General features: G+C 54.5%; 51 protein-coding genes (2 of these 51 cut by a window edge). 28 read left to right on the plus strand and 23 right to left on the minus strand.

Features of this window, described 5'->3' with window-relative positions; all coding sequences use genetic code 11:
• From ACI0FJ_RS06245 to ACI0FJ_RS06255, 3 genes are all read left to right on the plus strand, one after another.
• Positions 1 to 239: the 3' end of a glycosyltransferase family 4 protein gene (locus ACI0FJ_RS06245; RefSeq protein ID WP_424300511.1), read on the plus strand. The gene continues 871 nt to the left of window position 1, outside the view; only the last 239 of its 1,110 coding nucleotides appear in the window; its start codon lies beyond the left edge, outside the window; its stop codon occupies positions 237 to 239.
• 193 nt (positions 240 to 432) lie between these two features.
• Positions 433 to 1,815, plus strand: coding sequence for an ammonium transporter (locus ACI0FJ_RS06250; protein ID WP_424300514.1), 1,383 nt, complete (start codon positions 433 to 435; stop codon positions 1,813 to 1,815).
• A 19-nt stretch (positions 1,816 to 1,834) separates the two neighbouring features.
• Positions 1,835 to 2,164, plus strand: coding sequence for a P-II family nitrogen regulator (locus tag ACI0FJ_RS06255; RefSeq protein WP_424300517.1), 330 nt, complete (start codon positions 1,835 to 1,837; stop codon positions 2,162 to 2,164).
• A 613-nt stretch (positions 2,165 to 2,777) separates the two neighbouring features.
• On the opposite strand, the gene tgt is transcribed toward ACI0FJ_RS06255, so the two are convergent.
• From tgt to mutY, 3 genes are all read right to left on the minus strand, one after another.
• Positions 2,778 to 3,905 (minus strand): tRNA guanosine(34) transglycosylase Tgt, encoded by a 1,128-nt coding sequence (gene tgt, locus ACI0FJ_RS06260; RefSeq protein ID WP_424300520.1) that lies wholly within the window; start codon positions 3,903 to 3,905, stop codon positions 2,778 to 2,780.
• 209 nt (positions 3,906 to 4,114) lie between these two features.
• A complete protein-coding gene (locus ACI0FJ_RS06265; RefSeq protein ID WP_424300523.1) occupies positions 4,115 to 5,377 on the minus strand; it encodes an EAL and HDOD domain-containing protein in 1,263 nt (420 codons plus the stop codon).
• A 216-nt stretch (positions 5,378 to 5,593) separates the two neighbouring features.
• On the minus strand, positions 5,594 to 6,709 hold the full coding sequence (mutY, locus tag ACI0FJ_RS06270) for an A/G-specific adenine glycosylase (protein WP_424300526.1): 1,116 nt from the start codon (positions 6,707 to 6,709) through the stop codon (positions 5,594 to 5,596).
• A 204-nt stretch (positions 6,710 to 6,913) separates the two neighbouring features.
• Between mutY and ACI0FJ_RS06275 the strand changes: the two genes are divergently transcribed.
• Both ACI0FJ_RS06275 and ACI0FJ_RS06280 read left to right on the plus strand, forming a co-directional pair.
• Positions 6,914 to 8,086, plus strand: a complete 1,173-nt coding sequence (locus ACI0FJ_RS06275) for an ATP-binding protein (protein ID WP_424300529.1) — start codon at positions 6,914 to 6,916, stop codon at positions 8,084 to 8,086.
• Between the two features lie 64 nt (positions 8,087 to 8,150).
• Entirely contained in the window at positions 8,151 to 8,597 is a 447-nt protein-coding gene (locus ACI0FJ_RS06280) for a response regulator (protein ID WP_424300532.1), read from the plus strand.
• 75 nt (positions 8,598 to 8,672) lie between these two features.
• On the opposite strand, the gene ACI0FJ_RS06285 is transcribed toward ACI0FJ_RS06280, so the two are convergent.
• Complete coding sequence (locus ACI0FJ_RS06285) at positions 8,673 to 9,866, minus strand: HD-GYP domain-containing protein (RefSeq protein WP_424300535.1); 1,194 nt, start codon at positions 9,864 to 9,866, stop codon at positions 8,673 to 8,675.
• Positions 9,867 to 10,437: 571 nt separating this feature from the next.
• Between ACI0FJ_RS06285 and ACI0FJ_RS06290 the strand changes: the two genes are divergently transcribed.
• The 4 genes from ACI0FJ_RS06290 to ACI0FJ_RS06305 all read left to right on the plus strand — a co-directional run bounded on the left by ACI0FJ_RS06290 (position 10,438) and on the right by ACI0FJ_RS06305 (position 14,831).
• Positions 10,438 to 11,595: a pyridoxal phosphate-dependent aminotransferase gene (locus ACI0FJ_RS06290; protein WP_424300538.1), complete on the plus strand. Its 1,158-nt coding sequence runs from the start codon at positions 10,438 to 10,440 to the stop codon at positions 11,593 to 11,595.
• A complete protein-coding gene (locus ACI0FJ_RS06295; RefSeq protein ID WP_424306506.1) occupies positions 11,595 to 12,512 on the plus strand; it encodes an NAD(P)-dependent oxidoreductase in 918 nt (305 codons plus the stop codon). The genes ACI0FJ_RS06290 and ACI0FJ_RS06295 overlap by 1 nt, the downstream gene beginning before the upstream one ends.
• Before the next feature lie 199 nt (positions 12,513 to 12,711).
• Positions 12,712 to 13,770 (plus strand): FUSC family protein, encoded by a 1,059-nt coding sequence (locus tag ACI0FJ_RS06300; RefSeq protein WP_424300541.1) that lies wholly within the window; start codon positions 12,712 to 12,714, stop codon positions 13,768 to 13,770.
• A gap of 407 nt (positions 13,771 to 14,177) precedes the next feature.
• Positions 14,178 to 14,831 (plus strand): hypothetical protein, encoded by a 654-nt coding sequence (locus tag ACI0FJ_RS06305; protein ID WP_424300544.1) that lies wholly within the window; start codon positions 14,178 to 14,180, stop codon positions 14,829 to 14,831.
• Between the two features lie 214 nt (positions 14,832 to 15,045).
• Here the strand turns inward: ACI0FJ_RS06305 and ACI0FJ_RS06310 are convergent, their stop codons facing one another.
• The 4 genes from ACI0FJ_RS06310 to gcvH all read right to left on the minus strand — a co-directional run bounded on the left by ACI0FJ_RS06310 (position 15,046) and on the right by gcvH (position 19,763).
• Positions 15,046 to 16,410 carry a dihydrolipoyl dehydrogenase family protein gene (locus ACI0FJ_RS06310; RefSeq protein WP_424300547.1) on the minus strand — a complete coding sequence of 455 codons (1,365 nt, stop codon included), beginning with the start codon at positions 16,408 to 16,410 and terminating at the stop codon, positions 15,046 to 15,048.
• Positions 16,400 to 17,845 (minus strand): aminomethyl-transferring glycine dehydrogenase subunit GcvPB, encoded by a 1,446-nt coding sequence (gene gcvPB, locus ACI0FJ_RS06315; RefSeq protein ID WP_424300550.1) that lies wholly within the window; start codon positions 17,843 to 17,845, stop codon positions 16,400 to 16,402. Before gcvPB ends, ACI0FJ_RS06310 begins: the two co-directional genes overlap by 11 nt.
• Positions 17,842 to 19,173 carry an aminomethyl-transferring glycine dehydrogenase subunit GcvPA gene (gene gcvPA, locus ACI0FJ_RS06320; RefSeq protein ID WP_424300553.1) on the minus strand — a complete coding sequence of 444 codons (1,332 nt, stop codon included), beginning with the start codon at positions 19,171 to 19,173 and terminating at the stop codon, positions 17,842 to 17,844. The genes gcvPB and gcvPA overlap by 4 nt, the downstream gene beginning before the upstream one ends.
• 206 nt (positions 19,174 to 19,379) lie before the next feature.
• A complete protein-coding gene (gene gcvH, locus ACI0FJ_RS06325; RefSeq protein ID WP_424306508.1) occupies positions 19,380 to 19,763 on the minus strand; it encodes a glycine cleavage system protein GcvH in 384 nt (127 codons plus the stop codon).
• Between the two features lie 266 nt (positions 19,764 to 20,029).
• Between gcvH and ACI0FJ_RS06330 the strand changes: the two genes are divergently transcribed.
• The 4 genes from ACI0FJ_RS06330 (at position 20,030) to ACI0FJ_RS06345 (ending at position 22,807) form a co-directional block, all read left to right on the plus strand.
• Positions 20,030 to 20,722: a class I SAM-dependent methyltransferase gene (locus ACI0FJ_RS06330; RefSeq protein WP_424300556.1), complete on the plus strand. Its 693-nt coding sequence runs from the start codon at positions 20,030 to 20,032 to the stop codon at positions 20,720 to 20,722.
• A gap of 18 nt (positions 20,723 to 20,740) precedes the next feature.
• Positions 20,741 to 21,160 carry a nickel-responsive transcriptional regulator NikR gene (nikR, locus tag ACI0FJ_RS06335; RefSeq protein WP_424300559.1) on the plus strand — a complete coding sequence of 140 codons (420 nt, stop codon included), beginning with the start codon at positions 20,741 to 20,743 and terminating at the stop codon, positions 21,158 to 21,160.
• Positions 21,161 to 21,949 carry a GTP cyclohydrolase FolE2 gene (gene folE2, locus ACI0FJ_RS06340; protein ID WP_424300562.1) on the plus strand — a complete coding sequence of 263 codons (789 nt, stop codon included), beginning with the start codon at positions 21,161 to 21,163 and terminating at the stop codon, positions 21,947 to 21,949.
• 510 nt (positions 21,950 to 22,459) lie between these two features.
• Positions 22,460 to 22,807, plus strand: coding sequence for a flagellar basal body rod protein FlgC (locus tag ACI0FJ_RS06345; RefSeq protein ID WP_424300565.1), 348 nt, complete (start codon positions 22,460 to 22,462; stop codon positions 22,805 to 22,807).
• Positions 22,808 to 22,896: 89 nt separating this feature from the next.
• Here ACI0FJ_RS06345 and mltC read toward each other — a convergent pair whose 3' ends face one another.
• Positions 22,897 to 23,928, minus strand: coding sequence for a membrane-bound lytic murein transglycosylase MltC (gene mltC, locus ACI0FJ_RS06350; RefSeq protein ID WP_424300568.1), 1,032 nt, complete (start codon positions 23,926 to 23,928; stop codon positions 22,897 to 22,899).
• A 4-nt stretch (positions 23,929 to 23,932) separates the two neighbouring features.
• On the opposite strand from mltC, the gene ACI0FJ_RS06355 reads away from it, so the two are divergent.
• Complete coding sequence (locus tag ACI0FJ_RS06355; RefSeq protein ID WP_424300571.1) at positions 23,933 to 24,286, plus strand: hypothetical protein; 354 nt, start codon at positions 23,933 to 23,935, stop codon at positions 24,284 to 24,286.
• A 699-nt stretch (positions 24,287 to 24,985) separates the two neighbouring features.
• Here the strand turns inward: ACI0FJ_RS06355 and ACI0FJ_RS06360 are convergent.
• Together ACI0FJ_RS06360 and ACI0FJ_RS06365 are read right to left on the minus strand one after the other, a co-directional pair.
• The gene (locus tag ACI0FJ_RS06360; RefSeq protein WP_424300574.1) at positions 24,986 to 25,417 is read right to left on the minus strand and encodes a hypothetical protein; all 432 of its coding nucleotides are present in this window, start codon (positions 25,415 to 25,417) and stop codon (positions 24,986 to 24,988) included.
• A 237-nt stretch (positions 25,418 to 25,654) separates the two neighbouring features.
• The gene (locus tag ACI0FJ_RS06365; protein ID WP_424306510.1) at positions 25,655 to 26,272 is read right to left on the minus strand and encodes a nitroreductase family protein; all 618 of its coding nucleotides are present in this window, start codon (positions 26,270 to 26,272) and stop codon (positions 25,655 to 25,657) included.
• 267 nt (positions 26,273 to 26,539) lie between these two features.
• On the opposite strand from ACI0FJ_RS06365, the gene ACI0FJ_RS06370 reads away from it, so the two are divergent.
• Positions 26,540 to 28,285, plus strand: coding sequence for a dipeptidase (locus ACI0FJ_RS06370; protein ID WP_424300577.1), 1,746 nt, complete (start codon positions 26,540 to 26,542; stop codon positions 28,283 to 28,285).
• Between the two features lie 71 nt (positions 28,286 to 28,356).
• Here ACI0FJ_RS06370 and ACI0FJ_RS06375 read toward each other — a convergent pair whose 3' ends face one another.
• A complete protein-coding gene (locus ACI0FJ_RS06375) occupies positions 28,357 to 28,596 on the minus strand; it encodes a hypothetical protein (RefSeq protein ID WP_424300579.1) in 240 nt (79 codons plus the stop codon).
• A gap of 281 nt (positions 28,597 to 28,877) precedes the next feature.
• Between ACI0FJ_RS06375 and ACI0FJ_RS06380 the strand changes: the two genes are divergently transcribed.
• Positions 28,878 to 29,843, plus strand: coding sequence for an AEC family transporter (locus tag ACI0FJ_RS06380; protein ID WP_424300581.1), 966 nt, complete (start codon positions 28,878 to 28,880; stop codon positions 29,841 to 29,843).
• A gap of 904 nt (positions 29,844 to 30,747) precedes the next feature.
• Complete coding sequence (locus tag ACI0FJ_RS06385) at positions 30,748 to 33,243, plus strand: plasma-membrane proton-efflux P-type ATPase (RefSeq protein WP_424300584.1); 2,496 nt, start codon at positions 30,748 to 30,750, stop codon at positions 33,241 to 33,243.
• Between the two features lie 492 nt (positions 33,244 to 33,735).
• Here ACI0FJ_RS06385 and ACI0FJ_RS06390 read toward each other — a convergent pair whose 3' ends face one another.
• From ACI0FJ_RS06390 to ACI0FJ_RS06435, 10 genes are all read right to left on the minus strand, one after another.
• Positions 33,736 to 34,143, minus strand: coding sequence for a response regulator (locus ACI0FJ_RS06390; RefSeq protein ID WP_424300587.1), 408 nt, complete (start codon positions 34,141 to 34,143; stop codon positions 33,736 to 33,738).
• Positions 34,130 to 35,095, minus strand: a complete 966-nt coding sequence (locus tag ACI0FJ_RS06395; protein ID WP_424300590.1) for a sensor histidine kinase — start codon at positions 35,093 to 35,095, stop codon at positions 34,130 to 34,132. The genes ACI0FJ_RS06390 and ACI0FJ_RS06395 overlap by 14 nt, the downstream gene beginning before the upstream one ends.
• A 2-nt stretch (positions 35,096 to 35,097) precedes the next feature.
• Complete coding sequence (locus ACI0FJ_RS06400; protein WP_424300593.1) at positions 35,098 to 35,490, minus strand: sigma-54-dependent transcriptional regulator; 393 nt, start codon at positions 35,488 to 35,490, stop codon at positions 35,098 to 35,100.
• A 26-nt stretch (positions 35,491 to 35,516) separates the two neighbouring features.
• A complete protein-coding gene (locus ACI0FJ_RS06405) occupies positions 35,517 to 37,163 on the minus strand; it encodes a sensor histidine kinase (RefSeq protein WP_424300596.1) in 1,647 nt (548 codons plus the stop codon).
• 434 nt (positions 37,164 to 37,597) lie between these two features.
• Complete coding sequence (sat, locus tag ACI0FJ_RS06410; RefSeq protein ID WP_424300599.1) at positions 37,598 to 38,896, minus strand: sulfate adenylyltransferase; 1,299 nt, start codon at positions 38,894 to 38,896, stop codon at positions 37,598 to 37,600.
• A 60-nt stretch (positions 38,897 to 38,956) separates the two neighbouring features.
• The gene (locus ACI0FJ_RS06415) at positions 38,957 to 39,595 is read right to left on the minus strand and encodes a YIP1 family protein (protein ID WP_424300602.1); all 639 of its coding nucleotides are present in this window, start codon (positions 39,593 to 39,595) and stop codon (positions 38,957 to 38,959) included.
• 6 nt (positions 39,596 to 39,601) lie between these two features.
• The gene (locus ACI0FJ_RS06420; protein WP_424300605.1) at positions 39,602 to 39,730 is read right to left on the minus strand and encodes a hypothetical protein; all 129 of its coding nucleotides are present in this window, start codon (positions 39,728 to 39,730) and stop codon (positions 39,602 to 39,604) included.
• 112 nt (positions 39,731 to 39,842) lie between these two features.
• The gene (locus tag ACI0FJ_RS06425) at positions 39,843 to 41,693 is read right to left on the minus strand and encodes an SLC13 family permease (RefSeq protein WP_424300608.1); all 1,851 of its coding nucleotides are present in this window, start codon (positions 41,691 to 41,693) and stop codon (positions 39,843 to 39,845) included.
• A 72-nt stretch (positions 41,694 to 41,765) separates the two neighbouring features.
• Positions 41,766 to 42,659: a response regulator gene (locus tag ACI0FJ_RS06430; protein ID WP_424300611.1), complete on the minus strand. Its 894-nt coding sequence runs from the start codon at positions 42,657 to 42,659 to the stop codon at positions 41,766 to 41,768.
• 148 nt (positions 42,660 to 42,807) lie between these two features.
• Positions 42,808 to 43,191 (minus strand): response regulator, encoded by a 384-nt coding sequence (locus ACI0FJ_RS06435; RefSeq protein WP_424300614.1) that lies wholly within the window; start codon positions 43,189 to 43,191, stop codon positions 42,808 to 42,810.
• A 704-nt stretch (positions 43,192 to 43,895) separates the two neighbouring features.
• Here ACI0FJ_RS06435 and ACI0FJ_RS06440 point away from each other — a divergent pair.
• The 11 genes from ACI0FJ_RS06440 (at position 43,896) to ACI0FJ_RS06490 (ending at position 56,761) form a co-directional block, all read left to right on the plus strand.
• Positions 43,896 to 46,922, plus strand: coding sequence for a hypothetical protein (locus tag ACI0FJ_RS06440; protein WP_424300617.1), 3,027 nt, complete (start codon positions 43,896 to 43,898; stop codon positions 46,920 to 46,922).
• Between the two features lie 186 nt (positions 46,923 to 47,108).
• Positions 47,109 to 48,389 (plus strand): diguanylate cyclase, encoded by a 1,281-nt coding sequence (locus tag ACI0FJ_RS06445; RefSeq protein ID WP_424300620.1) that lies wholly within the window; start codon positions 47,109 to 47,111, stop codon positions 48,387 to 48,389.
• Positions 48,390 to 48,657: 268 nt separating this feature from the next.
• A complete protein-coding gene (locus ACI0FJ_RS06450) occupies positions 48,658 to 49,455 on the plus strand; it encodes a FadR/GntR family transcriptional regulator (protein ID WP_424300623.1) in 798 nt (265 codons plus the stop codon).
• Positions 49,452 to 49,706, plus strand: coding sequence for a hypothetical protein (locus ACI0FJ_RS06455; protein WP_424300626.1), 255 nt, complete (start codon positions 49,452 to 49,454; stop codon positions 49,704 to 49,706). The genes ACI0FJ_RS06450 and ACI0FJ_RS06455 overlap by 4 nt, the downstream gene beginning before the upstream one ends.
• An 86-nt stretch (positions 49,707 to 49,792) precedes the next feature.
• The gene (locus ACI0FJ_RS06460) at positions 49,793 to 51,202 is read left to right on the plus strand and encodes a hypothetical protein (RefSeq protein ID WP_424300629.1); all 1,410 of its coding nucleotides are present in this window, start codon (positions 49,793 to 49,795) and stop codon (positions 51,200 to 51,202) included.
• Between the two features lie 18 nt (positions 51,203 to 51,220).
• Positions 51,221 to 52,381 carry an MBL fold metallo-hydrolase gene (locus tag ACI0FJ_RS06465; RefSeq protein WP_424300632.1) on the plus strand — a complete coding sequence of 387 codons (1,161 nt, stop codon included), beginning with the start codon at positions 51,221 to 51,223 and terminating at the stop codon, positions 52,379 to 52,381.
• A 40-nt stretch (positions 52,382 to 52,421) separates the two neighbouring features.
• On the plus strand, positions 52,422 to 53,000 hold the full coding sequence (locus tag ACI0FJ_RS06470; RefSeq protein ID WP_424300635.1) for a hypothetical protein: 579 nt from the start codon (positions 52,422 to 52,424) through the stop codon (positions 52,998 to 53,000).
• Between the two features lie 240 nt (positions 53,001 to 53,240).
• On the plus strand, positions 53,241 to 55,178 hold the full coding sequence (locus tag ACI0FJ_RS06475; RefSeq protein ID WP_424300638.1) for a CobW family GTP-binding protein: 1,938 nt from the start codon (positions 53,241 to 53,243) through the stop codon (positions 55,176 to 55,178).
• The gene (locus tag ACI0FJ_RS06480; protein WP_424300641.1) at positions 55,175 to 55,792 is read left to right on the plus strand and encodes a MotA/TolQ/ExbB proton channel family protein; all 618 of its coding nucleotides are present in this window, start codon (positions 55,175 to 55,177) and stop codon (positions 55,790 to 55,792) included. Before ACI0FJ_RS06475 ends, ACI0FJ_RS06480 begins: the two co-directional genes overlap by 4 nt.
• Complete coding sequence (locus ACI0FJ_RS06485) at positions 55,789 to 56,253, plus strand: ExbD/TolR family protein (protein WP_424300643.1); 465 nt, start codon at positions 55,789 to 55,791, stop codon at positions 56,251 to 56,253. The genes ACI0FJ_RS06480 and ACI0FJ_RS06485 overlap by 4 nt, the downstream gene beginning before the upstream one ends.
• Positions 56,246 to 56,761 carry a TonB family protein gene (locus ACI0FJ_RS06490; protein WP_424300646.1) on the plus strand — a complete coding sequence of 172 codons (516 nt, stop codon included), beginning with the start codon at positions 56,246 to 56,248 and terminating at the stop codon, positions 56,759 to 56,761. Before ACI0FJ_RS06485 ends, ACI0FJ_RS06490 begins: the two co-directional genes overlap by 8 nt.
• Before the next feature lie 21 nt (positions 56,762 to 56,782).
• On the opposite strand, the gene ACI0FJ_RS06495 is transcribed toward ACI0FJ_RS06490, so the two are convergent.
• A protein-coding gene (locus ACI0FJ_RS06495; RefSeq protein WP_424300649.1) for a sensor histidine kinase crosses the window boundary here: on the minus strand, positions 56,783 to 57,671 show its 3' portion. The gene runs 809 nt beyond the window's last position; the window shows 889 of its 1,698 coding nt (coding positions 810–1,698); its start codon lies off the right edge, out of view; it ends in the stop codon at positions 56,783 to 56,785.

A 57,671-nucleotide genomic window follows, 5' to 3' on the forward strand; every position in this document is an offset into this window, starting at 1 on the left:
CCTGCAATCGTCCCCTGGTTGCCACCCGGGTCGGCGTGTTGCCGGATATTGTCCCGCCTTCCGGCATTGTCCCCCCCAAAGACCCGTCCGCCCTGGCCTCCACGCTTACACAAGTGGTGGTGGACGCCGCCTACAGAAACAATTTGCTGCAACGTGAACAGGAAATTATGAGCCAATTTGGTGGAAAAGATTTTCTTCGCCAGACATTGGTTATGTACCAAGGGTTGCTCGGAGTCTAATTAAACATTAATGTAAACTAAACAGAGTTACGACCCCATCACATCTTGCTCAATTTACATTTTTGTCTTTATCAAAATGGTGCTTTTTATTTTTATACTATAATTTCAATGAGTTAAAAAAACGGCACGCCTTGTGCAATAAGACCTCCTGATGACGCTTTCCAATGCCGCGCAAACCAAGGAGGTTTTTCATATGTTGCGCAGTTCCAACTCAATTTTCAAAATTTTGCCCGTGGGTTGCCTTACCTTGGCCGCCCTCCTCGTCCCTGTTTCAGGCCATGCTGCTGATATAGCATCCCTGAGCCAGGACAACGCCAACATCCTTTGGACCCTGGTGGCCGCAGTACTGGTCATGTTCATGCAGGCTGGCTTCGCCTGTGTCGAGGCAGGTTTCACTCGTGCCAAAAGCGCTGGCAACATTCTTATGAAGAACTTTCTCGATTTTGGTGCCGGACAGATCGTATTCTTCATGTTCGGCTTCGCCCTGATGTTCGGCCCCGATATCGCGGGCGGTTTCATCGGAGCCGGTAACTTCTTTCTCTCCGACTTCACTCTTGACTACGGAAATCTGGATGGCTTCGGCTTCACTTTCTGGTTTTTCCAGAGCGTCTTCGCAGCCACGAGCGCTACCATCGTTTCCGGCGGCATTGCCGAACGCATGAAGTTTAGCTCGTACATCTTTGTCAGCATCCTCGTGACCGCCCTCATCTATCCCATTTCCGGCCACTGGGCCTGGGGAAGCCTGAATGGTGACGCTTCCGGCGGTTGGTTGGAAGCCCTCGGCTTCATGGATTTCGCCGGTTCCACCGTTGTTCACTCTGTCGGCGGCTGGGTTGCCCTTGCCGGAGCCCTGGTCATCGGCCCCCGTATCGGCAAGTACGCTCCCGACGGAAAGGCCAACGCCATCCCCGGTCACAACATTCCTTTGGCCGCTCTGGGCGTATTCATCCTCTGGTTCGGTTGGTTCGGTTTCAACCCCGGCTCCACCACCACTGCAGACAACACCATCGGCCTGATCGCCGTCAACACTTCGCTCGCCGCCTGTGCCGGTGTGCTCGGAGCCATGGCTATATCCTGGATGCGTTTCGGCAAGCCAGATATGTCCATGACCATGAACGGTGCCCTGGCTGGCCTGGTCGGTATCACCGCCGGTTGCTACACTGTATCTCCCGTTGGTTCCATCATCATAGGTCTTATCGCTGGTCTCCTGGTTGTCCTGTCCGTAGAGTTCATTGACAAAGTCCTGCGCATCGACGATCCCGTCGGCGCTGTTTCCGTGCACGGCGTCTGCGGCGCCTGGGGTACCCTGGCAGTTGGTCTGTTCACGGTTCCCGGACTCAACGACGGTGCTGGCGGACTGCTCTACGGTGGCGGATTTGGAATGCTGGGTGTACAGCTTCTGGGTGTAGTTACCGTCTTTGCCTGGGCATTCGGCATGGGTCTGATCGCCTTCAAGCTGGTGGGTGCCTTCAGTGGCGGCCTGCGCGTAAGCCCGGAAGAAGAACTCAAGGGCCTGGACATCTCCGAACACGGCAGCGAATCGTACGCCGGGTTCCAGATCTTCCGCACGGAATAGCAGTAAAAAGGAGGAACGCATGAAACTCATCATAGCATACATACGCCCGGAAAAGCTTAACGCAGTAAAGCAGGCCCTGTACGCAAAAAACATCTACTCCCTGTCCGTAACCAACGTGTTGGGCAGCGGCCGCCAGGGCGGATTCACGGAAACGTACCGCGGAGTGGCCATGGAAGTGAACCTGCTGAAAAAACTGCGCATCGACCTGGTAATTTCCGATGATCTCGAAGATATGATCATTGAGACCATAGCCGAGAGTTCCAGAACCGGAAAGGAAGGCGACGGCGTGATCTTCGTCCAGGAAATTGCCCGCACCAAGCGCATCCGGACCGGAGAAGACACCCTGTAAGAACACTGAACATTCATTGACTTCCATCCCCTTGTGCTCCGGCGGTTCCCCTCCGCCGGAGCTTTTCTTTTCTCCCCAGGGTGCGTTACGTGGTGCGATTGCGGCGTTGTTTCGAAAAACTCAGAGCCTCGCGTATAAAAGAATACGCTTCGAACCTGAGTTTTCCTCACGCCTGGCACTCGCACCACGTAACGCACCCTGGTTTTAAATTTGAGTCTGCTTGTTAAAAGAAAAAAAGAAGAAAAGGAAAGACAGAAAATCACAGATGCAGGACGGTTGCGGCGTTGTTTCGAAAAACTCAGAGCCTCGCGTATAAAAGAATACGCTTCGAACCTGAGTTTTCCTCACGCCTGGCACTCGCACCACGTAACGCACCCTGGTTTTAAATTTGAGTCTGCTTGTTAAAAGGGAAAAAGAGAAGAAAAGGGAAGACAGATAATCACAGGTGCAGGACGGTTGCGGTGTTGTTTCGCAAGCCCCAAAGCCTTGCGTACAAAAGAATACGCTTCAAACCTGAGTTTTCCCGTACCGCCACGATCAGAGCAACCACGTAAAAAAAGCCCCCGCATCACAACAATGCAGGGGCTTTTCTATTTTCAAAAAAATCCGCAAATCAGACTGGTGTTTCTCCGGGATACACTGCTTCCACGGATGCACGATACTCTTCGAAGCGCCCTTCCTCGATAGCCTTACGCGCGCCTTTGACCAGTTCAAGGAAGTAATGCACGTTATGTATGGAGTTGAGCCGGTAGGAAAGCAGCTCCTTGGCCATGTACAAATGGCGCAAATAGGCTTTGGAAAAAGTCCTGCAGGTATAGCAGGAGCAATTCGGATCAAGCGGTTCGTCGTTTTCCTTGAACTCCGCCCTCTTGATGTTGACCTTGCCCTGGGAAGTAAAGAGCGTCCCGTTGCGCGCATTGCGCGTGGGCAGAACGCAGTCGAACATGTCGATTCCCGTTCTGATGCCGTTGAGGATATCCATGGGCGTTCCCACCCCCATCAGATAGCGCGGCTTGTCCTGCGGCAAAAGCGGTGCGGTATAACGCATCAGGGAAAGCATTTCAGGCTTTGATTCCCCCACGGAAAGACCGCCGATGGCAAAACCGTCAAAATCTATTTCCATAAGCTCCTGCGCACTCATCTTGCGCAGATCCTCGTAAAAACCGCCCTGTACGATGCCGAACAACAGCTGGCCGTTTTTTCCCTTGGGATGGGCCTCACGGCAGCGCCGTGCCCAGCGGGTGGTCATCTTGAGGGAACGCTCGGTATACTCCCTGTCCGCCCCATAGGGCACGCATTCATCCAATACCATCATTATGTCCGAACCGATGTTGTTCTGGATGGACATCACCTTTTCCGGAGAAAAGAAATGTTTGGACCCGTCGATATGCGAACGGAACTCCACCCCTTCCTCCGTGATGGTACGCAGCCCCGCAAGGCTGAAAACCTGGAACCCGCCCGAATCCGTCAGGATGGGGCCGTCCCAGCGCATAAACTCATGCAGCCCGCCCCTGCGGGCAAGCATTTCGTCGCCGGGACGCAGGTACAGGTGGTAGGTATTGCCCAAAATGATCTTGGCGTCCGCATCGTGCAGGTCGGCCGGGCATAACGATTTAACAGACCCCACCGTACCGACGGGCATAAAAATAGGAGTAGGCACCACGCCGTGCGCGGTTTGCAGTTCGCCGCGCCGGGCCAATCCGTCGCGCGCCAGGACCTTGAAATCCCCAGGAACAGTCATACGTTTCACCTCTGCGTGTTCTTGTCCGGGTGGGATACGGTTTCAGCCCTGCGGGGTCAAGCCCGCCTCCGCCTTATCCTTCTCCCAGACCTGCCCAAACGAAAAGACGGATGCAAACATCTGTTCGTCATCCGGCCTGTCGTTGCCCCGTAAATGGGCCCGTCTTTTGCGATGTGCTGCCCGCCATCATGCACCGGGCAGGTATTTTCTTATACGTTTCCGAAAAACGAATTTGCCCACAGAAGGGAATCGTAATAGCAGCGAGCAACCAGAAGCGGATCGAGCTTGAGCTTGCGCAACAGAATATCGAGATTGTCCCAGTTGCCGGTTTCAAAGCTCACGGAAATTTCCAGCCAAGGGGAATAGTGGTTGCTTTTGCCGTCCAGGGCGTCGCGCAGGTCGTCCTCCAACGGAATGCAGGAAAGCACTTCCTTCATGGGCAGGTCGAGCATGGAATCGAGCAGCGAGAACAGGCCGAGCAGAAACAGACTGCTGGACTGTCCGCCCTGGTCATGCTTCAACGCAACCTGTTCCAAAAATTTGCCTCGTACGGCAGAAAGGTATGGAAGCTCAGAGGGTTTGCTGGACGGAAGAAGATCCGTAAGGATTATCAGCCGCAGCCAGTTGCGGACCTTCCGCCATCCCAAAATGACCACAGCCTGCTTAATGGAACGGATTTTCTCGGGAAAAGAAAAAGCCGCCGAGTTCAGGTAGGTAAGCAAGCGGTAGCTAAGGGACACGTCGGTACGCACGGTGTCGGCAAGCCCGTCGAAATCTGGATCGCTGCGCTCTATAAGGCGAAAAAGGCTCAGTCGCGAAGCCTGATTGGAATTGATTTTCCGGCCCGGCATCATTTCGGGACGTTTGAAAAAATACCCTTGAAAAAGCAAAAAACCCAAATCCTTTGCCAGCCGGTAGCTTTCCATGGACTGTACACGCTTGGCAAGCAGCTGGGCGTCTCTGGGCGCACGCTGCAGAAGAGCCTGGATGTGTGAAGAAGACTTGCCGAGAATATCCACAATGAGAACGTCCGCCAGCCGATACAGGGAGTACAGTGACGGCGTTGCCTCAAAGCAATCCAGGGCCAGCACGTACCCGTCGTCGCGCAAACGCTGCAGAGCAGTCTCAAATTCCGGGGATTTTTTCTCGGGCGGTGAAAACTTGACCACGGTATCCTCTGCGGGCAACGCATAGGGGACCTGGTCCAGTATGGACTTGGGAGTAAAGTTGACGATAAGCTTTTTGGGCTGGGTTCGCCCTATCTCCGGGTGTATAAAGGCACTGGCAGCCACCTGCAGAGTGGCTGCATCGGAATCCGTAAACGTTGCCGCCGTGGCGTCACCCCTGTCCCTGTAGAGGAGTTCATATCCCCATACGGTAGGACCTTCGGAGAATACGGGCTGCCTGGCAAAATACGTGGGGATATACAATTCGTCACTGGGGTTGTCTGCCTGCTCTGTACTTACAGCCATCAAACCTCTCCTGCTTATGCCGGAATACGCCGACCACGCTTCTTTGGATAATGCTAAGTCTGTAAATTCAACATCAAAATAAAATCCTCTCGGCACATCCCCGAAACCGAAAGTCCCCTCCTAGTGGGGAATGTTCTACCTTTTGTCGGCAGAAATGTCGATCAACACCTTGTCATACTAAAATTTTTTCAAATTACGTAACCCCCTCGCAGGGAGTCACTTTTGTTTCAGGCGACGAGTAAACTCCGGCGATTCACGTATTTGTTCAATAAGCTTTCTATGACCAGCCGGAAATGCATACTCGCCGAGGTGCTCCGGGCGAACCCAAAGATACTCCTGCGCAGCGTGCAGGACGGGTGTGGAACTGCTTCCGTTAAGTCCACAATAAAAGCAATGCAGGCTCACCCTGTACTTTGTGTACCCGTGCCGGATGGTGGTGATGGGCATGATATCGGCAAGGTGAAACTCGGTTTCCTCCACGTATTCCCGCTCCAAAGCCTGGGCCGCAGTCTCTCCCTCCTCCACGGAACCACCGGGAAATTCCCAGAGATTCGCCCACACTCCGGAGGCTGGTCGTTTTTGAATGAATATCCGTCCATCATGTATCAGCACGCCCGTAGCCACCTCTATGGGAATGTAGGCTGCCGCTTTACGCGGGACCGGACGTTCAAAAACAATATCCAGCTCGTATGCCCGGCAGCGGTCCATAACAGGACAGGCCGAACAGCGCGGTTTTTTAGGCAAACAGACCAGCGCACCAAGCTCCATCACCGCCTGGTTGAAGTCCCGGGCCTGATCCTGCGGCATGAGGGAAGCAGCCAATTCCGTGATACGGCGGGCCGTATCCACCTGTTTGGGAGGTGTGTCGATATCGAACAAACGCGCCAGAACACGCTCCACATTGGCATCGACCACTGGAACGGGCCGGTTGTAGGCTATGCTGGCAATGGCTGCCGCCGTATACGGGCCTATCCCGGGTAGGGACCGGAGCACTTCCGGATCGTCGGGGATGCGTCCATCATACCTTTCGCAAAGTATCCTGGCGGTTTTTTGAATGTTCATGGCCCGCGAGTAATACCCCAGCCCTTCCCAATGGTTCAGAATCTCTTCTTCCGAGGCATGGGCAATGTCGCAGGGCGTTGTAAAACGATCTATCCAGCGTGAAAAATAAGCGACTCCCCGCTCCATCTGCGTCTGCTGAAGCATTATTTCTGATATCCAGACGTGATACGGCTCATAATCCCTTCTCCACGGAAGGTCCCGACCATTGCGCGTAAACCATTCGACAAGCCGACGACCTGTCTCCTGATTGGTTCGTTCTTGATTGCTCATAGGAAAACCGGCGGGTATATTTTTAACTCTCTTTCAGGTAAGAAAATATGCAGGACTAGCTTATGCTTGGTACGTTACCCGGCTGGCCTGCGGACCGAAAGGTAAACCAGCATAAAGCACTCACGATCTTATGTAGTTTTTCATCCTAATTCAGTTCCGATTGCTTGAAAAGCGCTTTTTAGTCACACCGCCCAAGGGGAAGGTATGGACAAGTCATATAAGCATCTGAACGTTTTGATAGCCGGGGGAGACAAGGCCACACGGCAGCAGATCAAAGCGGCCTGCGGAAGGTGCGGCATGCTGTCCAAACATGTTTCCACCGGACAGGAAGCCGTTGAGTACTTCAAGGACAAACGGCCCCCCATTGTGGTGGTGGGCCTGAACCTGGAGGACATCTCCGGGTTCATGCTCATAAAACGCATCAAACGGCTGGCCTGGTTTACGGACTTTATCCTCTTCCATCATGCGCCAGGAACCGCTCAAATCATCGAGGCAGTGCGTAGTTTCGCCTCGGACGTTCTTCCTTTCCCCGCAACGGATAAAGAATTGGACGACGCCCTTTTGCGCGCCGCCAACCGTCTGGAAATATACCAGCGCATCCAGAAGAACGATCTCGACATTCGTGGACAGGTCGAAAAACAGCTCAAAATAATATCCCACGACAATAAAAACTACATCCACAGCGCGAGCCAAAGCCTGGAAATTCTGGTCAATGAACTGGAGCACGGCCCCCTGTCCCTGCTGGACAACGCTGCGCGCCAATCCATTCTGTGCCATCTGGACGTAGCCATGCAGGCCCTGAAAATGAGCTACGAGCGCAACCTCAAAGTTCTGGACGAGGGACTGCGTGAAGACGTGCACGGTGCCATCGACGCCTTCAGGGATTTCGATATTACCGCCCTTATCCGCAAATGCTGCGAGGATATGCAAACCGTGGCGGCTACCCGTTCCGTACACATCAAACTTTTCATACCTCCCGACCCTTCGCCTTTTTTCGGGCTGGAGCGCGGCCTGTACCACGTGCTCACCAACCTCATACACAACGCCGTAAAATTCTCCCCACGCGGCGGAGAGGTTCGCATATATCTGGACCCCGGCAAGAAAGATGAAGACGGGCTGCGCACTCTCACGCTCAAGGTCTCGGACGACGGCCCCGGATTTCCCTACGACGAAGAAGACGTTCAGACAGCCCCCTCCGGCATCTGTTGCCCGGAGGATATCCTCAACGATTTGGAGGAAGAGGCTCCGGAACAGGGAACAGGATTCGGCCTCTCGTTCATCCGCGACATTGTGGAGCGGCACGTGGGTACCATGACGAAAGGAAGCAGCTCTACGGGTGGTGCGAATGTGACAATCTCCCTGCCCGTTCTTGAATAACCAACAAACAGCCGGGCTAACGAACACCACCCCAAAGGAATATCGCAAGAATGCAGGAGGAATTATGGACCAAAGACTACGCCGTGCGATTCATCAAAAACTTTCCGGTCTCAAGGTGCTGGTTGTGGACGATATGGGGCCGAATATCAAAAACTACGTCTACTTTCTCTCCCAGATGGGGTTTGAACGCAACAACATTACCCATGCCAAGGACGGTCTGCAAGGGCTTCTGAAAATGACAAAGATCCGGCCCGATCTGATTTTGACGGACTGGAACATGCCCATGACCGACGGGCTTCAGATGGTCAAAAAGGTTCGCTCGGTAACGGCCTTCAAGGATACCCCCATAATCATGATCACAGCCGAAGCGGACAAGGACGTGAAGCAGGCCGCGCCCTTCGTCAACGCGGTTCTGAAAAAACCCTACACCATGGCCGATGTGGAGGAACGAATCTACGACGCCCTGGCCCAATATTTTCTCAAAAAACTCAAGAAAGAACCCACGGCCTGAGCACAGCAAGCAGAAGACAATATCCAGCCACACGGGCCGAACAAACAAAAAGGAAGGCGAAAGGCTTGGAGGCAGTTAGCAGGAGGTATCCTGCAGAATTTTCATAAGCAGGCTGGTAATGGATGGATCGTATTTTTTCTGATCCTTGAACAGGGCAACCGCTGCCTCCAAAGGCTTTTTCCCTTTGGCATAGGGCTTCTCGGCTATCATGGCCGCGTACGAGTCCGCAACACTGCAAATACGCCCCATAAGACTCAGTTTTTCACCCCGCAGTTTGCTCGGATATCCGCTTCCGTCCAGGCGCTCATGGTGTTCACAGGCACACTGCAACGCTACTTCACCGCTCAGCCCCAAAGAAGTCAGGATATCCACGGAAAGCTGCACATGCTCGTGCACCCGTCGCCGCTCGTCGATACGCAGCCCCTGCTCCTTGTCGGTAATGAACTTGGGAATCTTGCACATGCCGATGTCGTGCAGAAAAAGCCCTCTGGAAACGGAAAAGAGCGAGGCTTTGCTCAGATTTTCCTTGTCCTTATACATATAGATGGCCAATCCCATCACCGCCACATTGACCATCTTGTTTTCCGGCAAGTTGTTGAAATGCAGGTAGCAGATCAGCTCGAAAATAACCTTCACGTTGCGGCCAATGCATTCTACAAAAATATTCAGATCGTGTTCGAACTTCTCGTAGGACTCCCGCACCGGGCTTTTGAAAAGTTCATCCAGCCGGTAGGCCAGCGCCTTGAAAAGTGTTTCCGCTATTTCATTGGGCTTGAGGTTTTTATCCAGCAAAACCAGATCAAGCTGGCGGGTCATGTAGCTGGTGTAAATATCGTGCTGGGACCGGGCCACAAACAAACGGCCTTCGCGGCACATGTCCACGATTTTCGAACGAAAGGAATAGTGCATCCGCTGCCCCGCCCGATAGGTGGGAATAAGCGACGAGGCTTCCTCGTTGTAGCGGTACAGGTCTATGGGGTAGCAGAATTTGGGGAAGGCTTCCAAAATGGCCGAGCCAAGCTGATAATACTCGTCGTGGATGGAACGGGCGGAAACCTCCACGGCTTCTTCGGAACCGAGGTCCTCGGCGAGGTCGTCCGCGGTAAGGACATCCTCTTCCCCCAGCTCCAGGTCATCCGAATCCCCGTCGAAACAAACCGCCGGAAACTTGCCTGATGCCGCAGATTCAGACTGGGGCGATTCATGGGAATCGTCCGGCGTTGCCGTCTGCTCTTTGTTTGGCAGTGATTGTTTTTCGTCTTCCGCCACAAGGGTCTCCAAAACTAGATCTACGCGCCACCCATGGAACAAACAAGTGACTCTACTGAAAACGATAGTTTTGAAAACATGTTTTTCGCTTCGTCGTCAACACACTGCAGCGCAAAACAGAAGCTTCTCGTCTCCACAGTAGGTCTTTAAATACACGAAATCCATATAAAACGCGACTATTAATACCGGTAAGGTAAAAGAGCGTTTTCAAAAGTTCAATCTGGCAGACCGTGGGCAACGTTGCAATGGAGATCAGTACACCGTGTTAAAAAACACATACCACCGAGTTTGTCCGCACATGTGGATACCATTGAAACACCAAACAAACGAAAGTTCAATTCATAGTGCACGGTACAATTTTTTGTTCCGAATCAGACCGTCGTCCGGGAACAAAGAAAAGTCCGGGAAAAGAAGCCGCTCCAAACCGCGTATGGCGCAGACTGTGCCGTCAAGTCCAGCTTCTTCAGGGTATTGTTGCGAAACCCCGGCCTTGCAAGATCCCCCCCCAACAACGTAGATTATCGGATTGGAACACAATAAAAGTCATCATCAGCCTTGTTGGAGAAGCTTTGTGAAACCATCGTGCCGTGCCGAAAGTATAACTCCCTTCATGGTCATGGACGTGCTTGAAGCCGCCCAAAAGCTTGAAGCGCAGGGAGAAAACGTTATTCATCTGGAAATTGGAGAGCCCGATTTCGATACCCCGCAGGCAGTCAAGGATGCAGCCAGGGACGCCATAACCCAGGGGTACACCCATTACACACATAGCCAGGGACTGTACCAACTGCGCGAAGCCATCTGCGCACATTACGGAGAACGCTACGGTGTCGCCATCACACCGGACCAGGTAACCGTCACCTCGGGAACCTCGCCCGCCATGCTTCTGGCCTTTTCCGCCCTGCTTGAACCGGGCGACGAAGTTCTGATGACAGATCCCTGCTACGCCTGCTACCCCAATTTCATTCAATTTGTGAACGGCCATGCCGTTCGTGTACCCGTGGCCGAAGAGGACGGATTCCAACCCACGCTGGAAAACCTCACCGCCCGCATTACGGACCGGACCAGGGCGGTTCTCATCAACTCTCCATCCAACCCCACGGGAACCATTCTCGAGCCGGAACGGCTCAAACAGATTGCGTCCATGGGAATTCCCATCATTTCCGACGAAATCTACCACGGCCTTGTCTACGAAGGGACGGAACACAGCATTCTGGAATTCACCCACAATGCCTTTGTGCTCAATGGTTTTTCCAAGTTCTATGCCATGACAGGCTGGCGCCTGGGCTACCTCATTTCCCCCAAGCCCTACGTGGACTGCATCCGCGCCATGGCCCAGAATCTTTTCATCTGCGCCGGCTCCGTGGCCCAATGGGCGGGTCTTGCCGCGCTGAAGCAAACGGAAGAAGATACCCGGATGATGAAGGAAACATATGCCCGCAGGCGCCGCTACATGCTGGACCGCCTCAAGGGCATGGGCTTCGGCATTGCAGTGGAGCCCACCGGGGCCTTTTATATCATGGCCAATGCCAAGAAATTCACCAACGACTCCTACTCCTTTACCTTTGAGATACTCAACAAGGCCAAGGTCGGGGTCACCCCGGGGATCGATTTCGGCCCCAATGCAGAAGGCTTCATCCGCTTTTCCTACGCCAACTCACTGGAGAACATCACACGGGCAATGGACAGGCTGGAAAAATTTTTAAGCAACTACACTCCCGCAAAGGGTTGATCCCCGCAGCGAGAAAAACATCAATGGAGAATAAAATGGCTGGAACACGAATAGGATGGGTAGGCAGCGGCGTTATGGGCAAATCCATGTGCGCCAACCTGATGAAGGCCGGCCATACGGCCCATGTGTACAACCGGACCCGGTCCAAAACCGCGGAACTGGAAGCGGCAGGTGCCGTGGTCTGTGAAACGCCTGCCGAGGTTGCCCGCAACAGCGACGTAATCTTCACCATTGTGGGATTTCCCGTGGACGTGGAGGAAGTCTACTTTGGTAAAGACGGCATTCTGGATGCTGCGGCAGCCGGAAGCGTGGTGGTGGACATGACCACTTCGGAGCCGAGCCTGGCAAAACGTATTTACGACGCCGCTTCGGGCAAGGGCATTGCCGCTCTGGACGCCCCCGTTTCCGGCGGGGATATCGGCGCACGCGACGCCACTCTCGCCATCATGGTAGGAGGAGAAAAAAAGGACTTTGAAAAAATACTGCCGCTTTTCAAATGCATGGGGAAAAATATCCAGCTGATGGGTGCCCCCGGAGCCGGACAGCACACCAAGATGAGCAATCAGATTCTCATTGCTGGAACCATGATCGGCACGGTGGAGTCGCTTCTGTACGCCTCCAAGGCCGGTCTGGACCTGGACGAGGTCATTGATGTGATCGGTTCGGGCGCTGCGGGTTCCTGGTCTATCAACAACCTGGGACGCCGCATTGCGAAAAACGACTTCAATCCGGGATTTTTCATCAAGCATTTTGTCAAGGACATGGGCATCGCCCTGGCTGAAGCCCGCGCCATGAACCTTGCCTTGCCCGGACTCGCCATGGTCCAGCAGTTTTATATTGCAGCCCAGGCACAAGGACTCGAAAATCTCGGCACGCAAGGACTTTACAAAGTTCTGGCAACCATGAATGCTCTCTAATAACGCTTTGAAGGGATGCTTTGTAAAAAAGCTCCCTATCCCCTCTTTCGATCACATGTCTCCCGGCTCAAGGGCCGGGAGATAAAACAATACTCGTCAGTAGGCTCTCGAATCCCCTCTTGCATTTTTGAGCCGAAAGGGAGAGTAATCCCCCCGCGCTCGTCGCAAGAAATCAAATTTCAGGGAGAATTCAGCCAACATGTCCTTTATGAGTCCCGAGTCCCACAAAGCACACCTGGTGCATGGCCTCAAAACAGGTATAGCGGCTGTCCTCGCCTTTGTTGCCGCAGACATCCTGCAGCTCAAATTCGGCTATTGGGCAGCCCTCTCCGCCGTCATTGTAATGCAGGTCAACGTAGCCGATTCCGTCCGCATGTGCTGGTATCGGCTTTCCGGAACCGCCGTGGGCGCCGCCATGGGTATGCTCTGCATCGTGATCTTTCCGGAAACCCCGGTGATGATCCAGCTTTCACTGTTCATTTCAGTGGCCTTTTGCGCCTACATGACCAAGTACAATACCCGTTACCGCATGGCTGCCATCACGGTTTCCATTGTTCTGCTGGCAAGCATCGGCCAGCCCGACCGGCTCTCCTTCGCCCTTTTCCGCTTTGTGGAAATAGGCGTTGGCGTTACCTGTGCCTTCATCGTCAGCATCACCATCCTTCCCCTGCGCGGCGGCACGGCCCTTCGTGAACGCCTGCGCGACCACTTTGCCGCCTGCGCGGATATGTACGGCAACCTCATGGACCGCTTTTTGTCCATGCAGTCGCACCTTTCCCCATACATTATGGAGCCACTTCACAACGCCATAATCGAAGACCGCAAGCTCTGCCAGAACGTGCTGCACCACGAACGTTTCATCTACCATGAAAACGCCATGCTGCTTGAGCACAAAATCAATACCCTGGAAAAATGCAGCAGCCATCTGCAGGCCATGCTCCATGCCCTCAACGACCATGAGGGCAGCGGCTATTCCATTTTAATGGAAGAAGAACTGCGCAACGTGGCCACGGTAACCATGAAGGTGATGCATGCCATTGCCAGTAATGAAACGCCCGATTGCGCGGAGTTGGAAACAGCCCTGACTGCGGCCGAGGACACACTGACCAAACTGCGCAATGACGGAGCCACCCGCCGATTCTATCTGCAGAAACTCGTACAGTTTTTCACCTTCTATCATGCCGCGCACGGCATGAGCAAAGACGTGCTGCGCTACTGCACCAAGCTGGCTTCTGCCAACACGGAACTGAAAAAATAAATTGGGGTGGGTCATGTCAAAACGACATGGCCCAACATCTTTCCGGCTGAAAGAACACCGCGCTGTGCCCCTGTCCGCCTGTATGTTTCGAACAGGCGGAACAAATAGAAAAAACTATTCCACAGCCTGCATCCATTCCCTCCCTCTCCCCAACCAAAGCCGGAAATCCCCCCTCTCTTGCTCTTTCCATTTCCCATGGAAAACAAAGAAATACTTGCGACTTATTTATTTCCCGTAAAGACCAGCCACCCGGCTGCCGATAAAGAGACTGTAGCGTGCTTCATCCCGTGAAAGGCAGCATAAAAAGTATGAACATAAGCTCGAACTTTACCAGCACGGCAACTGCAAATCTCCAGTTCTCCCAAAGAACGGGGAATTCAGTCAGCCCTGTTTCCCCCGCAAAGCAAATGACGGAGGAACCTGCTGCAAGTCAAAATCCGATCAGTTCCTACACGCGCAAATCTTCCGACGTTACCTTTTACGGTTCCGACAGCGGCATCAACAATTCGCGGTATATTACGGCCCTCAAGGACAGCTTTCAGGTAAAGAACGAATTCCGCAATCGGATGCAGGGCATTCTGGACGTCCATCAGCAGATGGCTGCCAGTGCCAGCTCGTATGCTGAGCTCTACCTGGTGGGACGCAAGGCGGAAGAAGCTACCAAGCGCCTGGGCGACGAGACTGTAGCCAAGTCTGAAAATGAACGGATAGATAAAGACCGCGAGCAGACGGAAAAGGAACAGGAAGAAAAGATTCAGGAAAAGAACACAGCCAAGGCTGATAAAAATTCCCCAACGGAAACAATCACCGAAGCTGTCAACAAGGTGCTCGAAGAAACAGGTACCGCCACCGGAGAGACGACTGGCAGCCTGACAGCCTCGCAAGAAACAGCCCAAACGGAAAGTGCCCGGTCTTCCCTTGCGGACCATCCCCTTATGCAGGCCGCAACCAACGTCTCGGCCGCAGCTTCCATTGAGCAGTATGCGCAGGCCCAACACGTCGCAGACAATAACGCGGCTGCGGCTGGTTCCGCGCCTTCCGGCATTCAGCTCACCGTATAGTTTTTCCCTTCCACTTGTTCCGGCAACACAGCGCTCCTACGCAACGGCCAATTTAAAGGCCACTGTGTCGTCACGCTGAGTTCCCTTGCTCCCTGCTTTTTTAAAGTATCCCGGAAATAGTCCTTGTATTGCCGACCGGCTTCAGGACGGGACACATAAAAAAGGAGAGAATCCCTTGCGAGACTCTCCCCTTTTGCTTTCTGATAATTCGCTGCTATCTCAGTTTCTTTCTTTCGGCATGGCATGCCTCAAGGAGTGCTTCCTCGATGGATGGATGCGGAAAGATGAACTCGTCCAGGTCAGTGCGGCTCCAGCCCTGCATGACCATGACGGTCGCCAGGGTCGTCAGATGGGATACGCCGTATCCCACGCCGGTCACACCGCATACCTTGTTGTTCTTCCAGAAGACCTTGACCATCCCCTGTGTTTCGGCATGCGCCTGGGCAATGGGGTTGGCGGCAATGGGAAAGGTGGATACTTCCGCCTCCACGCCTTCCTTGAGAAGCTCCCGGCTTCCGGCTCCCACACGCATCACTTCGGGCGAACCGTAGATGCAGGAGGGACACGCGGAATCGTCATACGGAGCATCGGCCAGACCGCGCATGTGCTTCACAACATACCGGGCCTGGTGCTCGGCCGCATGGGCCAGCATCAGACGTCCGGTGACGTCGCCGACCGCATACACTCGCTCGGATGCACGCAGATTTTCGTTCACCGTGACCCAACCGGGACCGGTGGTTTCAATTCCGGCCTTTTCCAGCTTCAGGTCCGGGCTGTTGGGCCGACGGCCCACAGCCACCAAGGCCTTGTCCGCCTCGATAACTTCGCCGCTTTCCAGGGTCAGTACAGCGCGACCACCCGAGGTAGCCAGATGCTGGACTTTTTTGCCCAGATGCAGATCCCACTTGCGACGCTTGTACACACGGCCCAGTTCCAGGCCGATTTCAGCATCTTCAAACGGCGCAAGGCGATCCATGGCTTCCACCAGGATGATCTTTGTCCCGAGCCGTGAAAAGAACTGTCCGACTTCAAGGCCGATAACGCCTCCCCCCACGATGATGAGGGTTTCAGGCGCTTCCTTCAAGTCCAGAGCCTGATCGGAATTGAGCACGGCTTGCCCGTCCACTTCCATTCCAGGAAAGGCGAACGGACGGGAACCGGTTGCCAGTACGCAATGCTCAAACGGCAGCAGAATCGGCTTGCCGTTGCAAAGCACTTCAACAGCCCGTCCAGAATCCATGCGGGCTATGCCCTGGTAGAATTCGATTCCGGACTTTTCCAGACGCTGTCCCATGGCTTTCCCCAAGGCGGGCAGCAAGCGCTGCTTGCGCACCTGCAGGGCGGAAAGGTCCACATTGACCTCTCCCGACGCCACGCGCATACGGGACTGGGCTTCCAGAGCCTGTACCGGTTCTGTGGCCCCCAAAAAGAGCTTGGTGGGAATGCAGCCCCAGTTCAGGCAGGTTCCGCCCATGCGGTCCCGCTCCACCAGCGCGACTTTCATCCCCGCCCTGGCTCCTTCCAAGGCAGCGGCGTATCCACCGGGACCACCACCGACGACAACCAGATCAAGCGTCATCTGTAAGCTCCATGGCGCGGGCGGCACGGGTTTCGTCCAGCCGTTTCACGGGCAGGGTCACGGGCGCGGCATGGAGCGCTTCTGGATTGGTGTCGGCAAGAGCCAGTATTTCAATAAGATCGTCCACGAACTTGTCGAGCACTTCCTTGCTCTCGGTTTCCGTGGGTTCAATCATCAGGCATTCCTTGACGATAAGCGGGAAGTAGATGGTGGGAGCGTGGTATCCCTTGTCCAGCAGCGCCTTGGCAATGTCCAACGCACGCACGCCGCACTCGGCCTGTTTACAGGCCGAAGCCACAAACTCGTGCATGCAGATGCGGTTGTACGGAATGTTCAGGTAGTCTTCCAAACGCTTGCGCAGGTAGTTTGCCGAAAGCACGGCGTTTTCCGAGGCACGGCGCAGTCCGTCGCGTCCAAGACGCAGGATGTAGGCGTAGGCCTTGAGAAAGACACCGAAGTTTCCGTAAAACGGCGCCACGTAGCCAATGGACTTGGGGTGGTCGTACGACAGGGCGTACATACCGTCTTCCAGCTTGTGCACGCGGGAGACGGGCAGAAAATCAACAAGCTTTTCGCTTACGCCCACCGGGCCGGAACCGGGACCGCCTCCGCCGTGCGGCGTGGCAAAGGTCTTGTGCAGGTTCAGGTGCACGACGTCGAAGCCCGCATCGCCCACACGCATCTTGCCCATGATGGCATTGAGGTTGGCGCCATCGTAGTACAGCAGCGCGTCCTTCTCGTGCAACAGACGCACGATTTCCGGCAGATGCTTTTCAAACAGTCCCAGGGTGTTGGGGCATGTCATCATCAGAGCGGCCACATCGTCATCCAACGCAGCGGCCAGCGCCTCGGGATCGATCATGCCGTCGTGCGATTCAATGCTCACAACCTCGAACCCGGCCAGAGAAGCCGAAGCGGGGTTGGTTCCATGGGCCGAATCAGGGCAGAGCACCTTGGTCTTCTTGTTGCCTTTGTCCTTGTGGTAGGCGGCAATCAGCATGGCTCCGGTAAGCTCTCCATGCGCCCCGGCCATGGGGTGCAGGGTAAAACCGGCCATACCGGTGAGCTCGCAGAGCAGCTCTTCCATGTGATGCATCACTTCCAGAGCGCCTTGGCACATGCTGCCCGCGCCCTGAAGCTGCGGAAGCATGGGGTGCAGTGCGGCAAAACCTTCCAGCGCGGCAACGCCTTCCATGAATTTGGGGTTGTACTTCATGGTGCAGGAGCCGAGCGGATAGAAGTTGGAGTCCACGCCGTAGTTGCGGTTGGACAGCTCGGTGAAGTGGCGTACCACGTCGAGTTCGGAAAGAGACGGCAGTCCGGCGTCCTTGCCCCGCAGAAGAGACGCATCAATGTATTGCGAAACATCGTTGGACGGCTTTTCGGGCCAGACACCTTCGCGACCGGGCTTGGATTTGGCGAATACGGTTTTCACAGCAGGCCTCCCAGGATTTCGGTCATGATGCCGATGTCTTCACGGGTATTCTTTTCGGTGCAGGCCACCAGCAGGCAGTTGTCCAGGTCCTTGTAATAGCGGCCAAGGGGGAAGCCGGGCACGAATCCACGTTCGGTAAGCCGATCGACCGCATCGAAAGCGGAGATGGGCAGGCGGACGGCAAACTCGTTGGCAAAGGGGCCATCAGTGTAGAGCTCCACGCCCGGCAGAGCGGTCAGACGCTCGGCTGCATAGTGGGCACGCTCAATGCTCAGAGCGGCAGTGCGCTTGAGCCCTTCCTCACCCAGCAGGCACATGTGAATCAATGCCCGCAGGGCGCACAACGCCTGATTGGAACAAATGTTGGATGTGGCCTTCTGACGGCGGATGTGCTGTTCGCGGGCCTGCAGGGTCAACACGTATCCGGTACGTCCGTCCAGATCCAACGTGCGTCCGGCAATGCGTCCCGGGAACTGGCGGATAAGTTTTTTGGTGCAGGTCATGATGCCAAGGTAGGGACCGCCGAAAGACAGCGGCATGCCCAGGGACTGGCCTTCGGCAACGGCGATGTCCGCACCCATTTGCCCGGGTGTTTTGAGCACCGACTGCATGAGCGGATAAACCGACAGAATGGAGAGCGCCTTGACCTCGCGGGCTTTGGCAAACAGGTCGGTGAAATCGTTGACATGGCCGAAGAAGTTGGGGTTCTGCACCACAACAGCGGCTACGTCCTTGTCCAGAGCGGCGATCATGGAGGCCACCGGGGTGACGCCCTGCTCGTGCGGAACCGTCACCAGTTCCAGATTCAGGTTGGACGTATAGGAAGCCAGCATGATCCTGTAGATGGGGCTGACCGCCTCGCTGATGAGAAATTTACGGCGTTTGGTGGCCCGTACGGCCATCATCATGGATTCGAAAAGAGCCGATCCTCCGTCGTAGACACTGGCATTGGCACATTCCATGTCCAACAGACGTGCGACCGAAGTCTGATATTCGAAAATGGCCTGCAGGGTCCCCTGCGAAGCCTCGGGCTGATACGGAGTATACGCGGTGTAGAACTCTCCGCGCCCGCTCAGGGCGTCCACCGCATCAGGTATATAGTGGTCGTAAAATCCCGCACCCAGAAAACTTTTCAGGTCGGTGCGGTTGCGGGAGGCAAGAAACGACAGATGGCGCTTGACGTCCATCTCGCTTTTGCCCTCAGGCAGGTTAAAACTCCGGGGGCGCAGGGATTCGGGGATATCGGCGAACAGGTCGTCGATGGACCTTACTCCGATGGCCTCCAGCATCTCGCCGGTTTCCGAACTCGTGTGCGGGATGTAGGGCATGGATAGAACTCCTTGCTGCATATCCGAACTTCCCCAAAAGGGAAGCTGGCTCGCATGGAAGGTGGAACGTCCCGTCAGAACTCGCAGAAAAGCTGTTCCAGGCGGCACGCGGAAAAACAAAGAGCAGCCAAAGAACAAAGCCGCCGGAGAGCCAATGCGGAACAGTTGCTCACATCAACAGACCGGCGACAGAATATACAGGAAAACTAGTGTGCTTCTTCGTCAACAACATGCTGGTAATCGCCGGCATCCATCAGACCTTCGGGGTCTTCGGACAGCCTGACACGGATCATCCAGCCATCATTGTAGGGATCGTCGTTGACGATACCGGGATTCGCGTCCAGGTCCTCGTTGACAGCAATAACCTCGCCTGACACGGGGCAGTAGATTTCGCTGGCAGCCTTGACCGACTCAACACTTCCCATTTCGTCTCCGGCACTCAGTTCCTGGCCGACTTCGGGCAATTCGACATAAGTCAGATCGCCAAGCTGTTCCTGAGCAAAATGTGTAATGCCTACAACAGCTTCGCCATCTTCGATGCGAATCCATTCGTGTGATTTTGTATACAGCAATTCCTTTGGAATCATCAGGGGCCTCCTCCTTGGAGCGGTTGCTGAAAATAGCTTAAGTTTGAAATCGCCTATCGCCATTAGAACTCTATGTAAAGGGTGTTTTTTGATCAACAGCCTTTACAGGATTTTTTTAGTAAAATGGCCTCTGGAAAGTTGCTTTTTTCGGATTTCAGCTATTTTTCCATACAAGGCACCGTTCGTGCTACGCACTTGATTGTTTCGTAGTCACACTGCTATACTCTGTGAATACAGAGACAAACAACCCCCTCAAAGAACATATCTTTATGAACAAAACGAACGCGGCACTCGCATCAACCGGCACAATGGAAACCCTTGTGTACACCATTGCCGGACATGATTGGCGTCTCATGCGGGACGCCGACCTGGAAACCCTATGGGCCAGGATGACCGATGTGGACAATGCCGAAGACCATATCCCCTATTGGGCCGAAGTATGGCCTGCCAGCCTTTTGCTGGCGCAGCATATCGCAACACAGGGGCCAAAACTTCAGGGCCTTCGCTGCCTGGACGTAGGCTGCGGCCTTGGACTTAGCGCCCTGGTGGCCACGGAAATGGGAGCGCAGGTTACAGCCTTCGACTCCGAATACCCTGCCTTGCGCTATGCCCATTTGAATGCCGAGGAGAACAGGCAGCCCCAACCGCTCTGGCTCCAGATGGATTGGCGCCATCCGGCGCTGACCCAAAACTCCTTCGACCTGATTTGGGGTGGCGACATCGTTTACGAAAAGCGCTTCTTCGAGCCTTTGGAAGCCCTTTTCCGCCACGTACTCGCCCCCGGGGGAAAAGTCTGGCTGTCACAGCCCAAACGCGAAGTAAGTGTTCCGGTATGGGACCGATTCGCCTCGCTGGGCTGGAAGACCGAGGAAATCCTCAGGCAAAACGTCCATGACGGAAACTTGCGGGTAAACGTCAATCTGCGGGAGCTGACACTCCCCAACAAGCTGTCGGGCGCATAATACCCGAAGGAGCAAACCATGGGTAAAACCATCCGTTTTGGCGTGTCCCTGGATTCGGACCTGCTGCAAAAATTCGACGAACTCTGCGAAGAAAGGTGCTATCAGACCCGGAGTGAAGCTATCCGCGACCTGATCCGCAACACCCTGGTACAAAAGGAATGGGAAGACACCGACAATGAACTTGCCGGCACCCTTTCCCTGGTTTACGACCACCACCAGAGCGATCTTGCCCAGCGGCTCACGGAAATCCAACACGACTCACACGATGTGATCCTCTCTTCCCTCCATGTGCATCTGGACCACTACAACTGTTTGGAAGTTATCGTATTGCGCGGGCCGGGCAACGATATTCGCGACCTTGCCCAGCGTTTGATCTCCACCAAGGGGGTCAAGCATGGAAAACTCGGACTGACGACCACGGGACAGGATCTCAAATAGATGAAAGATGTACAAAGCGGTCCCGCGGATGTGGCTCTGGCCATCAACCGCGTGGGCGTGAAGGGACTGCGCACCCCCCTTGTAGTGCGCGACAAGGCCAATGGCGAACAACACACCGTGGCCAGCGTGGACCTCAGCGTAGACCTGCCCGGCGATTTCAAGGGCACCCATATGAGCCGCTTCATCGAAGCCATGGAGCAATGGGAAGGCGGCCTGGATTATACCTCATGCATGTGCCTTATGACCGACATCCGCCAACGCCTGGAAGCGTCGCGCGCGCATGCGGTACTGCGGTTCCCCTATTTTGTCCGCAAAAAAGCCCCCTCCAGCGGCAGCTCCGCCGTCATGCACTACGACTGCACCCTGGAAAGCGATTATTCCGGCCAGAATCTCAATTTCCTGCTCACCGTGGAAATACCGGTTATGACCGTATGCCCTTGCTCCCTGGCCATCAGCGATTTCGGAGCCCACAGCCAGCGGGCCATTGTCCGCATCAGCTGCCGTTCCAGCGGGTTCGTCTGGATAGAAGATCTGGTGGAAGTGGCCGAAACATCAGGCTCGTCGCCGGTCTTTTCCCTGCTCAAACGGGAAGATGAAAAATCGGTTACGGAAACGGCCTTTTCCCACCCCATGTTCGTGGAAGATGTTGTCCGGGCCGCAGCCCAGCAGCTGGACAACCACGAGCGCGTCACCTGGTACAGGGTGGAAGTGGAAAGCCTGGAATCCATCCATAACCACAGCGCCTTTGCCGTTATCAAAAGAGACAAGACTGCCGAATCGCAGACCTGAAAGCATATCTTCAGCCAGATGGATTCCAGAATCTCGAAAGGGCAGGCTGTTCGTAAAGGTGCGAGAGCAAGGCGGGAGAAAAAATCAAGGCCGACGCGTATTCTTCCATACGCGAGGATTTGAGTTTTTAGAACCAACGACGCTATCGCGCCTTTGGCGGCAGCCTGGAATCCGTCCATAACCACAGCGCCTCTGCCGTTATCAAAAGAGACAAGACTACCGACTCGCAGACCTGAAAGCATAGTTTCGTCCAGATGGATTCCAGAATCCCCATGGGCAGGCTGTTCGTAAAGGTGCGAGAGCAAGGCGGGAGAAAAAATCAAGGCCGACGCGTATTCTTTCATACGCGAGGATTTGAGTTTTTCGAACCAACGACGCTATCGTGCCTTTGGCGGCAGCCTGCTCGGCGAGCACCGCATTTGCCCCAGAACTTCGTCCACCAACCTAGTCGGCGAAGCACTATAAAATAGAGGGGTTGACCGGTCTTTACGTACTTCTTATATTAACCCCATGAGAGTCGATACCAGCCTTTCCGCAATGAACGCCTTCGGGGTGTCCGCACAGGTTACGGCAAACAACGTGGCCAATGTGAACACGGACGATTTTCAGGCCTCGCGGACCAATCTGGAAACCGGACCGGACGACAACGGCGTCCGCGTGGCGTCCATCCAAAAGGACACTACACCCGGTTCCCCCCTGCCAGAAACAGGGCCTACTGGTGCCACCCGCACCAGCAATACGGATATCGGACGCGAAATGGTCAACCTCGGCGTTACGCAGCGGGGCTATGAAGCCAACGCAAAAGTAATCCGTACCCAGGATGAAATGGTCGGGTATCTGCTGAACGAAATGATCTGATACCCAAACCTCACCGCCCCAAACAAAACAAGGCCGAAGCGAGTCCACACCGCTTCGGCCTTTTCATTTTATTTTCAGCGTGTTCCCTGTCAGATTCGCACGTACTTTTTCTTTGCCAGCGTCACTTTTTCCAGATAGCGGCGGCTCTCGTCACGGCGGTGCTCGTAGCGCAGTTTGCGGTACACCTCGGCGGGTGAAAGCGAATTGATGACCCGCACGGCCTTGTCCCTATCCGAAGAAAACGTCCGTAGCACATTGCCTGCCCCACCGTTATACGCGCTTATCACACAATATTCCCGCGACGTGGGGTTGCTGATGCGCTTCAGATACTTTGTATCCAGCATATGCAGGTAGGTGCTGCCGTATTGGATGTTGTTGTTGGCATTAAACAGAAACTGGCGCGTGGGCACACCGGATTTTCCGGTCAGATACTTTCGTACGTCTTGCCCCGCAGTGGAAGGCACAATCTGCATAAGCCCAAAAGCCGGGGCCGAACTCACGGCAAAGGGGTTGAAGTCGCTTTCCGTTTGCATGATAGCGTAAACAAGGCTTTTCGATACACCGAACTGCCCGGCCCATTGGGCCACCTGGGTCTTGTACCGGGCCGCACGCACCTCCATGTGGTCCGCCACCATGGCGATACGCACAGAGTACACGGTACGCACACCTTTATCCGTGCTGATGGGTCGCTTTTGCAAACGGTTGTTCACCAGATAGTCGGCATAACGTTCCGCCCGCCACTGCCAGCGTATAAACTTGCCGTCCTGGTCGCGCACCTCACCATACAAATACGGTTCCTCCCCCAACTTCACAGGCTTTGCCGAGTACATGTCCACGGCCTGCGGGTCACCCGGCGTCAGCAAAGTCGTTACCACGGCTTCACGCAGGCTTTTCAAGGGATTGGCCTGGTCCACGGTTTCCACCACAACTTCGCCCTTGTCGAAATTGACAACAGCCCGGCTCTGGTAGTTCTGCGTATATTTGACGTACTTTTTGGGAGTGGCCTTTTCTTCTTCCTTTTTTCCCCATTCGCCGCGCACAGCCTTTTCAAAGGCTGCGAGAATCGCCTTGAATTCCTTTTCAAACGATTTCACGTCCCGGGCGAATCCTTCCGGGTCCATGGCAATGGCTACTGCACGGTGGCCAAGAACATCTGGAGCCGAAGATGGATTGGAAGCAATCCGTACCGTATCGCTTACCGCCTTTTTTATGCAGCCGGTAAGGAGGATGGGAAGAAGGAGAAAGACAAAGAGAAGAAAAAAAGTGCGAGGGGAAAACCTCTTGAAAGAGGTTCTTCCCCTCGCGCTCCCTTTTCCAGAACTTTTTATCCATAAATTCAGTTTGCTGCCCAACAGAATATACTTCCCGAAGATGAAATTTTATCTTGAAATGGCAAGGGCAAAAGAGTGCCGTTGCACCAAGGCCCACAGCCAAAATACTGCGTTCAAACTACCACATCGCCTTTTGAAAGAAAAATGAAAGGCGGAAAGCCGATCACCGACTTCCCGCCTAAAAAAAACGAAATTTTGTAAAAGAACAATCAGCCACCGCATCCGTTCCTCGGCGCCCCCACGCATGAACGGCCTGCCGGGTTCCACGTTTGGCAGTCGTACGGGCACTCCTGTTCCCCCATCCAATTTGGAAAATCCACATCCTTCTTGATAGTGTTGTGACAGTTGTTCTTGCACCGTTTGTTCTCGATAGGCTTCTGTCTGTAGCACTCCTCATAACTCTTGCCTTGGCGCGCACATTTAGAGATGAACCTGCGGTTTTCTTCTGCACAGTTGTCAAAACAGGGTTCAAAAAGATCCAAGCAATAGTCTACGCAATGCGAGCTTCCGGTAGGACAACCGTTTATACATTCAGTCTCTGTCGCCATAGTACCAGAAAACGCAGGTAGCGTCTGCAACACTAAACAAGTGCTGATTAAAAAAACATTTATTTTTTTCATATTCCCCTCGCTGTGATTATGAAAATTCGAACAGGCCCAAACATACTGATAAAACTTTAGCACGTTATGTGCCAATACAATACCTACCTGCAATCACAATATATTCTTTTTTTTCATCCGCATAAAAAAACATTCGACTGCAAATGGAACAGCCTCCGCCTTTGCAACGTAGACGTCGATGCCATCCATAAGCGCGTCTTAAAGCATTTTGTTTTGTAAAAGAACGACTACCAGCCACCGCATCCGTTCATCTTGGCCCCCACGCATGTACGACTTGCCGGGTTCCACTTCTGACAATCGTACGGGCATTCCTGCTCCGCCATCCAGTTGGGATAATCCACTTCCTTCTTGATGGAACGGCAGTTGTTCTTGCACTGTGCGTTCACGATGTACAGCAGGTCGCGGCAATGGGTATACCGTGTGGCGTTATTGGGAAACTGCCGTTCGCTGGCAATGCAGTTGGGGATGAATTCGCGGGCTTCTTCAGCGCACTTGTTGAAGCACGGATCAAAAAGCGAGGAACAATAGTTGTAGCACCCCTGGTCGCCGATGGAACAACCGTCCTGGCATTCACCGTACGTCACCATGGTACCGGCAAACGAAGGTACAGCCAGCAAAGACAAACAAAAACCTACCAGCAACACGTATACTTTACTCATCTTCCCTCCCCTATGGGCACCATCGTAAAATCGACCATAAGCATTATGTATCAATTTATGCACGCGATATGCCAACGACACATCTATCTGAAATCACGACGTTTTCAATATTTTTACCCATAGAGAAAACCGCTCGACTGCAAACATTGTGTACACTCGGCTCCCAAATGCCAACAACGTTATACACAACACACAAATCGCTTGCAGAGAGTGTCTCCAACTTGATGGCTTCCGCCCCTACCCCAAAACAATGTCGTCCAGAGCCTTCCTAGTATGTGTGATGTTTTCCTGTGACTCGGCAGGGTGCCCGACAGCCAGCAGGCAAACCACGCGCAAATCGTCGGGAATGGCAAGCCTGGCCTTGACCTGCTGTTCATTGAACATGCCGACCCAGCACGTACCAAGGCCCATTTGCACTGCCCGAAGCATGAGAAAAGCCACCGAAATGCCTACATTCATGGCGCTGGCTCCAAACCTTGCCATTTCCGGGTCCGCTTCCGCTTTTGCAACGTAGGCGTCAATGCCATCCATGGGGGCGTCTTCGAGCAGCTTGTTTTCCCTGAAAAAAAAGGCACTTGCCTGGGAATCGCGTATGTATCCCTTCAGGTCGGCACAGCAGACGAAAAGAGCAGGGGCCTTGGCCAGCCACGTCTGCCCTTTCGAGGCCTCCTTGCTGCCGAACCACTCTTTGGTTTCAGGGTCGGTTACCACCTTGAAACGCCAAGGCTGCGAATTCAGGCTCGACGGCGCCAGACGCGCAGCTTCGAGCAATTCCAAAATTTCTCCAGGAGCCAAAGCATGGTCTTTAAACGCACGCACACTGTGCCGCATCAAGATAGCCTGTTTTACATCCATAACCACTCTTTTACCTCCAGCATCCGCCTGTACAGGCAATGAAGTGCAAACATGCAGATACCCTCTGCATCCATCCCCAACTTCCCCAAATTGCTTATGCTTCAAACTGTTGCCAAATTACATAATTTTTCACAACTTCTCTACATTTTTCAACAGGATGATAGCGTTAATTTTAAATAAAAGCAGCTCTGTTATACTTAAACGTGGACACAAAGAATGGGGGTATATTATGCCGTAATAAACATGGACACAAAATTGGGGGGTATCATGAAAAAAATCAGTTTTACTTTTGCAGCACTGCTGGCCTTTCTGGTATTCTTTGCGTTTGAAGCCATGGCGTGCACAACCATGATAGTTACGCCCAAAGCCAGTAAGGACGGCTCCATGATGGTAGCCCACTCCGATGACGATGAACTGGGAGACCAGCGGCTTATTTATGTTCCGTCCAAACTGCAGGAAGGACGGCGAAAAGTTTATTCCGACGCCATGCGCTACCCGCGCATCGTCACCCAGAATCGCGGGCCGGGATACGTAACCAAAGGTTACCCGGACACGGTTCCCGTAGCCACCGTGGCCTATGACGATATTTGGAAGATTCTGGGGCGGCAACAGCCAAAATCGTATGCTTATTATGACGGCAACTACGGCATCATGAACGAAAAAAATCTCATGTTTGGCGAATGCACCAACGCCGCCAATTATGAGCCCCGCTACAATGCAAAACCGACCTCGGACAGTCCGCTCCGTATTTTCTACAGCGCCGCGCTCTCCCGCATTGCTCTGGAGAACTGCGAATCAGCACGCGAAGCGATCAAACTCATGGGCGGCCTCATCGACAAATTTGGATACTATGCCACAGGCGAAACCCTGCTGGTAGCCGACCAGAACGAAGCCTGGGTTTTTGAGATGTGCGCCCTGCCGGACAGCAAGTACCACTCCGCCTGGGTAGCCAAGCGTGTTCCGGACGGCGAATTCTTTGTGGCTGCCAACACCTTCCGCATCCGCAAGGTGATCAAAAAAGATCCAGACCATTTTCAGTATTCCAAACTGCTCATTCCCGGCCTGAAAAAGCTCGGTTGGTGGGATGAGGACAAACAGGGCCCCGTGGACTGGCTGCGCGCCGTCAGCCCCGGCGAGTACAACCATCCCTATTACTCGCTGCGCCGCGTCTGGCGTGTGCAGGACAGGGTAAACCCGGACCTGGGCCTGTCCCCATGGGTAAAGGATACCTATTCCACGGACTATCCCTTCTCCATCAAGCCGCGTACCAAAATCGGCCCGCGTGACGTGTTCTCCCTGTACCGCGACCATTACGAAGGCACGCAGTTCGACCTTACCAAAGGCATAGCAGCCGGACCGTATGGCGACCCGCACCGCTTTGTCGGTCCGTACGACGGCAACCAAAACAATGTGGACAAGGACAAGAAATATTATGGCGCGTGGGAACGGGCCGTCTCCGTCTTCTACCAGGGCTACACCTACGTATGCCAAACCCGGCCCTACGCCCCAGAAGCCAGCAAGGGCATCCTTTGGTTCGGCCCGGACGTATCCTACACCACCTGCTTTGTGCCGTTTTTTCCCAAGACGGTGCAGCTTCCCAAGGCGTATCAGACCGGCGACCCGCAAAAATACGATCCGCAGTCGGCCTGGTGGAAGTTCAACCTGCTGGCCAACTGGTCACGGCTCAACTTCCAGCGCATGACACAGGTAGACATCAAGCCCGTACAGGAAGAACTTGAAGCACAGTCCATTCTCGGTCTCATTGCCATGGATCAGAAGATAAAGGGACAGCCCGAGGCCGATGCCATGGAAACAGCCCGAAACTTCAGCTTTGCCAATGCCGCCAGAGTACTCCAGAAGTGGCAGGACCTGACATATACACTGTTTGCCAAGTATTCGGACGGATACATCAATACGCCGGAACAGGAGGAAACCAAAGCCATCGGCTATCCTTCTGACTGGCTGGACAAAACAGGTTACGCGGATGGCCCCGTGACGTACGACATGAAATAGCCGGGGAACAACACAAAAAGACAAAGGGCCGATCGCTCACTGGGCGACCGGCCCCTTTTCTTTTCTGCCTCTTATTCGACGCTTCCAGAACGCCGGAACGTGGGGACCTTGGATCCGCCGGACTTGAAAACTTCGTTGACCGTGTCCGCAGGCACGCCCTGCTGCAACAAAAGCAACGCGAGCAGCCGATTGGTTCTGTTGGTATTGCGCCAGATAACGAGGGGCGCAATAGTTATGCAAATTGCAATGACAACAAAGAATAACCAGAAAAAAAAGCCAATGCCGCCCATCATGCCGACCCCGTACATCATTCCCTCCTCATATTTTGAAGTAAACCGGTTTAGCCCGCACCTTGGACTTACACCACAACAACAAGATACAGTGCGGGATGCCTTATTCCGGGGTTATTTCATACTCCGAGTTGCTGAAAAGTCCATGCAGGCAAAAGAACAGGCTTCTATTTTCATGTTGACATGTTGAAAGCCGAGCGAATAATGGCCACTTTCCGACAGGCCCATTCTCTTCCGGAAAGTGGCAAAAAAATTCTTTTATTGCCTGCCGCTCAATTCACTTCATCTCACTGGATTTATATATGCTTTCTTCATTAATTCTTATTTTGCCAGTATTTCTGGTTATTGCCTTTGGCATCCTGCTGGACATCTTCCGGGTAATCCCGAAGGAAACCGGGTCAATCATTGGTTCCTATGTCTTATATGTCGCCCTTCCCGTGCTGCTGATACACATCCTCTCAAGCGCAACTTCCGACGAAATACTGCACGGCGGTTTCTGGCTCGGCATTTTGAGCGCACAGGTCATCGTCTACATTTTCGGCTATCTGGGAGAATTTCTGTTCGGCACAAAAAAACACGGCCCAGCCGCAGTCATCGGACTGACCACCAGTTGTTCCAATATGGCTTTCCTGGGCCTGCCCGTTGTCGCCAGCCTCATGCCCGGAAATCACGAAGCCCTTGTAGCTGCTGGGCTAGCCGCAATTACTCCGAACGTCGTATCCATCCCCTGCCTTGTACAACTCGAATATCTGAAGACTGCGGACGGCGACCCGAAAAAAACAATCTCCCGGCTCCTCAAATCCATTCTTTTCAACCCGTTTATAATCTCAACCTTTGTTGGATTGTTTTTGGGTCTTAGCGAAATAGGCCTTTGGGAGCCTGTGGACAAAGCCGCCTCCATGGTGGGCAACACCACTGCCCCCTGCATGTTGCTGGCTCTGGGACTGGACCTACGGGCTAAAGTACGCTTGGCCGTTACAGGGGATACATTCAATTTCATCAGATTCGGCACCAGCCTCCTGATGAAACTGGTAATCCACCCGCTACTTGCCTGGGGGCTGCTCTCCCTGATGGGAGTGCACGGCACATGGCTGGCTGTGGGAGTGATAATGAGCGGCACTGCAACCGCACTGATGACCACGGTCATTGCAGATATCTACAGATGTCTTGCCGCTGATGTCGCCACAATAACCGTTGCGAGCAATATTCTGAACCTTGCCACGCTTACTCTTCTGACCGCGATATTGCATGCGCAGGGGCTGCTGTAGCGGGGAAACAGCGTTGCCGCTTTGAAGAACCAGGGACAGTTCGTCCACGTACATGATCAACCCCGAACCAACAGGTTAAGAGCGCGAGCATAATTTATTAACCTTCCGTAATCATTGAACCGCATACGGTTTTATTCATATTCTTTTCAGGGTGTTGATGTGCGCTGCGCACAGCAACACCCTTCCCTTCCAAACTTCATGCACTCGCTCGAGCCGAACAAAAACAAAGCCTGCTTTTCCTCAAAACCGACCATGGCTGAAATCCACCTTTCGCCTTCCAAACGACTCTCTGTGAAATCCGAAAACCGGGAACTGAACGTCGAATCCACGCCTCTGGTCATCGCCTTTCAAAGCAACTGGCGAGAGGGTGGAGTTCTTCCAATTTGGTAGACACTTTTTGACTTGAGCTCTCAAAACACGAAAGCCTACCTCTTTTCATAATTCAAGGACGACATGTATTCGCCCCCAGAATGCCGCCGATGAGTATTATACCAGCCTTCAATGGAATCAAACACGGCGACTTTTCCTTTTTCTCTTGATCGAAACGATGTTTTCCAAAGCAGTACCCAAGGGGAAAAAGTACACGTTGTAATCGAGTCTGCTTGGAAGCACTCTGAGCACCTTCAAAAATATATTAAATCGGGCATTGCCAAATCCGAGTTATTTAAGCATTCTGGAGGAAGATCGGAGAACTTTGAGATACAAGAGTTCGCTGAAGTGGATTGAGTTATCGGCATCATACCGTGCGAGAGTCTGGGCAAAAGCGTGCTGCCGTTTCGACGTCATTGCAGGCACTGTTGCCCTTCCCGTGCAAAATAAACGACAAGCGAGACCGCCCGTGCGCTCGTGACACATGCAGCGCACTGGAATCACTTGCCGAAGAAGCACACAAGGAGAAAAGAGCATGGAGTCGAACCACTCGGATGTTCATGAAGAGGAAAAATTACAGCCCGAGGATATTTTCAAAGAATTTGAAAGTGGTCCTAAGGGGTTGAGTGAACAGGAAGCTGCCAAGCGCCTTGAAAAATATGGTCCCAACGCCTTGGAGGACCACAGGGTCAGCCCGATTGTGAAATTCCTCGGATACTTCTGGGGGCCGATTCCCTGGATGATCGAGGCTGCGGCCATACTGTCCCTGCTTGTCCGCCACTGGGCGGACTTCTGCATCATTGTTTCCCTGCTCATCTTCAATGCCGTGGTCGGCTTTTGGCAAGAGTATCAGGCCGGCAACGCCGTGGACGCGCTCAAGAGCAAGCTTGCGCTGAAAAGCCGGGCCTTGCGCGACGGCTCATGGCAGAGCATCAACGCCCAAAATCTCGTGCCGGGGGATATCATCCGCTTGCGCATGGGGGACATCATCCCCGCCGATGCCAGACTGGTGGAAGGCGATTACCTGAGCGTGGACCAGTCCGCACTGACCGGCGAATCCCTGCCCGTGCAAAAGGAAATCGGCCACCTCGTCTATTCGGGATCGGTGGCCAAGCAGGGGGAGATGGTGGGACTGGTGACGGCAACGGGCGGAGAAACGTTCTTCGGCAAGACGGCCCGGCTCGTCTCCAGCGCAAAGAGTGAGTCCCATTTTCAGAAAGCCGTCATACAGATAGGCGATTACCTGATTTATCTCAGTCTGGGCCTGGTGGCGACGCTTATTGTGGTGCAACTCTTCCGGGGCTCGCCATTCCTCGACCTGGTGCAGTTCGCGCTGATTCTCACCGTGGCCTCCATTCCCGTGGCCATGCCCGCTGTCCTGTCCGTAACCATGGCCGTGGGCGCCCTTGCCCTTTCCAAGGAAAAAGCCATTGTCTCCCGGCTGGAGTCCATCGAGGAAATGGCGGGCATGGACATTCTCTGCTCGGACAAGACCGGCACCCTGACCCAGAACAAGTTGAAACTTGGGGAGCCCATCACCTTCAAGGCAAAGAATGAGGACGATCTCATTCTCGCCGGTTGCCTGGCCTCCAAGGCGGAAAACGAGGACGCCATTGATCTTGCCGTGTTGCAGGGGTTGAAGGACAAAACATCCCTCAATGCCTACTCACAGGAGAAGTTTGTTCCTTTCGACCCGGTGAGCAAACGAACCGAAGCCTGGATCAAGACGGACAGCGGAGATCATTTCAAGGTCAGCAAGGGAGCGCTGCAAGTCATTCTCGACCTCGCCGAAGTGGACGACGATGTGCGCGCCAAGGCTGAAGAGGCGACTCAGGGCTTTGCCGCCAAGGGATACCGCACCATTGGCCTTGCCAGAACCGACGAGGACGAATCCTGGAGCTTTCTGGGGCTCCTGCCTCTGTTCGATCCGCCGCGCGAGGACTCGCGCGAGACCATTATGGAGGCCGGAAAGCACGGCATAAAAGTCAAGATGGTGACCGGAGACAACTTGGCCATTGCCAAGGAAATCTCCGGCCAATTGGACCTGGGACAAAACATCGCAGTGGCCGGAGAATGGCTGAATACCGCAGAAGAGGGGCGGAAAACGTCCAATGACGCCGCCGCAGAAGTGGAAAAAACCGACGGATTCGCCCAGGTTTTTCCGGAGCATAAATACAATATCGTCAAGATGTTGCAATCAAGGCATCATATAGTCGGAATGACCGGTGACGGCGTCAACGACGCGCCCGCCCTGAAACAGGCGGACATGGGCATTGCGGTGAGCGGCGCCACGGATGCGGCCCGCACGGCCGCCGACCTTGTGCTGACGGCTCCGGGCATCTCGGTCATTATCAATGCGGTGGAAGAAGCGCGGCGCATTTTTGAGCGCATGAACAGCTACGCCATTTATCGGATTACGGAGACCATCCGAATCATGATTTTTGTGGTGCTGGCCATGATCGCTTTCAACTTCTATCCCATCACGGCCATCATGATCATCCTCTTGGCGTTCCTGAACGATGTGCCCATCGTGACCATCGCTTATGACCGCACGTGGCTGGATCCGAATCCGGTGCGCTGGAACATGCATCGAGTCATCAGGGTTTCCACCGCCATGGGCCTGACCGGAGTGTTCGGCAGCTTCCTGATGCTCTACCTGGCGCTGAAATGGCTCCATCTCGACATCCCCGAAGTACAAACCTACATTTTCCTGAAGATGGCTGTTTCCGGGCATCTGACCCTCTTCGTCTCGCGCAGCCGGGGCTATTTCTGGAAATCGCCCTATCCCGCGCCCGTTATGATCTGGTCTGCCGTTGGAACCAAAGTGCTCGGAACCATCCTGGCCGCATACGGATTCGGCCTCATCACCCCCATTGGATGGGGAGCAATCGGGCTGGTGTGGGCCTATTCCATCGTCTGGGCCTTTTTGACAGATTACGTCAAGGTGCTCATTTTCCGTCATACGGACGTTGGGGCGTCGCATAACAGATCATTCTTGAGCAGAATACGCCAGTCACTTCATTCCTTGTGAGAGCTGGCGGGGCTGCGTGGGCGTTACAAAGCAAGTAAGGATATCTGAACAACAGTAACGGTGGCGCGCCCTCTGAGAGAGTTCACGCCCCTCTTTCGGCGGCATAAAAAATACAGGGCCCTGTGGATGATCAGCAATGATCCCCCACAGGGCCTTTTTCTTTCTCTGGGCAACCAAGCCCATCGTTGCCCAGCCCTTGCAGGTGAAAACGCGTAACGAAACGAAACTCGCAGGATGCTTTTTTGCCTGACGACTCCGCCCAGGGGCGTCGCCATTGATCTCCACCCGGCTCAGCCAGGAAAAAGGACTCGAACCTTGAAGCAACTGATTAAGAGTCAGCTGTCACCAATGCGTCTGCGCGTGTACGGGAAAACTTCGCCTGAAGCACGCCTTGCAATTTTTACGACAGCCAAAGATATATACCCCACCAAAAGGCCCGGCACGGAATTTCCGCACCGGGCCCCGGGGAGTATTCAGAGATACCCCAGCCATCTATTCAAGGCGCAAGCCACGCTTTTCGCAGGCCAGTTCCAGCATGCGCATCAGTGTTTCGGTTCGGCAGGGCTTCAGCAGGTAATCGAACGCGCCCTGGTTCAAAATATCCACGGCCTCGTCCACGGCGGCGTGGCCGGTCAGCACAATGACTTCCGCATCGCACTTTTTTTCCTGCAGGGCCGCGAGAGTTGCCCGTCCATCCAGACCGGGCAGCTTCATGTCCAGCAGGATGATGTCGAAAGGCCGTTCATCCCCGTCTCCGGACATGGCCTTGGACGCCATATCCAGTGCGGCCTCGCCGCTGGAAGCTCCGGAAACATCAAGCCCCTTGCCGGTGAGCAAACGGACCATGTTGGACAAAAACCTCGGTTCGTCGTCAACCACAAGTATTCTAGGCTTTGCCATGGTGCGAGGCCTCCTTGCCCGCTCCAACGGGCAGTTTCACGGTGAATGCCGCGCCTTGGCCCGGTTCGCTCTGCACGGCAATGCTCCCCCCGAGCTGGTCGATGATGCGCAGACTGATGGACAATCCCAGCCCCGTGCCCTTGCCCGGCGGTTTGGTCGTATAGAACGGATTGAAAATCCGCTCCTGGTCTTCCTTGGAAATACCGCAGCCCGTGTCGCGAACCACGATGCACACCCCGTCCGGAGGGCGCACCCCGGTAATCACCGTAATGGTGCCTTCGCTCCCGATGGCCTGAATGGCGTTGTTCAAAAGGTTGAGTACCACCTGCTTTATCAGGGGCGGATCAGAGTAGATAAGCGGCATGTATCCCGCGCAGGTGGTGATGATTTCAATGGCATGCCGGGACGCTTCCTTTTCCGTAAGCGCCACCATGTCCCGCACAATATGGTTGATGTCCAGAGCCTGCGGCACGGCCTGACGCTTGCGGGCCATATCCAGCATCTTGGCGGTAATGGCTCCGCAGCGGTGTACCTGCTGGTTTATCTCGGACAGAGAATCAGCAAACATCTCCTCGTCGTCCTGCGTGGCGAAACTCAAACCATCCAGCGAATTCTGGAGCAGTTCTGATTCCTGCCCTATAATGGCCAGAGGATTGTTGATTTCATGCGCAATGCCTGCAGCCAGCTCGCCCAGTGCAGCCAGCTTTTGCGACTGCAGCAGCTGTTCGCTCAGCTCCGCCTTTTCCGCAGCCATACGGCGCGACTGCCTATAGACCCACTCCGCCGCCATGGCAGACAGCCCCATGGAAAACAGCACCAAAAATGTATCTGCCAGATGGCCGGTACTCGACGCAGCAATGCTTACTCCCGTAAGCCCAACAAACAGGGGTACGCCCACACGCAAAACCAAGGCCAACCCCTGCCGTGTGGTTCTGGGCCAGGGAATCTGCATAATTACACCCGCCCTTCCCTGTTGAGCCTGCCGTGTTCATGCGCCCTGCGGATACGCTCCAGCAAATCGTCGATCTTAAACGGCTTCATCACATAGTCGTACGCGCCGTTGTTCATGCCCTCTATGCCCGACTGCACGGACCCGTGCCCCGTAAGCATGATGACCTCCACTTCGGGATGTCGCTTCTTGATCTCACGCAGGGTTTCCATGCCGTCCATGCCGGGCATGCGCACGTCCAGGACAACAACATCCATTTCGTGCTCCCGCAGATATTCCAAAGCCTGCGGCCCGCCGCCAACCGCCGCAACTTCAAGATTGCGCATCTGAAACCGCTTGACGAAAAGATCGATAAAATCGCTTTCGTCGTCCACGACCAAAACCTTGATTCTGTCCATGGCATCCTCTCAAAGGAGCTTTGGGGTCACATGGGCAGGCAAATGGTAAAACACGCTCCGCCCCCTTCCACATTATTCGCGGCAATAGTGCCGCCCAGCTTTTCCATAATGCTGTAGCTGATTGCCAACCCCAGTCCGGTACCTTCACCAATCTTCTTGGTGCTGAAAAAAGGATCGAAAACCTTGTTGCACAATTCCGGAGGAATGCCCGGCCCGGTATCGGTAACGGACAGGCACAAATGTTTGTGCTCCTCGTCCCGCCAGGTGTGCAGGTTGATGGTGCCATTGCGGTCGATGGCATCGATGGCGTTTTCCAAAAGATTAAGAACCACCTGTTGCACCTGGGAGGGGTCGGTCTCTATACTTCCCAGTCCCACGGCAAGGTCGGTTTCTATATTGATGTTGCGGTGCAGGGCCTCGTTGCCCAGCAGCATGATGGTCTGTTCCGCCAGGTTGTTCAGATCCACATTCTCCTGCGTGGGGTCCATGCGCTTGGCAAAGCCCAACATGCGGCGCGTGATGTTTCTGGCGCGTTCCACATGCTCGTCTATTTTGTGCAGGGCGGCTTCTATTTCGGTGAAGTTGGTGATCTTTTCCGGGTCTTCCTCGGTCAGCAGGTCACGCGCCCACCCCGCACTTTCGCGAATGAGCGTAAGCGGATTGTTGACCTCGTGCGCGACTCCGGCGGCCATTTTGCCAAGGGCTGCCATTTTGCCGGACTGCATAAGGGTCGCGTCCATTGCGGCCTTCTGCCTGTCCGCAGCCTCGATTTTGGAAACAATGTTGCGGCTGACCGCCCAGCCCCCAAGAAAAATCAAAAGACCGCCCAGCCCGGTAATGCCCAATGCCGTCCATTGGGTGCGCACCAGCGGAGACATTTCCTCACTGGGGTCTTCGGTTATGACCAGGGTCCAGTCCACCTGGCGCAGACGGGCAAATCCGGCCACTATTTTGTCGTTGCCGTGCAGCCATGAAATTTCAGCACTGTCCAGACGTTCCGGGAGGTCGGGGAGATGGGCCTGTTCCAACACCTTGGCCCCGAAGCGGGGAGAAGTCTGCAACACGTTGCCGCGATTGACCAAAAAGGCATCACCCCGCCGTCCCACCTGTACGTTGCGAACCAGAGAGGTGAATACGTCGGAATCAATGGTGGCGCGCAGAATCCAGGAATGGCCCTTTTCCTGACGCCAGACCGCTATGATGAAGTGAGGAAAGTGGCGAAACCCCATGAACACATCGCTGATGTACATCCCCTTGAGCCGCACCTGCCGGAACCAGCGTTCATCCTTGTAGTCCACGCCCTTGAGTTTGTAAGGGCCGGAATAGGACACCTGTTGGCCGGTGGAGTCGATTACGCCCAGGTCAACAATGGACCCTGAATAGGAGCGGATGATTTCGAACAGGTTGTGGAGGTACTCGTCATTGCTCATCTCGTTCCACTTGTGGGTGTAGGCCAGATTCTTGAGTTGGATCACCCGCTCCGTGAGAAACATATCCAGGGCGTCGCGCTTGTTTTCCACGATGGTGGAAAGATTCTCGGCAACGTTGTCGTCAAAGGTCTTGGAGAACTGAAAATATATGAACGACCCAAGGCCGAACAAAGGAATGAGGGAAAAGCCCAGAATTGTGGAAATTATGCGCAGACGGAGTCTGGCGTAATCAGAGGTTTGCATTCCAATTCTCCTTGCCGAGATCTCGCAAAAAATAAGGAAAGATACTCGAAGAAAAGCAAGGAGCGTTCCAGTAAACGCGCAAATCTATTGCGCATGCAAACTTCATAAGCCGTTACAAAACAATAATTTTCAGACGTTGCACAAAAATAAAAATACGTCGAAAACGATTACCGGCATATATTTATAAAATATTTTTTTGGGAGAAAGGTTCGAAATTAAATACCGAGAAAAAGAACGACGAAGTTGAAAGCAGGAAACAAAAAACAGGCTGCCAAGAAAGGGGGGCAGGACGCGGGGGAAATTCAAGGCGAGGGTTTGAATTTCCCGAAGCAACGCAGCTATCCACCATTTCTCGGCAGCCTGAGTGGGGGCCACCCAATGCAGCCCCCACTCTTCCCGAAAGGCTCGGGCTTGGGTGATTAACGGGAAAGCACTTATTTCATGGACTCGCCGGAAGCGAAGCCCTGCATTTTAATCTCAACCTTTTCTTCCAGGTTCTCGTAGTATTCGCGCAGGATTTCCAGCACTTCCTCACGCCCGAAGTGATCGGGAATTTCCGCGCCTTCGGACAGGGCCTTGCGCAGTTTGGTGCCGGAAAGAATAACCCGGTCTTCCTTGCCGTGCGGGCAGGTCCGCAGGGAAGCCATGCCGTCGCACTTGTAGCAGTAGAAGGTCCAGTCAATCTTGAGCGGTTCACACAAGAGCTTCCTGCCGGAGTCGCAGTCTTCCTCATCCCGATAGGGAATCTTGTCGAAGATTTCCTGGGCCTCGAACAGACCGTAGAAATCACCCACGCCTGCGTGGTCACGGCCAATGATCATGCGGTTGACGCCGTAGTTCTGGCGGAAGGTGGCGTGCAGCAAGGCTTCACGCGGTCCTGCATAACGCATGTCCAGAGGATAGCCGCCCTGCACGACGTTTTCCGCAACAAAGTAATTATCCACCAGAGTCTGGATGCACTTCACGCGCACTTCGGCGGGAATGTCGCCAGGTTTCAGATTGCCGATAAGGGAATGGATGATCACGCCATCACAAATTTCCATGGCAATCTTGCAAAGATATTCGTGGGAACGGTGCATGGGATTGCGCAATTGCAAGGCAGCCACATTGCTCCAACCCTTTTCGTCGAAAATCTTGCGAGTTTCCGCTGGCCGCAGATAAATTCCCTGGTACTTGTCGGGATAGTTTCCTTCGGAAAGGACGTTAACCTGACCCGCCAGGCAGAACTGCTTGCGTTCCATGACCTTTTGCACGCCGGGATGATCTTCCAGGGCAACTTCCCAGAACTTGCCGTCCACGGAGTCTTCGCCCTGTCCTTGGTATACGGCTTCGCATTCCCATTTTTTATCGTCTTCGGTCAGCTCGAACTTTTCACTGACTTTCAACGTGGCATAAATGGTATCGTCCTTGGCGTAGTACAAGGCGATTTCGTCGCCCGGATTGATGACGGCAGCATCGTCGGCAGTAACGCCAAGCATTACGGGAACAGGCCAGAAAGTGCCGTCGGCCAAGGTGAAATTCTCACAAACGCTCTTCCAGTCGGCCTTGGTCATAAAGCCGTCCAGAGGACTGAAACCGCCGATGCCGATCATTATAAGATCGCCCTTTTCCTGAGCGGTTATTTCAATACGTTTGAGGCTCGTTGCCTTGTTCAGTTCCTTTTCGCGGGCTTCGCCTTCCAGCAGACGAACGATCAGGCCTTTACCACCATGAGGGGGAACCAGATTGGACATGAGTCTCTCCTTGTTCGGTATGTAAATCCCATCCAAAACATAAAACCGCTACATGACGAGCTAAAACAAAGACTTGAGCGAAGAGATTATAGGGGCGCTGGACCAGAAGAACATTGTCAGCACCACTGTGGACGCAACCACGACGAAAAAGGTCTTTTTCCAGCCCTGGCTGTACACGCGCTGTATCCCCACACCCACCAGAAGCAGCCGCCAGATTTCCGTGGCCCACCCCAGGGCCGGTATCCAGGAAATCAACATGACGGTGCCTGCGGCGTAGGCGAAGATGGAAAACACCCGTGCATACCCGCCTTCCTGCCTGCCGAAAAACATGACCATGGTCATCCAGGCCATACCAGCGGCCAGAAAGGGCATTCCAATGGAATTGAGCAAAATCACCGGAATCATCCGGAGATCACTGTTGAACAGGTACGTGTAGCTGACCATTGTGAAGAAGACACTCGAGGTCACCAAAAAGGTCAGAGCCTCGGAGTATCCTTCTTCACTGGCAACTTCGGAATAGAACTGGCGCGGAGTCCGAATGAGCAGGTTCAGGTGAGCAAAATAACGGGAAAAGGCCTTGCGCTTGGGCGGGGCGGCGGTTTCCCGTTGCGTCTCGCTACCGGTATCGGTCCGTTGCTCGTCCATCTGCACGGCTGCTGCGGCCTGCGCTTCCAGTCTGCTTTCCATTTGGGCGGACATAACCTTTTAACCCCACTTCTCGAAGACACCCCAGACCAACATGCCCAGGGTCAGTACAAAGAACACGCACCGCTCGGTTCTGCGGCTGAAATAGGTAACACCATTTTTTGTCACGAACATCTTTTCCTGTTGCATCGTCTCCTCCCCTGTCCGTCGTCATGCAAACCCTAACTCCACAAATCCTTGTTTAATGGCTGCCGACAGCCCGGCCGAAGCCGGACTGCCGGGCAGCTGGCAAACCTCGTCGTCAGAAGGATGGCAAATCGCCAAATCCCATTGTCGACCAGAGCACGCCGGTGAGTATGATGACCACTATATTGGCCACGAACCACAAGGGAAGACCAACGCGCAGGTAGTCCTTGGGCTCCAGGTAACCCGAGGCATACACGATGGCATTAGGCGGCGTACCGATAATCAGACAATATGCAAACGAAGAGGCAATAGCGGTGGACATGGCCATGAAGGGCAGGAAGGTAGTGCCCGGATGGACCAGTCCAGCCATGTTAAGGGTGATCGGCCCAACTGCGGCGGCAGCAGGACCATCGGCCATAAGGTTGGTCAGAACGGCAGTAAGACCGTTGGAAGTCATCATAAGGGGCAGACCGTGGTCCATGCCGAGCGGAGCCAGCATGTCAATGCACGACTTGGCGATCCAGTAGGCGGCGCCGGAGCTATCCAGGGTGCGCCCAAAAATGATGGCGCCCGAGTACAGCCAAACAACACCCCAGTCGACCTTTTCCTGATAATCGCGCCAGTTGACAACGCCTGCCAGCAGGTAGGCAACTGCGCCGCCAACTGCGATGACGCCAATGCCCAGGCGCATGGGATAAATACCCAGGTTGTAGAATTCTTTCTCAGTGAACCAGCCAAAGACCATGACGGCAAAAATGACGACCGCCCAGATCTGCTTGCTGTTCCACTTGCCCATCTTGCTGATCTGCTTTTCCAGGTGCGCCATGGCAGGCTTCAGATCCTTAATCCGAGGCTTGAACATGATGTTCACGGCAAACCAGGTGATGGGTATCATGACGATGACGAACGGAAAGCAGAAGGTGACCCACTGAAAGTATCCGATGTCGAACCCAAACATATCTGTCAGGTAGGTCATCATGATAACGTTACGTGCGCCGCCCGAAGGTGCGCCAGGACCGCCGATGTTACACGCCATGGCAATGGCGATCATCAGCATCTTGGCAAGTTCCTTATCCTCGGGGACTTCTTCGGTAAGACTGTTTTCATACAAAAGCATACCGATGGGCAGGAACATGGCGGCCAGAGCGTGGTCCGAAATGAACGCTGCCAGCGGGCTGATGATGACGAAGAAAATAAGTGTGATCCATCGCACGTTGGGCACAGCCAGCTTCTTGAACATGGCCATACACAAACGCTTGTCCACGCCGGTTTTCACAAAGGCCGCCGCGAACATTAATGAACCCATGATAAACCAGGAGGCGTCCGACCAGTACAACCCGGCAACCTGGGAGCGGCTTACCACGGAGGTGAACACCAGGATAAGACCGATGCAGAAGGCAACACCGGGCAACGGAATGCACTCTGTAAGGAAGCAGAGCACAACGAAGACGACCATGGCGATGGAGACCTTGATGGCCCACGACCCCTTATCCGCAGACTTTTTGTCTGTCTTGGACAGGCCGTCATATTCCAGCTTGTGCAATCGCAGGTCCAATGCCTGCTTCATGATGGCATTGTAGTGCTCCGGAGTAAGATTTTGTTCAACCCATTCGGAGGCGCGCTTGAAGTTGGTGGCATCGGCAGGAATCTTGTACTTTTTACACCACTTCAAATTACGCTTCATGAAGCGCTTCAGGGTAAGCGCGCCCATGCGCATGTTCTGTTCCATCATTTCACAGGTAAGCAGTTCCCATTGATCCATGTCCGAAGCTGGTTTCTGAAACAGCTCCTGACCTAGAAACGATACAACATGCTTGGGGCCAATCGTGTACTGAATACCGATTTCGACCATACTTTTTGGTGTGGGCATCAAAAGGATGCCGAAGAAAAGCACAACAGGAAAGATAAACATCTTCCAGTTTACGTACTTGTCGTAACCGGTAACTTTCTTTTTTTGTTCAGCCATTGTGTACCTCGAAATGTTTCCTGACAGGCCTGAACGCTACCTTTGCGCCAGCCCGCTCATAATGTTCTGCGGCTACACCAGCCGGGCCATTTCAAAGAAAAGTTCCTGTTCGCGGATAACACCGACGATCCTGCCTTCCTTCTTGACCACAAGGCGGCGTACCTTACGCTCAAACAGCATTTCGGCAGCCTCCATGAGGTTGGCATCGGCATCGATCATCGGCGGACGTGCGGACATGACGTCCCCAACCTGCAGATCCTGAATGATCTTGACCCGGCTGGTGAACAGACCGGTCCAGAACATGGGGGAATACTGCAGACTATCGGCCATACTGGGCTTGCCAGCAGAAAGGTAGCCGGGACGCAGTGTGGCGATGAGGTTCTTCACGCCGAGAATGCCCACCAGATCTTCGTCGCCCTCGAACACCAGGATGGAACGATGGCCGGCAACCATGAGGCGGTCTGTGGACATCAAACGGGTGAACGATTCCTTCAGCTTTTCAATGCCTTGCTTGAGCGTGGCGGTGGGGCCTATAGTGGTGTAGTTTTCGAGGGGTATCATGATGTCGCCCACACTGGGTTCCGCCTTGATCCCACGAGAATGAATGAAGTACGCGTCTTTGATCTTTGCGGTAAGAAGATCCACGTCGCAGGGCTTGGTCAGGTAATCGTACGCCCCGGACTTCAGAGATTCCTGCGCGCTGGGCAGCGCGCCATGACCGGTCAGCATAATGACCGGCAGGTCGGGATGGGATTCCTTGATTTTTTGCAAGGTTTCATGCCCGTCCATTCCTCCCATTTTAACATCGAGGATGACCACATCGGGTTTCTCGGCCAGCATCTCAAGGGCTTGCTCGCCGCTTTCCGCCATGATGGTGTCATAGCCTTTGCGTTCCAAAATTCGGGCCGTGATGGTGCGGAAGCGCTCTTCATCGTCAACCATCAGCACTTTGATCTTCCGTGACATTCCAACCTCCTCAAGTCGTAAGAACGTCGTTTGGTCATTTTAGGCGTATGCCTTGCTTCCCTTTGCCCCAATGTCCTACTTCTCCGCCGGGCCGACATTTCACCGGACATGCCTCCACGTCACACAACAGGCGACCGGGCGGATAACATCAATGCGCTTCGGACCGGACCTCATGGGCCTTATCAAGCATGGTCCGGGCGGAAACAGGTTTCACCAGGTAGTCCCTGGCACCCTGATGCAGGCAATCCATGGCGTCTTCCCTCGTGGCATGACCGGTGAGAACGATCACATCCGTCTCCGGGTAAAGGCGGCGGATTTCAGCCAACGTCTCGTGACCATCCATGCCGGGCATTTTCATATCCAGGAAAACCACGTCGAATGTTTCGCGCGCGAGTATTTCCAAAGCCTTTGCTCCTCCCAATGCCGTTTCAATGGGAAAGCCGAGCTTTTTGAAAAGCCTGGCGGATGTGAGAAGCAGACGCGCTTCGTCATCCACGAGCAGTATTTTCAGAGGGGGCGACTCCATATTCATCCTGCATCTCCGTCATCACGCTGCAGCCGCAGACCGGAACCCCGAAAACCCATTCGGAGCACCGTTTTTACTCTTTCCAGCGAACAACCCAATTCGCCGGGCGGCCTATCCGCGAATGATGTGTCTTTGCACGATGTGTTTGAGCAAATGGCATGCCATGCACAACAAACTGAAATAATTACAAAAGCTATCGAATACCCAGCAGACACCTTGCAACGAGGCCCCGCGGGAGGCGCAGGAGGACTTGTTTTTTTCGGGAAATAATGGCTGAACAGACATTAAGACATTACGGCTATAAAAAAGACTTTCAGTGGCTTTTTCATCACGGGTAAGCCTGCGGACTTGTCACTCGAATACAGGTGATCGTCCTGCCGGAGACGGCATAAATATTCAAAAAGCTGTTTTTTTCAGCTGATAGCCTTCGTAAAAATAATCGTTATTTTTTAAGGAAAACAGTCCTGAAACTGCACTGCAATCCGCTTTCCGGCACAAGACGAGGACACGGGACAACGAAAAAAAGAGCGATATGCACCGGATATGGCACACTCTGTGCTCAAAATTAAGTAGTCCCTGGCCATAAAAACACTACAACATTGCGTAATCCACTTCTCGCAAAATCACGCAAGAAGACTCGCAAACACGCAATGCCGAGCCCCGAAAAATATTTCAGGACTCGTACTTCTTGTTTTTCGGAAGGAGAAAACATGAGCCGCATTATTTCCCCACTCTACTGCGACGCAAAAGATGAACAGCTGCTGGACATGGTTAACCAAGTGCTGTCCCGCACCGCCCCAGGAAAATTCGACGACTCCATGGAAGCATTGCTCACCCCCTTCATGCACCCGCGCGGCATCAAGGAACTCTCCACGTCCACAGGGCTACGCATAGCGTTTGCCATCATCAACCTTCTCGGGTCGCTGGAAAGCGGCCAGTCGGATATCCGGCTAAGGGCCCTGCGCGCCCTGCGCGACGAAACCCTGGCTTTGCCCGTTACCTCCATGCGCATCAACACGGCCCGGGTTCTTGTTCAGATAATGAAAGAGCTGGTCCGATCCCGTTATGATTATATAAGCCAGCTCAAATTGGCGCATGACTTCCGGCGTGCGGCTTCCGGCAAGCCGTCCATCGTGCTGGAACAGCTGGAGAAATATCACCTTTTGGAAATGCCGGAGGACAACAGCCAGATAGCATTTGACGACCATGTGCACGATGCATCCACCGTGGGGCGCAAAACCCCCACCCATCTGGTCATGGACGCCTGGGTCAAAGGCATCCGCATCCTTACGGTAATCCACTGGGGGTTCGTTTCCAAAGCCATGGCGGAAGAACTTCTGGAAGCTGCGGAGATTATGGGGATTAAGGCCCGTATCGGCATCCGGCTCAATGCAAACCTTGGTGACAAATACGCCACGCTTATCTGGGTTCCCAGCGGGTTCGACAGCCCGGCCGACTATCTGGCCTTTCTGGAACAACCCGTTATAAAGGAATTTCTCGACGGATATCGGGAAGTGAACGTCTTCCGCCGCCACTGCACCCAGGATATTCTGACCCGGTTCAACGCCGTACACCGGCCGGTACTGGAAGAAAAATTCGGTCTTCGCCTGCAGCAGCTGAAAACCAAAGATTTTCTGGAATTTGTGGGAGAAGCGCAGCCAAGTCCCTTGCATCTGGCGCGGTTCATACTGAACAACCTGCGTCAGCCCATGCAGGCCCGCACGGTGCAGTTACGCAAAGAGTACGAAAAGGCCGACGCCGCGCAAAAAGAAGAGATTGAGTCCCTGGTGGAAACCATGAACAACCTGACAGTGGACTCCATCCTCGCACACTACCTGACCAAAACCGAGTGTCCGGACAACCAGGATCCCAACATTCCCTGCAGCAATGCCCCGGCCATACTCAAACTGACGCCGGAAGAGCTGTTGTACCGCCTGCGCCATCTACATTCCGGCTTCAGAATAACCCTGGTGCCGTTTAACCTGAAAACCGAGGAAGTCATCGACATCCTTTTTCAGGGCAAAGGCGCTATCACGCACATCGAATTGGCCAACCTGCGCCAAGGCGCAGCCGACCACCCGAGAATGAACCGGCTTTCACGCCTCAAAGACGCACTCAACCACGGCAACGTCGTCATCATCAAACGGATGATTCGCGACTGCATAACGCGCATGAAGTTTTCCGATGCCCCTGCCGGGAACACGACACCGGAACGCTTGCATCATATTTTGCGCAATCTTTCCGACCTGACCACACCCTACTCGCACAACAGGCTCAAGGTGCGCATGGGCAGTGGATCGTCCGGCTATGCCATGCGCAATTACGGCATGGGACTCACCGTTGTAGATTCCCTGCCTGCTCGGCAGCAACGGAACCTTACCCATTCCAAGGAAAGATTTCTGCCCTTCCGGGTCGATCCGAAACTCCGTACATCCGTCATTGTGCAAGATATCAAATTTCGGCCACCCTTCACTGGCCTGGTCCGGTTCATTCCTCCCTCCATCCGGCGGTTCTTTTTCGCCAAACGCCAACGACGCTGGAAGCCCGGACACATAGAGCCCGCAGGCGAGAGCAACCGCAACCTGATGGTGTTGGGCGGACGGCAGTTGCAGGACAATGAGCTGAGCCTGAGGCCGCCGGAAAGAGATACGGACGCCTTCAAGTTCGGCCCCAGCTACTTTAATACCGCCCTGCGCAACTGGCTCAAGGTATTCATAGGGTTTGTCCCCGCCTTTCTGACCTTTGCCCTGACCAAGGACTGGTGGTTGCTGGCCTACTTCGGTGCCCCCATCTGGTTCGGCATTACCGGACTGCGCAACATCATCCAGTCCATTCTGGGCGGTGGCGGTCTGCGCCGCTCGCCCCTCCTGCACTGGGGTGATCTCATCAGCTGGCAGCGGATTGCCGATTCCCTGCTCTTTACCGGTTTTTCCGTGCCTCTGCTGGACTGGCTGGTCAAAACCATCATCCTCGACCACGGCATGAACATCACCACACAAACCGACCCACTGATGCTCTACTCGTATATGGCGCTTGCCAACGGCATCTACATTTCCAGCCACAACCTGTTTCGCGGGTTGCCCAAAAGCGCGGCTGCCGGAAACTTCTTCCGCAGCATCCTGTCCATCCCCATTGCCGTGGCCTTCAACGGGATTATCGGCAGCCTGCTCTCGTCCATGGGGGTCGTCGGCGTGGATGGAATTCTGCAACGCTGGGCAGCGGTCATTTCCAAGCTGGCTTCGGACTGCGTCGCCGGCGTTATCGAAGGACTTGCCGACCGCGCCACAAACCTGCGCCTGCGCACCCAGGATTATGAAGAAAAGGTCCGTCAGATGATGGACACCCTGTGCCGTCTGGAAATGCTTTTTCCCGACGACGACATCCCCGAACTGCTGGCGTCGCCGGAACGTTTTCAGGAACTGGTGCAGAAAACCCGGCCCGACCTTTTTTCCATTGTGGTCATCAACGCGCTCGATCTGCTCTATTTTTGGCTGTACCAACCGCGCGCACCACTCGCTCTGCGGGAGACCATGGAAAAGATGAGTCCGGACGAACAGGACTTTTTCATCAATTCACAGCAAATTCTCACTCTGGAGCGGACCATTACCACGATGTTCGTTGATGGATTGTACGGCAAGCAGTTTGCCAAGCCCCTTTCCTTTTATCTGGAACGGTATGCGGGATACCTGCGGCGGCTGAAGCATCTGCGGCGCCTCGAAAACCGCCCCACAGAGTGAACCTGGCGGATTTTGTACTTTCAGGGAATCGTAATGGGGAACGGCACCGGGGACCCATGGACTTTTCCCGGACAGCTTGGCAAAAGCCCGGCTGCAGATTAAACAACAGCTAGGAAATCTGTGATTCACGACTCGGTGGAATATGAGATAACGCGGCCAGGCCGCATATTTGGGGGAATATCTACCATGGAAATCAACCGGGAGACCGACGGGCTTGCCATGCAGTTTCTGCAGCAGTCCATGGCTGCCCAGATGGGAGAAATTCCAGCCCTTCTCTGGCGCATAGACATCGCCCGCAACGAAATAACCTTTCTCAACGAACACGCCATTGCCGGTTTGGAAGGCCGCATTCACATGCTGCTTCAAAATATCGGTTATGCACGGGAAATAGTGCTCAAGGAGGATCAGGGCCGATTCTTCAAAGCCCTGGAGAATATCCGCAACCACCAGCCCAGCATGGCCTTGTTTCGCATTCGTACGGAAGACGGCATGATACGCTGGCTGGTCAGCATGGGAATGCCCGAGCCCAAGGTCAATTTCGGCTACATGGGCCTTGTGGCCGATTGCACGGATTTGGTGGACATGGCCCGCAACATAGAATGTGACGGAGGACTGGCCGCCAAACTGGAACTCTTTGATACTCCCGTCCTTCTGGCTCGCTTTTCCGACAAACGCATTCTTGCCGCCAACCTGGCAGCCCGTGAATACCTGGGAATACCCCAGGACATGGGCGAAACCGATCTGCTGGACCTGCTGGGCACGAATTCCGAAAACTACCTGCAAAACATTTACGAGCAACTCATCTTTTCCGACTATTGGAACGGCCTGTTGCCTGTTACGCTTTCCGCAGGGCAGGAAGAAATATGCAAAACCCGCATCCGGGCCTATGCCCGAGGCGGAAAAAACCTGCTTTGGATTTCCATGCAACCCCCTGCGGAGCCGGAGCACTCCAGTTCTTCCCCCAAAAGCTCCCAAAAAGCTGTGCCCCCAGAAGTTCTGGATGCCTTGCATGGCAGCAAAAACGGGCGTGAACTTCTGGAAGTGCTGCTCAAACACCAACCCGAAGAACTTCTGGCCGACGCGGTCATGCTTTCACGCATCTTCCCGGAAAAAGACCGCATCATGGTCACGGGCGTGGGTGCGCCGTTCCTCTCGGTGGAAGAAGATGACACCCATCCATACGAAGGGTCCATTGCCGAAAATATCGTTCGCTTCAACCTGGACCAGATCATCGTTGAAGAGACCAGCAAAAGTATCAAACCCATCGACTGGGCCTTGTTCATTCCACGGGGCATACGCTCGTACTACGCCAGCCCTTTTTTCCATAACGGAACCCTTCGCTACGTGCTGATATACTGCTCCAAACAGCCGGGACGCTTCACGCGCGATAACGTCCAGCCATACTCCATGCTGTTCGACACCTGCCTTCAGGTTCTGCTGCGCCTGTTCGAAACACCGGGAGCCTGAAAATATTCATGGGCGGCGGAAACCGTACGACAGGTAACCGCCGTTCCACTCCCCATCTCTTTGTTCAATCCAGTCTCTTCATTTTGCTCTCTGCCTAACTGGTAAGGCCAAAGCAACCTTTACTCATTTACCGTTCCCCACCCCTTCCGCCCGCAAGGCCTGCTGTGCAGGCAATCTGGTAATGCCAAACACCAAACGTGGTCCAACCATAATAACATATTTTGAACTTTATCTTGCATAATTTATTTGCAAAGGATATTTTTCAAATATGAACTTGTCACAAAACGTGGAAAATAGAAATCTGGTTGGACCAGACAAGGTTACACTCAACTCTGGGATACCAGCCCAAATTTTAGCCTTTATCCGTGAAAATAATCTGAAGCCAGGACAAAAACTTCCAGGCGAACGCCGTATGGCCGCAGACTTCGGATGCAGCCGGAATACAATCCGGGAGGCACTGATAGGAATGGAAGCCTCAGGAATTGTTGAAATACGTCGCCGCAGCGGATGCTACTTCACAGGGCGCGACATCTCCTGCGCCCTTGCGAAAGAACAGAATGCGCCTTCAACTGACGATTACGGTTGTGACTCTTCGGCCCCGGACCAGCCGTCGCACTTGGGTGTGTCCCTCATGCGCCAGGCCATGGAAGCTCTTTATGTGGTTGGACCAAAATTCATCCAGCGCGTGGCCTTCAACTGTACCAAAGACCATATTCACAAGCTCGAAACTGTCACCGCCCGCCTTGGGCGGGCTCTTGTAGACCGAGACCCGGTAAGCGCCCATGCCTTTCTGATGCAATTTTACGCAAATCTGGCGCACATGCACGGCAACCAATACCTGCACAACCTCTTCCGCGAAATGGCAAAAACTGCCGGACACACCAAAGCAGGCTCACTGTGGCAGGGGGCGGAGGTGGAGCAGCAGGTGGAGCGTTTCTTCGCCAGACATATTGAAATGTTGCAGGCATTGCGGGAGCAGGACCCGCACAAGGCGTCTTCGCTTTGTGAACAGGCTGCCATGGCCTACATGGCCCTTAATACGGGAACAGAGGGGGAAAACGAATGAGACGGCGCGACTTTCTTCGTAAACTGGCCTCACCGTGTCGCAGAATGGCAAGCCTGAACACGGCCGAGAGCACACCCGACGCACACACCGAAGTCCCTTCCGGGACGTTCGAAAATTTTTCCCCGGAGCACCGGGAAGACAACACAGGAAAGGAAGAACAGGAGTTGTTCCTCAAGGCAATGGCTCTGGGGATCGATCCGGCAACGGTCGACCCCGAAAGACTTCGAGAACTGGTTCATGTGAACCCCTAACCGCATGCGGCGGACAAAAAGGGGATGCCGGGGCGACCGCCAAGTCCGGCCCCGACATCCGAGGCCGTCCGCATGGAGAGGAAACCATGGAAACAGACAGCACCGGTTACAGCTACATTGAAAGCCGCAAGCTCGTCAAACGTTGGAGCGGACCGTGGCCGGCCGTAGTCAACACGCTGTTGATTGCAGCCTTTTTCTACCTTACGTGGTGGATTTTTCAGGATCCGCGCGGCCTTATGCGCATGTATACCCCATACGTGGGCTACATGGTCTGCCGCTGGCTCCTCATCCTTTTTATTTGGGTGGCCTATATTTTCGACTTCTGGCCGTTCAAAAAAACCTGGCTCAGACGCGCCCATCCATTGCTCAAGGGCACGGTGCTGACGCTCTTCAGCGTGGCCGCCATGATCCTGCTCATCAAGGGCTTTTTCATGGACATTCTGGGCAACTACGGCATCGCCTACTTCAACCCGGATCGCCTCATAGAAATGGGCGTCACGGACTTCTACTCCATCGAGTACGCGGCCGAGGCCATTATGATGTTCGCAGCCATCGCCTCCTGGCTCTCGCCCAGTTGGGTCGTGGCCTGCGAAAACGCACCGTGGGAAAAACTCAAGCAGCCCGCACGCGGCATCACCATTGTTCTGGTCACCTTCTTTTTCAGCATGATCGTCTACTTCCTCACCATGCACTCGCACATGGCCATCCTGTTCTACCCGTGGCAGCAGTACACGGCCATTACCCCTCCCTATTGGGAACAGTTCGCCAACACGGTTTCCGGCAACTTCCACATTGCCTGGATCATGTGCTGCACGGTCATTGTATGGCAGTTTGAAACCATTTGGGAACGCTACCCCTTCAACCTCATCAAGACCGATTGGCTGCGCCGCACTGCCTCCTTTCTCGGCATTATCGCCATTGCCCTGGCTCTGTGCTTTTTCCTCTACTATGCACAGGATCTGGTATGGGGCAGTACCATCCGCGGAACACGCCGCCTGATGGCCCCGGACTGGCGCTGGCTGCACGTGGGTGAAATGGCCATTTTCTGGCTGGTGCCCACCCTGTTCCTCAACTTCTACTGCGGCAACTGGCCCACAAAGTTCAGCCGCCCCGTCAATGTCTGCATCCGTACCTTCCTGACCGCCTTCATGGCCGTGGTGCTCTACGTGGTCTATTACAAGACCTCGCACCTCTTCCTCGGCACCCAGAAGGGTTTTTCGCATCCGCAGCAGTTTCCCATGATTCCCATGATCTGGCTCATCAACATCTTCCTCATCAACAACTGGTTCATGGACGGCTGGCCAGGCTGGAAGGCCGTGCCCAAGACCGCCGAAGAGCTTGAAGAAGTAAAGGAAGAGATCGTGGCCCACGACGTGGTCTGGAGTCCGTCCCTGGCCAAAGGGCTGGCCGTCGGCCTGGCAGGGGGCGTGGCACTCTATGTCCTTGCCATCAATATCCTTCCCTGGATCGGCAAAAGCGTGGAAATCATCAAGTAGCGGACGAGGAGCAGCATAATGACAAACGAAAAGAACATGACCCGGCGCAATTTCGTCAAAGGCGCGGCCACGGGCGTATGCGTGGGCGCTCTGGCGTCCATGGGCGTATACTCATATACCTCGTCGGCTTACAGCCGCCTGCCCAAGGTAGAACGCAAGATGGAAGACTTCGGCACCTGCCGGAGCATTAAAATAACCAACATCTCGGAAACAAGCTGGTTCAACAACGCCCACCTCATCGGAGATATCCACAACGCGGGCGGCCTGCTGGTAAACCAGTATACCCTCAACTGGGCTCCATTCGCCAACGGCAAGGGCTCGGCCCAGGGCTCGTACGAATCCGGTATTGCCAGCATCAAGGACATGTTGCCCAACGACCTTGAAGAAGCCTGGGCAAAACAGCGCGGCCTGTCCCTGCACCCGGACAATCCGGGTGGCTACTCCTGCCTCATAGAGGTGGAAGCCATGGACGGCAGCAAGCACAAGTACCTGCTGGACACGGGCTGGTCCTACGACTGGATGCTGCAGTGCTACAAACGCGAAGGCATCGACGAAATGCTCAAGGCGCGAGAGATAGAAGCCCTCTTCCTCTCGCATGAGCATTGGGACCATTTTTGGGGCTTTCCCGTCACCATGAAGTACGACAACCGCATTCCAGTATACGCGCACGACGGTTTTTACGCCGAAGGGCTCCAGTATATGAAGGACTGCTCCCACAAGGGCCCCCTGACCATTATGAAGGACCCGGTGGAAAAGATCATTCCCGGCATGGCCGCGCTGAAGTTCAACGTGCCCATCATCAACCGCGTCTTTGGGGAACTCTCCCTGGCCTTCAACGTCAAGGACAAGGGATTGGTCCTCATTTCCGGCTGCTGCCACCAGGGCATCCTCAAGTTCGCCGACTTTGCCTACAACAACCTCCGGTACGACAACGACAAGTTCTACGGAATCTATGGCGGACTGCACATCTCCCCGTTCGAGGACTGGGACCCCAAATACGACGACCTTGTCATATCTCTGGGGCAATGGGGATTTGAACGCATCGGCTGCAACCACTGCACCGGGCACCTCACCGCCAAAAAGTTCATCGAAGCCGGATATCCGGTGATTCGGGGCACTGCGCGCTTTCGCTCCGCATCCAAGGACTATCTGGGCAACGGAGACGTCATCAGCTTCTGAAGAAGGTTTTGCACTCCGAGGTCCGCAAGGACCTCGGAGTGTGAACAAAATCCAACTCAGGCAGGCTGGTCAAAAGATACGAAAGCAAGGCGGGAGAAAAAAGCAAGACCGTGCCGTATTTCCTGATACGCGAGAGTTTGATTTTTTCGAAGCAACGCCGCTGGCGTGCCTTTATCACCGCCTGCAAGGCCCAAAGAGGCCTCGGTTTGATTACAGTCCAAACCCAGGTGGCTCAGAAAGGTACGAAAGCAAGGCGGAAGAAAAAAGCAAGACCGTGCCGTATTTCCTGATACGCGAGGGTTTGATTTTTTCGAAGCAACGCCGCTGGCGTGCCTTTATCACCGCCTGCAAGGCCCAAAGAGGCCTCGGTTTGATTACAAGTCCAAACCCAGGTGGCTCAGAAAGGTACGAAAGCAAGGCGAGAGAAAAAAGCAAGACCGTGGCGTATTTCCTGATACGCGAGGGTTTGTTTTTTTCGAAGCAACGCCGCTGGCGTGCCTTTATCACCGCCTGCAAGGCCCAAACGGGCCTCAGTTTGATTACAGTCCAAACCCAGGTGGCTCAGAAAGGTACGAAAGCAAGGCGAGAGAAAAAAGCAAGACCGTGGCGTATGTCCTGATACGCGAGAATTTGTTTTTTTCGAAGCAACGCCGCTAGCGTGCCTTTATCACCGCCTGCAAGGCCCAAACGGGCCTCGGTTTGATTACAGTCCAAACCCAGGTGGCTCAGAAAGATACGAAAGCAAGGCGGGAGAAAAAAGCAAGACCGTGGCGTATTTCCTGATACGCGAGGGTTTGATTTTTTCGAAGCAACACCGCTGGCGTGCCTTTATCAGCCACCTGCATTGCCTGGAGGCATTGTGATACAACGACACTTTCTTCCACCGGGCCAATCCGAAGTCCGAATCCAGGATATCGTCCGCCTGCCTTCCGTTTTGCTGGCGCAAAGCGCCAAGGATTCACTTTTCAAACGTGCAAGCGGCTGGCGCGGGCTGGCCCCATGCCGGGGAGCGGAAGCATTCACCTGCCGTATTGCCCACCGCCCCGGCGTATACGGCCTGGCACCGTCCAACTCTTCAACATCCAGTCCCGACAGGCTGTCCGTGGACTTTCACGTCTATTATTTCCCCGCCCCGGAAGAGCCCATGGCCGATACATTTTCACTGGCCGCCGGATTTGCCATGCACGCACCCGACTACCGGGAAAACATCAGGGAGTTCCCCCTTCACGATGATATGGCAGAACTCTTTTTTGTGGGCAGGCTGACCATTTCCATGACTACGGACGGACAGGCCACGGCCATATGCATGCAGTCCGAAGAATTGCGCAGGACCATTGCCCTGGATGGAATACGCGCTTCCGGAGAATGGATAATAGAACCGGGCCAGCCCGACGAAAACCTGCCCGCCCTTTCCCTTTGCCGCGACCTGTACTCCATATTGTGCGCCGCATTCACTTTTTGCGTCGAAGAGCCCCCGGTCGGGTTTGCCGACGCCCACACCGCCTCTCAAGAACGCCGTTACAGGGCCGACGGAACGTCCGTACTGCACCCGTATCCGGATTGTTCCGAAAACTCCTCTCAAACCTCGCGCCACACGGCCTGCAGTCTTGTCTGGGGCGACCGGGACCGCCTGCAATGGGCGGTCCCCTCCCCGGAGTGGCAGCCCGGGCTCAGACTCACCCCCCCAAAGCACACTTTGCCCGACGACATCCCGGCCGATACTGCCGGTCCGGCCAACGATGCTCTGTGCTGGACAGCCCACGACATGCAGTCCCTCAAGGCTTCCGGCACACATACGGCTGCCTTCGACACCCGGCCAGGGCTTGTGGTTCTGAGCGGCTTTCTGGGCGCTGGCAAAACAACCTTTCTCAACCAATTCATCGAATACAACATGGCCCGCGACCAGTTTGTGGCCGTCATCCAAAACGAAATCGGCCAGACCGGACTGGACGCAACGCTTCTGGAAGGTGACGACTCGGTAGTGGAAATGGACGAAGGCTGCGTATGCTGCACCCTGGCTGGAAACCTTGCCGGGGCCATAGGCAAACTCATGGAACGCCACAGCCCGGAAGTCATAATCCTTGAATCCACCGGGCTGGCCAATCCGCGAAATCTGCTTTCGGAAATCGACAGCCTGTCCCATCTCGTCCGGCTGGACGCCATCGTGACCCTTGTGGATGCCGAACACGCAACAGACCTTCTGGAGTCCTGCGAGATTTCGCGGGAACAAATTCTCGGCGCCGATGCACTGGTGGTCAACAAGTGCGACCTGGTCTCCTCGCAGGAACTTGAACGGCTGAGGAAACGGCTGAACGCTCTCAACCCCTCGGCCCCTGTTTTGGAGGCGATGCACGGGCACATCAACTTCGGCATGCTGTTCGACACCCTGGTTCGGGAATCCCCAAAATCCGTCCCCCTCATCCCGCAGATGGCGGACGTAGCGCATGCCCACGACCACCACAAACATCATCACGACCACCGGCATGAAGGATTCTCCAGCCTGTGCCTGCCGCTCACGGAAAAAACGGACATTGGCGCTCTTTCCCAGGCCTTGGAGCAATGCACAGGCAAGGTGTTCCGCATCAAGGGCATCTTCCTCTCTGCCGAGGACGGAGAGCCCCATGTGCTGCAGTTTGTGGGCGGACGCCATGACGTATCCCCCCTGGGCGTTCCCTTTGCAGACCGCCCGTTCGTGGTCCTTATAGGTCAAAATCTGCAGGAAGCTGAACTTCGTTCCATTTGGGGAGATCTTGTTGCCAACGTCCCCACTCCATCCGCCCAAAAGGAGGTAGCATGAATCTTATGCAACTGGGCGGCCCCATGATGTGGCCGCTTCTCGGCCTTTCCGTCGCTGCGTTGGGTATTATTCTCGAACGCGCCCTGGTCTTTTCCACGTTCCGAATGCCGGATAAAGAGTTGGAGGAACGACTGTGCAAAAACGCAGAGGCCGGAGAATTCGGAGGCATCCTGCGCAGTCTGCACGACAAGTCGCCCAATTTGGTGTCCATGATCCGTCCGCTTCTTGCCGGAACGTCGCAACACAGCTCTGAACAGACAGAACAATTGGCCGCCATTGAAGGAAAGGACATTCTTGCGAGACTCGACAAAAGGCTGTGCGTGCTTTCCACCACCGCGCGCGTCGCGCCTTTGATGGGGCTTCTGGGAACCGTACTGGGTATGATCCAGACCTTTTCCCGCATGTCGGAAGCACAAGGGGCGGTGGATATGACTGCGCTGGCAGGCGGCATCTGGCAGGCACTGCTGACCACGGCGACAGGGCTGTCCATAGCCATTCCCGTGCTGCTGGCCCATCAGTACTTCAGCCGACGTCGCGACAACGCAGCGTTCCGCCTGCAACGGCTTGCCAACCTCATAATGGCTCACATGCAGCGCAAGGACGCGGAACAATGATCGATCTGGAAGGCCCCAAAACGGACTCCTCGTCCTTTCCGGACGTAACGCCGCTGCTCGACGTGGTCTTCATTCTGCTGATCTTTTTCGTGATATCGGCGGCCTTCGCGCTCCGCGGCATGGATGTGGACCTTCCGCAAGTCACCGAATCACGCCAGCTTGCCGGAAAGGTTTTACACGTTGTGCTGGACGCAAACGAAAAACTCACATTTGACGGCACGTCCGTTACCGTGGAACGCCTGGGCTCCATGTTGCAAACGGTCATGCGAGCGGACAAATACCCTCGGCAGATAGTTCTCAAGGCGTCTTCCCGGGCCTCGGTGGGTACTTTCATGCGCACCGTGGATGCCATACGCACACACGGCGGGTCGCACCTCATCATTGCCACATCCCCGGCACATTCCCTGGGGCAAACCAATGTTGCCGCTGCCCGGCAACAAGGGGCAACGCGCCATGACTGACGGTCAACGCCTCGCCGTATGTTTGCTCGTGTCCCTGTGCATCCACTATTTTGCAGGGGCAGTACACTTCCGGCACGAAGAGAAAATGGGATCGGGTAAGCTTGTGGAGCAGACGCAGACAAGCGCGCCCAACGTAATTTTGTCCGTGGGCCTTCCGCTAACCCTGCGGAAGGCCGGACAACCCACGGACGAGGGAACCACGCCCGACGAACGACGCCAGGCCTTGAAGAGCTACGTGGAAAAAGTGACCCGGGAAGTTCATACAAGGCGAAAAATCACCCACTGGCATCTGCAGAATCGCGCAGGCAATACACTTTTCAGCCTGCAGGTGGACGAACAGGGGGGATTTCATGCCATCCATATGACCCGGTCCTCCGGAGTGGATGCCCTGGACAACGCCGCACTGGCCGCCATACGTGCAACCAGCGGCGTAGTGCCCCGGCCGTCCTGTCTTGGCAGGGACACACTCGCCATAGCCCTGGACGTCAAATTCCAATACGGGCTGTAATTCCCCAAACCGCTCCCGTATTCAGGCTTCGGGCAGGCTTATCGTGAACGTGGTGCCCACATTCTTTTCGCTGTGGACTTCCATATTCCCGCCCATGGACTGCACAATGCCGTAGCATACGGACAACCCCAGTCCGGTGCCCTTTCCCGGAGGCTTGGTGGTGAAAAACGGAGCAAATACCTTGTCCAGATTTTCCTGGGAAATTCCGGCACCGTTATCAATAACCTCTATCTGAACGGTACCATCGGCAACGGCGGCAATATGCACATTTAATAGTCCGCCCGAAACGCCGTGGCGTTCGTGGATGGCATCCAGCGCGTTATTGAAAAGGTTGAGGACAACCTGCTGCAACTGCCCGGGGTCGGCCAGCACATGGGGTGTTCCTCCGTTCTCATCACCGTCTATTTCGGAGTGCACCTCCACCCCGTTCACCTGCGCCTTGCGTTCAACCATGCCCAAGACCTCGGTAACAAAGGTTCGCAGGTTGATATTTTCAGTCTGCGGTTCGCTTTGCCGCCCGAACTTCAGAATGGACTGGGTAATGGATGCACAGCGGCTGATCTGCAGCTTGACCTGTTCCATGGAAACGCCAATCTCTTCCCTGTCTTCATCGGGAAGCTCGCCGGTCTGCTGAAAATCGGCCAGGAGCATCTCCATATAAGCCAGATCGCTCTTCATTATCTGTAATGGATTGTTTATTTCGTGTGCAAACCCGGCCGCCATTTCGCCCAGCTCCGCCAGCCGTGCTGCCCGGATAAGCTGGTCCTGCAGGTGTTCCTTGTCTGAAACAGCCTTGTCCAAGGTTCGCTCTATGCTCCCGCTGACGTAAAGCGCCAATCCGACAATGACGCAGACACCCGCCAGAAGAATGGCAAGAATAATATAGGTTGCCTGCTGTACGTCGTGGTAG

Source organism: Desulfovibrio sp. 7SRBS1 (assembly GCF_049723905.1).
Lineage (GTDB): Bacteria > Desulfobacterota > Desulfovibrionia > Desulfovibrionales > Desulfovibrionaceae.

Bases quoted from the DNA above. Each gene is read 5' to 3' on its own strand.
- ACI0FJ_RS06250 (WP_424300514.1), top strand. From the start codon at position 433: ATGTTGCGCAGTTCCAACTCAATTTTCAAAATTTTGCCCGTGGGTTGC.
- ACI0FJ_RS06255 (WP_424300517.1), top strand. From the start codon at position 1,835: ATGAAACTCATCATAGCATACATACGCCCGGAAAAGCTTAACGCAGTA.
- tgt (WP_424300520.1), bottom strand. From the start codon at position 3,905: ATGACTGTTCCTGGGGATTTCAAGGTCCTGGCGCGCGACGGATTGGCC.
- ACI0FJ_RS06265 (WP_424300523.1), bottom strand. From the start codon at position 5,377: ATGGCTGTAAGTACAGAGCAGGCAGACAACCCCAGTGACGAATTGTAT.
- mutY (WP_424300526.1), bottom strand. From the start codon at position 6,709: ATGAGCAATCAAGAACGAACCAATCAGGAGACAGGTCGTCGGCTTGTC.
- ACI0FJ_RS06275 (WP_424300529.1), top strand. From the start codon at position 6,914: ATGGACAAGTCATATAAGCATCTGAACGTTTTGATAGCCGGGGGAGAC.
- ACI0FJ_RS06280 (WP_424300532.1), top strand. From the start codon at position 8,151: ATGGACCAAAGACTACGCCGTGCGATTCATCAAAAACTTTCCGGTCTC.
- ACI0FJ_RS06300 (WP_424300541.1), top strand. From the start codon at position 12,712: ATGTCCTTTATGAGTCCCGAGTCCCACAAAGCACACCTGGTGCATGGC.
- ACI0FJ_RS06305 (WP_424300544.1), top strand. From the start codon at position 14,178: ATGACGGAGGAACCTGCTGCAAGTCAAAATCCGATCAGTTCCTACACG.
- ACI0FJ_RS06310 (WP_424300547.1), bottom strand. From the start codon at position 16,410: ATGACGCTTGATCTGGTTGTCGTCGGTGGTGGTCCCGGTGGATACGCC.
- gcvPA (WP_424300553.1), bottom strand. From the start codon at position 19,173: ATGCCCTACATCCCGCACACGAGTTCGGAAACCGGCGAGATGCTGGAG.
- ACI0FJ_RS06330 (WP_424300556.1), top strand. From the start codon at position 20,030: ATGAACAAAACGAACGCGGCACTCGCATCAACCGGCACAATGGAAACC.
- nikR (WP_424300559.1), top strand. From the start codon at position 20,741: ATGGGTAAAACCATCCGTTTTGGCGTGTCCCTGGATTCGGACCTGCTG.
- folE2 (WP_424300562.1), top strand. From the start codon at position 21,161: ATGAAAGATGTACAAAGCGGTCCCGCGGATGTGGCTCTGGCCATCAAC.
- ACI0FJ_RS06345 (WP_424300565.1), top strand. From the start codon at position 22,460: ATGAGAGTCGATACCAGCCTTTCCGCAATGAACGCCTTCGGGGTGTCC.
- mltC (WP_424300568.1), bottom strand. From the start codon at position 23,928: ATGGACCCGGAAGGATTCGCCCGGGACGTGAAATCGTTTGAAAAGGAA.
- ACI0FJ_RS06355 (WP_424300571.1), top strand. From the start codon at position 23,933: ATGGCTACTGCACGGTGGCCAAGAACATCTGGAGCCGAAGATGGATTG.
- ACI0FJ_RS06360 (WP_424300574.1), bottom strand. From the start codon at position 25,417: ATGAGTAAAGTATACGTGTTGCTGGTAGGTTTTTGTTTGTCTTTGCTG.
- ACI0FJ_RS06365 (WP_424306510.1), bottom strand. From the start codon at position 26,272: ATGGATGTAAAACAGGCTATCTTGATGCGGCACAGTGTGCGTGCGTTT.
- ACI0FJ_RS06370 (WP_424300577.1), top strand. From the start codon at position 26,540: ATGAAAAAAATCAGTTTTACTTTTGCAGCACTGCTGGCCTTTCTGGTA.
- ACI0FJ_RS06375 (WP_424300579.1), bottom strand. From the start codon at position 28,596: ATGATGTACGGGGTCGGCATGATGGGCGGCATTGGCTTTTTTTTCTGG.
- ACI0FJ_RS06380 (WP_424300581.1), top strand. From the start codon at position 28,878: ATGCTTTCTTCATTAATTCTTATTTTGCCAGTATTTCTGGTTATTGCC.
- ACI0FJ_RS06385 (WP_424300584.1), top strand. From the start codon at position 30,748: ATGGAGTCGAACCACTCGGATGTTCATGAAGAGGAAAAATTACAGCCC.
- ACI0FJ_RS06390 (WP_424300587.1), bottom strand. From the start codon at position 34,143: ATGGCAAAGCCTAGAATACTTGTGGTTGACGACGAACCGAGGTTTTTG.
- ACI0FJ_RS06395 (WP_424300590.1), bottom strand. From the start codon at position 35,095: ATGCAGATTCCCTGGCCCAGAACCACACGGCAGGGGTTGGCCTTGGTT.
- ACI0FJ_RS06400 (WP_424300593.1), bottom strand. From the start codon at position 35,490: ATGGACAGAATCAAGGTTTTGGTCGTGGACGACGAAAGCGATTTTATC.
- ACI0FJ_RS06405 (WP_424300596.1), bottom strand. From the start codon at position 37,163: ATGCAAACCTCTGATTACGCCAGACTCCGTCTGCGCATAATTTCCACA.
- sat (WP_424300599.1), bottom strand. From the start codon at position 38,896: ATGTCCAATCTGGTTCCCCCTCATGGTGGTAAAGGCCTGATCGTTCGT.
- ACI0FJ_RS06415 (WP_424300602.1), bottom strand. From the start codon at position 39,595: ATGTCCGCCCAAATGGAAAGCAGACTGGAAGCGCAGGCCGCAGCAGCC.
- ACI0FJ_RS06420 (WP_424300605.1), bottom strand. From the start codon at position 39,730: ATGCAACAGGAAAAGATGTTCGTGACAAAAAATGGTGTTACCTATTTC.
- ACI0FJ_RS06425 (WP_424300608.1), bottom strand. From the start codon at position 41,693: ATGGCTGAACAAAAAAAGAAAGTTACCGGTTACGACAAGTACGTAAAC.
- ACI0FJ_RS06430 (WP_424300611.1), bottom strand. From the start codon at position 42,659: ATGTCACGGAAGATCAAAGTGCTGATGGTTGACGATGAAGAGCGCTTC.
- ACI0FJ_RS06435 (WP_424300614.1), bottom strand. From the start codon at position 43,191: ATGAATATGGAGTCGCCCCCTCTGAAAATACTGCTCGTGGATGACGAA.
- ACI0FJ_RS06440 (WP_424300617.1), top strand. From the start codon at position 43,896: ATGAGCCGCATTATTTCCCCACTCTACTGCGACGCAAAAGATGAACAG.
- ACI0FJ_RS06445 (WP_424300620.1), top strand. From the start codon at position 47,109: ATGGAAATCAACCGGGAGACCGACGGGCTTGCCATGCAGTTTCTGCAG.
- ACI0FJ_RS06450 (WP_424300623.1), top strand. From the start codon at position 48,658: ATGAACTTGTCACAAAACGTGGAAAATAGAAATCTGGTTGGACCAGAC.
- ACI0FJ_RS06455 (WP_424300626.1), top strand. From the start codon at position 49,452: ATGAGACGGCGCGACTTTCTTCGTAAACTGGCCTCACCGTGTCGCAGA.
- ACI0FJ_RS06460 (WP_424300629.1), top strand. From the start codon at position 49,793: ATGGAAACAGACAGCACCGGTTACAGCTACATTGAAAGCCGCAAGCTC.
- ACI0FJ_RS06465 (WP_424300632.1), top strand. From the start codon at position 51,221: ATGACAAACGAAAAGAACATGACCCGGCGCAATTTCGTCAAAGGCGCG.
- ACI0FJ_RS06480 (WP_424300641.1), top strand. From the start codon at position 55,175: ATGAATCTTATGCAACTGGGCGGCCCCATGATGTGGCCGCTTCTCGGC.
- ACI0FJ_RS06485 (WP_424300643.1), top strand. From the start codon at position 55,789: ATGATCGATCTGGAAGGCCCCAAAACGGACTCCTCGTCCTTTCCGGAC.
- ACI0FJ_RS06490 (WP_424300646.1), top strand. From the start codon at position 56,246: ATGACTGACGGTCAACGCCTCGCCGTATGTTTGCTCGTGTCCCTGTGC.